Origin of the sequence: Enterobacter cloacae complex sp. IR5401 (genome assembly GCF_049238425.1) — a bacterium.
Taxonomy (GTDB): Bacteria; Pseudomonadota; Gammaproteobacteria; order Enterobacterales; family Enterobacteriaceae; genus Enterobacter; species Enterobacter hormaechei_C.
Genome location: NZ_JBMKHN010000003.1, coordinates 326,266 through 381,031, shown reverse-complemented (window position 1 = coordinate 381,031; position 54,766 = coordinate 326,266). Strand labels below are relative to the sequence as shown.

The following is a 54,766-nucleotide window of genomic DNA, read 5'->3' as shown; positions in this document are numbered from 1 at the left end:
CGATACGCTGTCTAAAGCGATATATCTCCCGCGAAGTTTACACGTTACTGCGCAATCAAAACAGGCGGATCAACAGTATCCCGATAACAGCTTGACTCTTAGAAGGGCGTCCAGGGCAGCCAGTACGGCAGTGACGACTGGCAGCGCTTCTACCGGGCCAATAACCTGGCGCCGAGCATGAGCCGGCGTGGCAACTGCTGGGATAATGCGGTGGCCGAATCGTTCTTCAGTTCGCTGAAAAAAGAACGGATCAGAAAACGCATATATAAAACCAGGGATCTGGCCCGGGCGGATCTTCGATTACATTGAAGTCTTCTATAACCGGTCCCGGCGCCACAGCCACCTCGGCGGCGTCAGTCCGGAGGCCTTCGAACAGGCCTCGTCGTGAGGACAGGATTTGTCTACAGGCGTGGGGTCAGTCCAAACTATAGGGCAGGATCGTCTACCGGGGCGGGGTCAGTCCATCAACGGCTCGGAAGTGTCTAGATTATCCGTGGCTATTCACCGGGGCAAACAGGCCGATCAGGAACGACATAAGAAAGTTCTGTATTACCGACAGGTCAAGAAACTGAGCATAAGAGAAACTGCTGAAGCCACCAGTTACAGTACATCTCAGGTCTGCAGGGTTCAGGCCCTGTTCAGGCCTGAAAATTAAGCACATTTTCTGAGGCTGGAAATCAACTCATGCTGACAGCCTGAGCCTGTTGGCATGGTAAGCAATGTGCTCACCAATAAAGCTGGAAATGAAATAATAGCTGTGGTCGTATCCAGTATGATATCGGAACGACGCATTGAGGTTCATCTCATTGCATACTCTCTCAAGGATTTTGGTGCGCAGTTGCTCTTCATAAAAGGCGTCACTCAGCCCCTGATCAATGAAGATTTCTGGTAATTTTTCACCCTGTAAAATGAGGCTGACTGGATCGTAGGCTTCCCACGTTTTTCTGTTTTCACCCAGGTAAGCGCTAAATGCCTGTTGCCCCCATGGCACCTGAGAAGGCGATACTATCGGGGAAAATGCTGATACGCTCACATATTCACCAGGATTTCGCAGAGCCAGCACCAGAGCACCCAGCCCTCCCATAGAATGACCGGATATAGATTTTCTTGCCGTTGCAGGAAAATGATTCATGACGACATCCGGAAGCTCTCTGAGAATATAGTCATACATCCTGTAATGAACATTCCACGGCTGTTCCGTCGCGTTCAGATAAAAACCGGCCCCCTGGCCAAGATCGTAACTGTCGGCATCCGGGACATTATTACCCCGGGGACTGGTATCCGGGACAACAACGATGACGTTATGCCGGGCTGCATAATGCTGCATACCTGATTTGGTGATGAAATTCTGCTCAGTACAGGTCAGGCCCGACAACCAGTATAGTACCGGCAGTTTTTCTGTTACTGCTTTGGGAGGAAGATACACACCGAAATTCATTTCACAATTAAGGGATTGTGAATAATGCCGGTACACGTTTTGCCAGCCGCCAGAGCTGGCATGCTGCTCAATGAGTTCCATCAGCCGTTATCTCATGGTTATTTCCCCTGACCGAAGCCAGGGGAAGTATCTTTAAATCCGGACGTCAGATAAACGTATACGCCGTGATTTTGTTACCCGCCGGATCCCGCAGGTAGGCAGCATAGGCCCCGGGAAGGTGACCACGCGGGCCAGGTTGACCTTCATCAGCTCCACCGGCGGCAAGGCCGGCAGCATGGAAAGCATCAACCTCTTCCGGGGTGGCAGCAGCGAAGCCGACAGTCACCCCGTTAGCGGAAGGTGCTTCACCGTTGCCCGGACGGGCAATGATAAATGCCGGCTTTTCGCGGCCATAGAGTACCCAGCCGTTGCCAAACGGGCCGAGGTTATTGATACCAAGCGTGCCCAGGACGACATCGTAAAATGCGGAGGATTTCTCGACATCGGCTGCGCCAATGAACACATGAGAAAAGATGCCGTCACCAGAAATTACCGGAGTTGTCATTTTCCACTTCCTTCAGTTTGAGTTGATTAAAATTCTGATGGGATCAGTAATGAATCACTGTCCGGATAGATTTGCCTTCATGCATAAGCTCGAAGGCGTCATTGATTTCATCCAGTGTCATCGTATGGGTTACAAATGGCTCAAGGTCAATATCCCCCTTCATGGCATCCTCGACCATACCGGGGAGCTGAGTGCGGCCTTTTACTCCGCCAAACGCGGAACCTTTCCATACGCGCCCGGTGACCAGCTGGAAAGGACGGGTGGAAATCTCCTGTCCGGCCCCTGCGACACCAATGACAACGGACTGCCCCCACCCACGGTGAGCACTTTCCAGCGCTGCACGCATGACGTTAACGTTACCGATACATTCAAAGGTATGGTCAATACCCCACTTGTTGATATCCAGCAGAACATCTTTAATCGGTTTGTCATAATCATTCGGGTTAATGCAGTCAGTGGCCCCGAACTGACGGGCCAGGTCAAATTTTGTCGGATTAGTATCGATAGCGATAATACGTCCCGCTTTTGCCTGACGGGCCCCCTGTACCGCAGCCAGACCAATTGCCCCCAGACCAAAAATGGCAACTGAATCGCCCGGCTGCACTTTAGCCGTGTTATGGACGGCGCCAATACCGGTAGTCACGCCACAACCCAACAGGCAGACGTGTTCATGGTTCGCCTCCGGGTTAATTTTTGCCAGAGAAACCTCGGCCACAACGGTGTATTCACTGAATGTGGAACATCCCATGTAGTGGTAAAGAGGCTGACCGTTGTATGAAAAGCGAGTGGTCCCGTCAGGCATCAGTCCTTTGCCCTGAGTCTCGCGAACCGATACACAGAGGTTCGTTTTACCGGACTGGCAGAATTCACACTCCCCGCATTCAGCGGTGTAGAGCGGAATAACATGGTCACCCGGCTTCACACTGGTGACGCCTTCACCAACTTCAACGACGATACCGGCTCCCTCGTGGCCGAGAACCACCGGGAAAACGCCCTCAGGGTCATTCCCTGAGAGGGTAAAGGCATCGGTATGGCAGACACCTGTGTGGGTGTTTTTAATCAGCACCTCGCCTTTTTTAGGCGGAGCAACATCAATTTCAACAATCTCCAGGGGCTTCCCTGGTGCAAATGCAACAGCGGCACGTGATTTCATACGTAATATATCCTCAATGTAATAATGGCCTCACCTATTTAAGATAGGCACGAACCAGCTCAATCGTATCGTCAACTGATTTACTGACTTCATGACTGTAGCTGTCATTCTGGTCAAAGGTTTCCCGTATGTGGCTCTCCAGCACCTCTGCCATCAGTCCGTTAGCGGCGCCCCGGACGGCGGCGATTTGCTGGAGAACGGAACGGCATTCAGCGCCACTTTCAAGTGCTCTTTCCAGAGCATCAATCTGACCCCGGATACGGCGAACCCGGGTTAGGACCTTTTTTTTCTCTTCAGGAGTACTGGGCATTGCTTACCTCACTGCTCTGTATTTCTTATACTATAGGGGAGTATTACATTAAGATCAACACATACCCCACTATAGTATAATAAATATATCAGAGCACCGGTAATGACTCCAACTTACTGATAGTGTTTTATGTTCAGATAATGCCCGATGACTTTGTCATGCAGCTCCACCGATTTTGAGAAAGACAGTGACTTCCTGCCCAGCCTTGCCAGATGCTGCCTCAGATTCAGGTTATGCCGCTCAATGCGCTGCGTATATCGCTTGCTGATAACGTGCAGTTCTCCCTTCAGGCGTGATTCATAAAGCGGCCAGCCATCCGTCATCCATACCACGACCTCAAAGGCCGACAGCAGGCCCAGAAGACGCTCCAGCGTGACCAACGTGCGTTCACCGAATACGTGCGCCACAACCGTCCTCCGTATCCTGTCATACGCGTAAAACAACCAGCGCTGGCGTGATTTAGCGCCGACGTAACCCCACTGTTCGTCCATTTCCGCGCAAACAATAACGTCACTGCCCGGTTGTATGCGTGAGTTTACCGACTGCGGCCTGAGTTTTTTAAGTGTCGTAAAATCGTGTTGAGGCCAACGCCCATAATGCGTGCACTGGCGCGACATCCGACGCCATTCATGGCCATATCAATAATTTTCTGGTGTGTACCGGGCTGAGAGGCGATGTAAGTGAACTGTAGCTGCCATGTTTTACGGCAGTGAGAGCAGAGATAGCGCTGATGTCCGGCAGTACTTTTACCGTTACGCACCACGCCTTCAGTAGCTGAACAGGAGGGACAGCTGATAGAAACAGAAGCCACTGGAGCACCTCAAAAACACCATCATACACTAAATCAGTAAGTTGGCACCCTTACCCTGTATAGGTACTCTCTGTTTTTCGTGGCCTGCCTCGCCCACGAATTTCGCCAGTCATGACTTTGCTCCTGCATTTTATTAACGGAAAAGAATAAGTGATTTTGCGCGGAGGCTTCAATCAGTTTATCCCCGGCGGTGACGAGGTGGCCACCTATGCCGACTGGACAGGGGACTGACTATTGCCATAACGCCATCGCAGGTTGCTTCAGTAAACCTGCTAATCCCGTACAATGGCGAATTCGCTATATCCGCTTCTCGCACTTAGCTGCCATAAATCGGCCAGGCAATCACAGGTCATTTCTGTCTCGCAAAGAAGGTGCCGTTTCTGCTTTGCGTTGACACCCCTAAATATTAGAATTAAAAGGAGAGAGTTACTGGAAAAAGGCAGCGGAGGCAGTGACAATCGTGGCTTGAAGCCACTACTCGATGGATGCGGACATGTAGTTGGCGTCATTCGACAAAACTAGCAAACTTCTAATAGTCACCATTTCTCCCGTCTGGCGGGAGTGCTGTCAAATGCCCCCCTCATCTCTGTGTGGGAAATGAAGGGTGAAGGGGAAATAGATGACAGCGTTATTTCTACGCCCAGAATACTGAATACCTTGTACAGACGATCAATACTGGCGCTAGCAGGGTTTGCTTCCAGGCGGGCATAGGTTTGCTGCGTTACGCCAAGCCTCTCAGACACATCTTTTTGCGTGAAGCCCTTGATTTTGCGAAACCCGATTAGCACAGGTCTGAGCTGGTTCAGCGTTTTTATCGGGAACTGATTATTCATAAGTGACCTGCCTCGCAGACTGAGTAGGGAGTACCGCCCTGTAATACAGCAGGTAAGGTGTATTTTGTGTTATACAGACTATAGGCTGTAAAACCTTTATTGAAAAGATGCTGATGTTCCAGGGGCATGCCGAGCATGGACGATTTTCTGCGGGGCGGTATTTCGCTACGGGGGAGATTGCGTTCGGGCAATGTACCGGTGTAAAAAACGTCAATTTTTCAAAACCGCTGTTATCGGGATAAGCTGAAAACTCCGAAGGCAGACACAGCCACGAATAATGTCAGACTTAAGCTCTGTAGCTGTCTTCTTTTGCCTGTAAATAACGTCTAGTTTGACTCTGATGAAGGCTGTACCAGGCAGAGAACATGTCACTCTCGGGGCCGGATGATAAAATGTGTTCAACTGGCTGGGCAGGGTAATAGCGAAGAACGTTCTCTGAAATTCGATTCAGCTCAGCGTAACGTGCGCTGTAGGTATGTATAATCCATTGCATCAATTTTGCATCCGTATTATTCGCAGATTACACACAAGAAGCTTAACAATGGCTGAAAGAGTGAGCAGGGATATGTAACAAAAACAAGGGCTTCAAGATGAACTGGATAAAACCGGAGCAGAGCAAGCCCTGTTCCGGTTTGTCAGGCTTTGAAATTTCTTCCAGGCCCCTGCAGCTAGTCACAACAAACACATTAATGTTTTCATTGCTTCAATTCAATATTATTGTGTGAAAGGGATTCCATCGAAATCGGCTTATGCATGCTTAAAACTAAACTGCCCCGGCTGCAGTCATTTGGTTGCTGTGGGCTCTGTACTGTGTCTAATAGTGAAAGAATCTTACGTTATAACGAAGGAAATTGCTGAATGACTCTACGATTGCAGACGGAATCACCCGCTGACCAGGATATGTTTAGAGGCAGCAGTCATGAAAAAGTTGCAGAGAATGTGGCTCAGATCATCAGGACACCTGATGTCAATATTATTGGTCTGGAAGGTGAGCTGGGTTCAGGTAAGTCAACAATATTGAAGTTCCTGCAGAAAAAGCTTAAAGATGATTTTACGTTCATTAACTTTGATGCAGAACGTTACCATCATGGCTCAACTAAAAAAGCGCTTATCGATGTCATCCACCACGGGGTCAGCCTACAATGTCCGGGCTCCCGGGATGTGTTGGATAAGTATAAAAATCTGGCTCTGGGTAACATCGTTGAATACGACAAGAGGGTCAGCAGCAGGCTAAGCTGGTTGACCGTCGTTTTTATTTTACTGTCATTGCTTTCCGTGCAGATGCTTCGTTATGTGCTAACAGACCTTAATCAATATTTTACTAACAAGGAGTCATTATTAGGGTGGCTTTTTTATGTTGAGGTGGCCGCGTTTCTTTCTCCTGCCATTATGGTCGCAGGACTGGCATGCCTGCAGAACATGGAATGGTACAGAAAGAAAGGGTATTCGAGTATTGGTGATTTGTTCAAACGCAACAGTACTGACAGGATTGAAGAGACTTGGCTAGTTAATAAGGAGGTCGGAGCTATTGAGCTGGCTGAAGCTCTGCAGGGATTTACCTCCAAAGAGGTCATTTCCCATGGAGATCGCTTCATCCTTATCATTGATAATCTGGACCGAATCAGTGCAGACAAAGTGAAAGAGCTCTGGAGTGATATGGAGCTTATTGCCGGAGCCACTCATGAACACTTCAGGATAGTGGTGCCCTATTCGGCAAGACAGGTTTCAGCCTCACTTTCTGTGGCGGGTTTCAGCGGGCGTGAGTTTATTGCAAAGCGGATTCCTGTAAGTTTTCAGGTTCCTCCTCTTATTTCGGCAGGATGGCAGGAAGCGTTAAGGCAGTACTGGAAAGAAACAGTAAATGAGGATGCAGGGATAGCGTGCCGGGAAGCAACTGTGTTGCTTGAGCGCTGGAAACCCTCTGAGTATCCTCGTATCACACCGCGATTAATGAAGAAGTTTGTTAATGATATTCATATTCTGAACCTTACCGTTCCTGCAACAGAAGATCATCGCCATATTCTTATTGCTCTCTACTTACTGGTGGTCAGATACGGGGAGCGAGATATTAAAGTATTACTTCGCGATCCCAAAGCTAGTCAGACCGAACCCGGTATTGCTCCGGATGATTTTGACGAGATGCTCTCGCTAACTTATCAACAAATATCCCGAATTTTTAATAACGATACAGAAAGATGGAGCGAATTTCTGATGAGCATCCACTATCAGTCCACGGTGGAGCTTGCCAGGAGCGAGTTGCTTGATACGCCTCTTAAAGACGCGATTGGTGCTATAAATATCCCACGGCTTGAAGAACTGACGGCCTTGTGGGGTTTCGCTGAAGCATGGCAGCGAGTGGCACCACATATTCAGATGCGAGACTGGCTGGTTTCTTATAGCCGGATGGATGAGAAGTGTCAGGCTCTCGCCGAACCGCAACTCAAAGTCGCAGTGCAAATGCTGAATCAGAGTTATGCTGTTTCACTCAGAGAAAAGAATGATGAAGGTTTCGTATTGAGTCTGCAGAAACTGATGGCTGACGGGCGGATAAGCCTAGAGCCTTTCGTCGAAAGGCAAATATCGTTTATTGTGAGTAAACTTGATGAAATTCAGGATTCAGAAAAATTGGAGGCTGAATCCACGAAGACGTTGCTGCAGGAAGCTGATTCATACTCTGTTCTGGCCGGTGAATCACTACTGAATAAAATGGAGAATTTTGTAGATGGCGTATTTTATGTGGAATACCTTGTCAATAATGAAGAGACCTTGTCAAACCTGAAAATTGGCACACTAGATATCGGAAATCACGGTCGGGAGGAGATGTTACGCTATGGAGCTGAGCAACCTCAGATAGACCTTTTTAATCCGGGAATTATCCGGCATATCAATATTGCATCGAAGGCGGTACAGAACGTAATTGGAAAGAATGATGGTACAGGTGGGGCTCAGGTTAGCTCTGCAATAATGACGCTTAAAAATCGTCAGGTTGTTGAGGACGTTATCCATTTCAGAAAAATTGTTCTGAGCCCGGACTGGAATAATAATGTTTTAAATCAATATTATCTTAATAATACGGCGACGAGGAATCTCTTCCCTGCGGAATTTGCTGCACAGGCTGTTGCTCACATGGTGCTCCATGGTAACTATGCCGGTATCGAGTCGTACAGTGAACATATTGGTGAGGAACGGTTTGACCTGGCTTTGGCTGCATATCTTCGTTATCTACGTACTGCCGAGAGTATCTTTATAGCACTTAAGGATAAAAATGTTCTGCCGTACATCAAAAATGCTGTTGGCAGGATTGTTGATTTAGGTCTTCTGGTGAATATACCTGTCCTGAGCTTTGTTAAAGGTCAGTATGACGTCATCAAAGAAGCTACAAATGCAACCTCTCTTTTAATATTTGTGCGAGAGCGTCAAAAAGCACTGTCAGAGAAAATAATTGAGTCTGATGTGAATGCTATGGGTCCAGTATTTCTCCATGACGTATATCAGTCAGGTGAGCAGTTTGATATTTTGAAGAAAAAGCTGAACGCCCTGGCATGTGGAGTATTTAGTTCTTCTGAAAGGCTTATTGAGTGTTTTACGGTTCTTCCTGTGAACATGCGCTTTATCCTTGAACAAATGCAACTTCAGGGGCAGCATATCCGGATGGAAGGTAGTGTGGGTATCTTTGCATCATGGTTCCGTGATGCAGAGCCAGACGTTGTCACAAATGCCGAGAACATTCATTTTCTGTGGTCTTGCCTCGACGATACCCAGAGAGAGACTGTACTTGATGAGTTGCACGATGTCTTACTTGAAAGACATATTCGTATTGACAGCCGTATTGCGATTATTACCCGTTTTCATAATGAGTTGTCGTTTATTGAACCTGAGAAGGCCGTTGAACGCAGGGCTATTGCGGCGCTGTTTAGCGCTTCTGTTGATAATGTATTATTGTCTCAATGGCTTGACCGTCAGACGTTTTCATTTTCATCATGGTCTCCGGAGGACGCCCGTACGGCAACGAGTTGTATAATGAATAACTCGGAGATTTTTCCTCTCATCTGCAGGAATTCACAGTATATTAAAAACAGAATGTTACCAGAGAAAGCGGACGTTACAGAAGATAGTGATACGTTTCCGGACTGAGTTCGTTCTTTAAATCCTATACCTGAAGACCACAGCGGTGGTCTTTGGGAGTTTTTTTATTGCCTGATATACATTAAGCATGTTATATCTTGCTAAGAAATAATCATTCAGGGATTAATCATAACTACTGAAGTTATGTTGTGTTCTTTTCTTTTAAAAATAAATTATTCAGATTTATTTTCTATTGATTTAATGAGGTAGGGAATGACAGAAAGTGCTTTGCTTTTGCGAGAGGCATTTAATGAATCGGTTAACTATATGACATGGTCTTTTTATTCACTGATAACTGCTTACGTTTCGATGGCTTTTTATGATAGAGTTGAGGTTAAGACCCGAATAAATAATTATCTGAATAAGTTACTTTTCGTGATTGCTATGTCCGTTTTTATCCCAAATATGTACTTTGTTTCAATGGTGTTCAGTCAGAAGTTAGGCACCGCAGCTGGCGTTGCGTCATTCATTATTGGGCTACTTTTCATGATGTTAAACTCGGCACCTGTAATTACTGGTATCGTACAGCAGCGCAAAGATTGAGTTTTATGAGTATAGTCAGTTGGGTTTTCATCTGTTTTATCAGACTTAGAAAAATGAAACCTTTCAATTCATTGATTTTAAACGCAAAAAAATTTCTAAATGATCAGAATTATAGGGTGTTCACTCTGTTCGATCACCGAACACGAAGGCCGTATTATTCAGAGCCGTTCCGAAGAGTCGATTGTTAACGAGATCGAAGCCATTCGCGACACGGTGCCGGGCTTTACCGGTGTGATCTCCGATCTGGGTGGTCCAACGGCCAACATGTACATGCTGCGCTGTAAATCGCCGCGCGCCGAGCAGACCTGCCGTCGTCTCTCCTGCGTCTATCCGAGCATTTGCGAGCATATGGACACCAACCACGAGCCGACGATCAACCTTTACCGTCGCGCCCGTGACCTGAAAGGCATCAAGAAGATCCTGATCGCCTCTGGCGTGCGTTACGACATCGCTGTGGAAGATCCGCGCTACATTAAAGAGCTGGCGACGCACCACGTGGGCGGGTATCTGAAGATCGCCCCGGAGCACACCGAAGAAGGCCCGCTGTCCAAAATGATGAAGCCGGGCATGGGCAGCTACGACCGCTTTAAACAGCTCTTCGACACCTACTCAAAACAGGCGGGGAAAGAGCAGTATCTGATCCCATACTTCATCTCCGCACACCCCGGCACCCGTGATGAAGACATGGTGAATCTGGCGCTGTGGCTGAAGCAGCGTCGATTCCGTCTGGATCAGGTGCAGAACTTCTACCCGTCGCCGCTCGCCAACTCGACGACCATGTATTACACCGGCAAAAACCCGCTGAGTAAGATTGGTTATAAGAGCGAAGACGTGGTGGTGCCGAAAGGGGATAAACAGCGCCGTCTGCATAAAGCGCTGCTGCGCTATCACGATCCGAAAAACTGGCCGCTGATCCGTCAGGCGCTGGAAGAGATGGGGAAAAAGCACCTGATCGGCTCGCGTCGTGATTGCCTGGTGCCTGCGCCAACGCTGGAAGAGATGCGCGAAGCGCGCCGCCAGAACCGCAACACGCGCCCGGCGCTGACCAAACATACCCCGATTGCGCATCAGCGTTCGAATGGTGTTGCGGGAACGAAGAAGAACGTAAAACGTAAGACCGGTTAAACCTGTAACAATACCCGGTGGCGCTGCGCTTACCGGGTCTACAGGTCTAACCCTCTCCCCTCCGGGGAGAGGGCAGGGTGAGGGGATTACCCGCCAAACTGATCCGGGTCCGGCCCAAGCCGCTTGCCCTGATCCAGCTTCGCAATTTCACCCAGCTCGTCTTTATCCAGGCGGAAATCCCAGACGTCGAAGTTCTCGGCGATACGCGATGGCGTGACCGATTTCGGGATCACCACCAGACCGCTATCCAGATGCCAGCGAATGACGATCTGCGCCGGGGTTTTACCGTACTTATCCGCCAGTTCACGGATGATTTGCTGGTCAAACACCCCTTCGCCGCCCTGGGCCAGCGGGCTCCAGGATTCAGTCTGGATCTTGTGCGTGGCGTTCCATGAATGAAGCTGGCGCTGCTGCATCAGCGGGTGCAGCTCAATCTGGTTAATCACCGGCGCGACGCCCGTTTCATCAATCAGGCGTTGCAGATGATGAACCTGGAAATTACAGACGCCGATGCTTTTTATCAGCCCCTCTTTTTGCAGTTCAATCATCCCTTTCCAGGCATCAACGTAATGGTCGATAGCCGGTACCGGCCAGTGCATGAGATAAAGATCGACGAAATCGAGCTGGAGTTTCTCCAGACTCTCCTGCAACGCTTCGCGGGGACGCTTTTGATCGTCGTTCCACAGCTTGGTAGTGATGAAAAGCTCATCCCGGGGAACGCCGGCGCTGGCAAGCGCTTTTCCCACGCCGTCCTCGTTTTTATAGGCGGCGGCGGTATCGATGGACCGATAGCCGACTTCCAGGGCTTTATGAATGGCGGAGACGACCTCGTCGTTACCGGCTTTCCATACACCTAGCCCCAGCTGGGGCATCACGTTGCCGTCCTGTAGCTTGATTACGGTTTGGTTTGCCATTTTTCCTCCTTCAGGTGCTCATCGCCGGAGGGAACCTCCGACGATGTGATGTGCATTAAGTCTGGACGAAATGTCAAAAAACGAAAGTCAGGATCCTAAAAACGCTTAGCGTGCCGCTTCGTAAATACGACGGCTGACGTCAAGGGTGATGTCGCCATGCTCGCCGATCTGCGTCATACCGTGTGCTTCCAGTTTCGCCAGCAGGGCAGGGATGGAGCTGCCGTCCAGGCCGTAGCCAGAGAGACGCGTTGGCACGCCCAGGCTTTCAAAGAAGTGACGGGTGGCTTCAATCGCGGCATCGATACGCGCATCGTCGGAACCGTCGGTGATGTTCCACACGCGTTCGGCGTACTGGAGCAGTTTGGCGCGTTTAGCGTCACGTTTTTCGTTCCACAGCGCAGGCAGAACCACCGCCAGCGTCTGGGCGTGATCCAGGCCGTGCATCGCCGTCAGCTCGTGGCCGAGCATGTGGGTAGCCCAGTCTTGCGGCACGCCTGCGCCGATCAGGCCGTTCAGCGCCTGGGTGGCTGCCCACATCACGTTGGCACGCACGTCGTAGTTTTCAGGCTCTTTCAGCGCTTTCGGACCTTCTTCAATCAGCGTCAGCAGAATGCCTTCCGCGAAACGATCCTGAATTTTGGCGTTTACCGGGTAAGTAACGTACTGCTCAACGGTGTGAACAAAGGCGTCGACCACACCGTTCGCCACCTGACGCGCAGGCAGGGTATAGGTGTAAACCGGATCGAGGATCGCGAACACGGGCTGAACGTGTTCGTTCATAAAGGCCTGCTTGTCACCGGTGGTTTTACGGGAGATGACCGCGCCTTTGTTGGACTCTGATCCGGTGGCCGGCAGCGTCAGCACGGAGCCCATCGGGATCGCACTGCTGATGTCGCTGCCGCCCGTTTCCAGAATATGCCACGGGTCGATGCCGTCAGCGTAATGGGCCGCCGCCGCGATGAATTTGGTGCCGTCCAGCACGGAACCGCCGCCCACCGCCAGCAGGAAGGTGATTTGCTCCTCGCGTGCGATTTTTACCGCGTTCATCAGCGTTTCATAAGACGGGTTAGGCTCGATACCGCCGAACTCGCGCACGTCCAGACCTTCCAGAGCGCTGTACACCTGATCCAGTACGCCGGTTTTTTTCACGCTGCCGCCGCCGTAGGTAATCAGGACGCGGGCGTCCGTCGGGATTTGCGCGCGCAGGTCAGCGATAGCGTTTTTACCAAACAGAATGCGGGTTGGGGTATGAAGATTAAAGTTGTTCATGGCTTGTTCCCTGTAGTGGGTAAAAAATCGTGGTGGCGCAGAAGGCAACCTGATGCTGCTCATTGTGGCGGGCAGGCGCTATCCTCTCAATGCACATTCCTGCCGATGTCTTGCCCATTTCTACAGCGCGCTGGAGAAACGGTAAGAAAATGCGCACACTGTCAGCGTCGGAAACCGTACCCGGAGTAACTGAAAATGAACCGTGATGCCATCTGCCGCCAGCTAACGTCGAAGATTAAAACACTGATTGATAACGGAAATGATTCGGCTGAGCTGTTGCCGGATATTCGATTGCTGTACGGTACCCAGCCCGGGACGCGCACCCCGGTGATGTATCAGCCCGGCATCGTGTTTCTCTTTTCTGGCCATAAGATTGGCTATATCAATGAGCGCGTGTTCCGTTACGACACCAATGAATATCTGCTTCTGACAGTACCTTTACCCTTCGAATGTGAAACTTTCGCGACAGAGGAGGTACCGCTGGCCGGGATCCGCGTCAACGTCGACATCCTCCAGTTGCAGGAGCTGCTGATGGATATTGGGGAGGACGAACTTTTCCGGCCGTCGATGGCGGCAAGCGGTATCAACTCCGCGACCCTATCGGAGGAAATTCTCTGCGCGATTGAACGCCTGTTAGACGTGATGGAAAGGCCTCTGGATGCGCGTATTCTCGGAAAGCAGATTATCCGAGAAATTCTTTACCATGTGCTGCTGGGACCGGGCGGCGGGGCGCTGCTGGCGCTGGTAAGCCGGCAAACGCACTTCAGCCTGATTAGCCGCGTGCTGAAGCGCATTGAGAGCCAGTACACGGAAAACCTCAGCGTTGACCAGCTGGCGGCGGAAGCCAATATGAGCGTCTCGGCGTTTCACCATAACTTTAAATCCGTCACCAGCACGTCGCCGTTGCAGTATCTCAAAACCTACCGTCTACATAAGGCGCGCATGCTGATGATCCACGATGGCATGAAGGCCAGCGCCGCGGCGATGCGGGTTGGGTATGAAAGCGCGTCGCAGTTTAGTCGGGAGTTTAAGCGCTACTTCGGCGTCACGCCGGGGGAAGATGCGTCGCGCATCAGAACGATGCAGGGCGCTTAGGCTTTTGATTCTCTCCCCGCGGGAAGAGAATCAGGATGGGGTATCAGGCGCTGCAATACTTCTTCTTAATCACCACCGCGATTGTGCCGACCAGGCCCGCAACCAGCAGGAAGATCGGCAGCACCATCAGGAACGTCATCACCTGGTCTTCATGGTGCTTAACAAAGGGGATCATATTCAGCGCGTAGCCGAGCGTGGTGACCACGCCCACCCAGAGCAGAGCGCTCAGCCAGTTGAAGAACTGGAAGCGGCGGTTAGGGAGGCCTGAAATACCCGCCATGGTAGGCAACAGGGTGCGAACAAACGCCAGAAAACGCCCGGCAAGTAACGCCAGCAGGCCGTGGCGGTCAAACATGCAGGTGGCGCGCTGGTGATATTTATGCGGCAGCTGTGCCAGCCAGCCTTTCACCACGCGGGTGTTTCCAAGCCAGCGCCCTTGCAGGTAGCTCAGCCAACAGCCGAGACTGGCCGCAGAGGTGAGGATCACCATTGTCGGTGCGAAGTCCATCACGCCCTTGCCGATTAACGCCCCTGCGAGCAGGAGCAGGCTGTCACCGGGTAAAAATGAGGCTGGCAGTAATCCATTTTCCAGAAACAGCGTCGCGAACATCACGAAATAGACAATCCCGACGACATGCGGGTCCGCCAGCGCGGCAAAATCGTGTTGCCAGAGCGCCGTGATGATATTTTGAATAACAGCCATGGACTTTCCTGTGGAACAGCAGATATAACGCTATTGTACTCCCAATTTTGCCTGTCGGGGTTGATCGCAGGCGCATCTCATACAGACTTTTCTGCTTGCGGTGTTCAGAATTGCGTCCGGGGAGTACATTTCAGTCAGCACTTTACACGATGCGCTCAAATCCTGCCGATAAATCCGCAATTAAATCGTCCACATTTTCCAGCCCGATATGCAGGCGGATTAAGGTCCCTTCGAAGTCCACCTCGCCGCCCGGGCGCAGGGCCGCAATCTGCTCCGGCTGGTTGGGCAGGATCAGCGATTCAAACCCACCCCATGAATAGGCCATGCTGAAGAGGGTAAAGTTATCCAGATAGCTTGCCAGTTCGGCGTCATTCAGGCGCTTTTTAAGTACAAATGAGAACAACCCGCTGCTGCCCGTAAAGTCACGTTGCCAGTATTCATGGCCTTTGCTGCCCGGCAGCGCCGGATGGTTAACGCGCTCCACCTGCGGATGCAGCGCCAGCCACTGTGCAATTTGCAGGCTGCTTTCGTGATGCTGACGCAGACGCACGCCGAGCGTACGGATGCCCCGGCTGGTCATGTAGGCGGTATCGGCATCCACCATCTGGCCCATCAGGTAGGCGTTTTCACGCAATTGATCCCAGCAGCGGGCGTTAGAAACCGCCGTACCGATCATGCCGTCGGAATGGCCAATCAGGTATTTGGTCGCCGCCTGAATCGAGATATCGATGTCAAATTCCAGGGCTTTAAACAGCACACCTGCCGCCCAGGTGTTGTCGATCATGATGATCGCTTCAGGCGCTATGCTGCGCACCGCCTTCACGATGGCCGGGACGTCATGCACTTCCATGGTGATGGAACCGGGAGATTCCAGGAACACAACGCGCGTGTTGGGCTGAATAAGCCCGGCAATACCGGCCCCAATCAGCGGATCGAACCAGCTGGTGGTGACGCCGAGCTTGCTGAGTATTTTGGTGCAGAAGTCCTGGCTTGGCTCGTAAGCGGTATTGGTCATCAGGACGTGGTCACCCTGTTCCACAAACGCCAGAATGGTATTGGCGACCGCCGCCGCGCCGCACGGGAACAGCGCGCAGCCCGCGCCGCCCTCCAGTTCGCACATGGCTTCCTGCAACGAGAAATGGGTTAACGTGCCACGACGACCGTAAAACAGCCCGTCCTTCGCGCGATTACGCGTAGCGATTTTTTTATCTTCAACGGTATCAAACACCAGCGAGGAGGCGCGCTGGATCACACTGTTGACCGAGCCCTGAGTGTATTTCTTACTGCGTCCTGCCTGCACCAGCGTGGTCTCAAGCTGCTTTTTAGTCATGTTCGCTAACCCTATTTTTATACGTCTGGACGTCCAGACTACCACGATTGTCAGAATGTGCATCCGGATGCTTATCGAATAAGCAGAAAATATTATCAAAAATTCGCATAAGAAATTTTTACTGCGTAAGCGCAAGGAAAGTGAGCGAAAATTACGGCACTATGTAAATACTAATGAGAACTACTATCAATTCGACGACGTTTTGATATTATTACGTTCAGATTTTGTGATTTGCGTCCTGGAGATACAGAGTGGGTAATAATTTGATGCAGACGGATCTCTCCGTTTGGGGCATGTATCAACATGCTGACATCGTAGTTAAGATTGTGATGATCGGCCTGATTCTGGCGTCCGTGATCACCTGGGCTATCTTCTTCAGCAAGAGCGCCGAACTTCTTTCACAAAAACGCCGCCTCAAGCGTGAGCAGAAGCAGCTGGCGGAAGCCCGTTCTCTGGATCAGGCTTCTGATATCACCTCATCCTTCCATGCGAAAAGCCTGACTACCCTGTTAGTGAACGAAGCGCAGAACGAGCTGGAACTCTCCGCAGGCAGTGAAGATAACGAAGGCATTAAAGAGCGTACCGGCTTCCGTCTGGAGCGTCGCGTTGCGGCCGTGGGTCGTCATATGGGCCGCGGTAACGGCTACCTGGCGACTATCGGCGCTATCTCCCCGTTCGTCGGCCTGTTCGGTACCGTCTGGGGCATCATGAACAGCTTTATCGGTATCGCCCAGACGCAGACCACTAACCTTGCGGTCGTCGCGCCGGGTATCGCAGAAGCGCTGCTGGCAACGGCTATCGGTCTGGTTGCCGCTATCCCGGCGGTTGTTATCTATAACATCTTCGCGCGCATGATTGGCAGTTACAAAGCCACACTGGGTGACGTTGCCGCGCAGGTTCTGCTGCTGCAAAGCCGCGATCTGGACCTGAACGCCAGCGCCGTTAAACCGGTTCATGCGGCGTCCAAACTGCGCGTAGGTTGATTGTATGGCAATGCGTCTTAATGAAAATCTGGACGATAACGGTGAAATGCATGAGATCAACGTGACGCCGTTTATCGACGTCATGCTGGTTCTGCTGATTATCTTTATGGTTGCCGCACCGCTGGCGACGGTGGATGTGAAGGTGAATCTGCCTGCGTCCTCCAGCCAGCCGCAGCCGCGTCCGGAAAAGCCTATCTACCTGTCCGTGAAGGCCGATAAGTCCATGTTCCTGGGCAACGATCCGGTAACGGATGCCTCGGTTATTCCGGCGCTGGACCAGCTCACCGGCGGCAAGAAAGACACCACCGTCTTCTTCCGCGCGGATAAAACCGTTGATTATGAAACCATGATGAAGGTAATGGACACGCTGCATCAGGCGGGATACCTGAAGATTGGTCTGGTCGGCGAAGAGAAAGCGGCCGCGAAGTAAAACGAAGGCTCTTGCAGCCTTGCCTGCCGGGTGGCGGCGTCGCATTACCCGGCCTGCATTCCGCAACAATCATTGTTGTCTCACTCTGAAGGCGCCGTCGGCGCCTCTTCATCAAGCGCCACACAGGTCACGTTTGATGTACGGTAATTGCCTTCCGAGAGTTTACGGGTCAGGCGCAGGGTGGCTGTCTCGCGTGCCAGCAGGTACTGATAGTTCGCCTCCAGTCGCCCGAGGATCTTCTCTTTAAGCTCAGGACGCTGTTCAATAATGGCGTTCATCACCGCGCCGTAAATCTCCTCCTTGGCCTGCAAGGCGTAAATCTCCCGACGGTTCTGCCATTTCAGGCGTACCAGCGTGGCCGGAATCGAAACCAAATCCTGCGTAATTCGCGTCATCTCGTCATTTTTTATCTTTTTCAGGGCGTCGAGATTCTGCTTTAAGATAAATTCATCGCTTTTTTTATCATCTAAAGTCAAATAAACGTTATTACCGCTATCATCATTCACGTTAATCTTCCCCCAGGTTATAAAAGATGGGATTGTTTTTTTCACGCGTAATTAAATTAAGCCAAATTTCATTGCCGGCTTCATTTATTTGCTGCGTTTTCTCGACCATTATTTGACTTAGCGTCTGGGCGTCTATTTCCCCTTCGGCCTGTAAATCATTCAGCAGATGAACTAAGGCTTCAATCTTGATCGCGCGAAATAAACGCTCTTTTAAATGGCGATCGTGCTCTTCCAGCACCATATTACGGGATTTGCCGGTGCGTGAAACACCAATTAATATGTCGGCTTCATAGTCGGAGAGTTTTCTTTTTCCTTGAGTGAAATTCGCCTCTTTATCTGCTTCCGTCGAAGGCTGTTCCACAAGCGTAATGTGGTACTTTGCCGGGACAAGATTGTCGGGCAGCATTTTAATTTCCTTTAATTTCAAAAGGGTGGGATTGGAAAAAGGGTGAGATTCGTTGACAATATCATGAGGCAATTTTAAAATCAAAAAAAATGGAGCCTACCCATGAACAGCATTTTCTTCACGGTCATAACGTTACTATTACTGACCGCTGGCGTGCTTTTATTGATGCAAGAGTTCAATAAAACGAAAGTGTCAAAAGACGTCAGTGAACCGCCGCAGCCTGAATTGATGTCGAAAGAGGAGGGGGAAGATCATTTCTCCGTATTGATGAACGCCGTGACGCCGGTCTGGTACTGGCGAGTAAATCACGAATATATCGATTTCCTCCATGCGACAATTAAGCGAATGAAAATGGCCGAAATTAATGATACGCCCGGCCTGTTCGACGCGCAGCGCCGCTGTAGCGACCTTAATTCGGCGGTCTATAAATATTACGACAATATCAAAAAGCGCTGTCTGAATGGCGAGAAGGTGTCGTACTCCGATTTAGATGTATTAAATCTGCGCCAGTGTTTTCGTGAGTTTAGCCTGGAAGCCTACCCGGAACTGGTCGCGCTGGTCTGGCCGGAGTATGCGCGTCCGGATGTAGATCCCAACGAGGTATAGTTGAGATATACTCAGCGCTGGTTTCGTTTGCAGACAGGATTTTATGGAACGCTTCTTTGAAAACGCAATGTATGCCTCTCGCTGGCTGCTCGCACCCGTCTATTTTGGTCTCTCCCTGGCGCTGGTCGCCCTGACGATTAAGTTCTTTCAGGAGATATTCCACGTCCTGCCAAACATTTTCTCCGTGGCAGAAGCCGATTTGATTCTGGTTCTACTGTCGCTGGTAGATATGACGTTGGTGGGAGGATTACTGGTGATGGTGATGTTCTCCGGTTATGAGAATTTCGTCTCTCAGCTTGATATCGCCGAGCACAAAGAAAAGCTCAGCTGGCTGGGGAAAATGGACGCCTCATCGCTGAAGAATAAAGTCGCGGCGTCGATTGTTGCAATTTCGTCTATTCACCTGTTACGCGTCTTTATGGACGCGAAAAACGTCCCGGATAATAAGCTGATGTGGTATGTGATTATCCACCTGACGTTTGTGCTGTCGGCGTTTGTGATGGGGTATCTGGATAAGATCAGTAAGAAATAAATTCACCACGCCCCCTCTCCCTGTGGGAGAGGGGGCGTGGTAAGGGCAGCAGGCCGCACTATTTATCCGACGACGCCTGCCACAAATTCAGCTCACCATCCGCAACGTGCTGGTCAATCCGCATCAGTTCATCTTCGCTAAAGCGCAGGTTATTCAGCGCCTGAACGTTCTCTTCCAGCTGCTCCGGGCGGCTCGCGCCAATCAGTACCGACGTTACACGCTCATCTTTCAACAACCAGCTTAGCGCCATCTGCGCCATCGTCTGCCCGCGCGCGTGCGCCATCTCGTTCAGCAGACGAAGGCTGCTCAGGTTGGCTTCCGTCAGCATTTTCTCCGTCAGGCCGCGCACTTTTTTCCCTTCGCGCTGCATACGTGAACCGTCCGGAATGCCGTTCAGGTATTTTCCGGTGAGCAGGCCCTGTGCCAGCGGGGTAAAGGCGATACAGCCCGTTCCGTTTTTCTCCAGCGCGTCCAGCAGGCCGGTCTTGTCGACCCAGCGGTTAAGCAGGTTGTAAGACGGCTGGTGGATCAAAAGCGGGATCTTCCACTCGCGCAGCAATTCGGTCATCGCCGCCGTGCGTTCCGTGGAGTAAGACGAAATGCCGACATACAGCGCTTTTCCGCTCTGCACCGCGTGTGCCAGCGCGGCGGCGGTCTCTTCCATCGGCGTGTTTTCGTCTACGCGGTGAGAATAGAAAATATCCACATACTCCACACCCATGCGGTTCAGGCTCTGGTCGAGGCTGGCGAGCAGGTACTTACGTGAACCGCCCGAACCATACGGTCCTGGCCACATGTCGTAGCCCGCTTTGGTGGAGATGATCAGCTCGTCACGATACCCGGCAAAATCCTCCCGCAGCAGACGGCCAAAATTCTCTTCAGCGCTGCCCGGAGGGGGGCCGTAGTTGTTGGCAAGATCAAAGTGGGTAATGCCGAGATCGAAGGCCTTACGCAGCAGCGCGCGCTGGGAATCGAGCGGCTGAACGTGACCGAAGCTGTGCCACAGGCCCAGCGACAGTGCCGGTAAGCGCAGGCCGCTTTTGCCGCAGTATCGGTACTGCATGTTTTCGTATCGGCCGGTGTAAGGGTGCCAGGACATGATGTCTCCTTTCTTGTCGGTGAATTTTCGAAACAACGTTTTCATTCTATGCCGACTCGATAACGAAAAAAGTATATTTTCTACAGTATCTGCCGATAACGAGGGGAGTACTCGCCTCTGGGCGAATTCACCCTCACGGCAAGGAATACTCAATGAAGATGCTTCGTAATTTCACCATCCGTTTCGTCATGCTGACGATACTGGGGATCTTTTGTGTCATGTGGGCAGGCGTGGGGCTTTACAGCACCTGGTCTCTGTCTCGTGTTTCTGATGGTAATGACGTTGACCGCCAGCTGGTCCGGCAAATGACGGTGCTGAGCCAGGGCAACGATCAGTATTTCCGTTTCGTCACCCGCCTGAGCCGGGCAATGGAAGTTAAAGCGGCGGGCGGCACGCCGGACCTGGCTCCTGCTCAGCAGGCGCTGGATAACATGAGTAAAAAGCTGGCAGAGATGAAAGCTATCTCCCCGGGCCCGATGGATGAAAAGGTGTCTGCGCAGGTGATTTCCACCTGGCAGGCGCTGCTCGATCAGGGCGTTACACCGCAGATGGCGCAGGCGAAGCAGGCGACGCTCGAAGGCTATCGTCAGCATGCCAACAACGTCACGCCGCAGCTAAGCCGTACATTCGGGTCAGCGGCTGAGAACTTTAACAATACCGCGGCGAAGGCGCTCGACAGCACGCGCGTGGTGGTCGACGGCCTCACCAGCATGACCCGGACGGTAATTATCACCGCCACGATCGTGGGTCTGCTGATCCTGCTTTTCACCGACCGCTACCTGGTGGCGATACTGGTAAAACCGCTGGATCGTATCCGTCAGCAGTTCCGCCAGATTGCGCAGGGCGACCTCAGCCAGCCGATTGAATCTTTGGGCCGCAACTGCGTGGGGCAACTGGTACCGCTGCTGAGTGCAATGCAGGACAGCCTGCGGGAGGCGGTCAGCACGATTCGTTCCGGCAGCGAGAATATCTGGCGCGGGGCAACGGAGATCTCCAGCGGGAATAACGATCTTTCTTCGCGTACCGAAGAGCAGGCCGCCGCGCTGGAAGAGACCGCGGCCAGCATGGAGCAGCTTACCGCAACGGTGAAGCTGAACGCCGAAAGCGCGCGCCAGGCCAGCCAGCTTGCGGATGTCGCCTCCAGCACGGCCAGCCGCGGCGGGTCGCTGGTGGAAGATGTGGTTACGACCATGAGCGGCATTTCGGACAGCTCGAAAAAAATCGCTGAAATCACCACCGTTATCAACAGCATCGCTTTCCAGACTAATATTCTGGCGCTGAACGCCGCGGTGGAAGCCGCCCGGGCCGGGGAGCAGGGGCGAGGCTTTGCGGTCGTGGCGGGTGAGGTACGTAATCTGGCCAGCCGCAGCGCGAATGCGGCCAAAGAGATCGAAGGGCTGATTGCGGATTCCGTTGCCCGCGTGGAGCAGGGGGCGCAGCTGGTGAACGATACCGGCACCACGATGGAAGCAATCCTGCGCGACGTGACGGAAGTGACCGTCATTATGAAGCAGATCGCCACCGCGTCAGAGGAGCAGAGCAAAGGAATTTCTCAGGTCGGCGTTGCCATCACGCAGATGGACGGCGTGACCCAGCAGAACGCCTCGCTGGTGGAGCAGGTTTCCGCCGCCGCCGCCGCACTGGAACGGCAGACCGAAGAACTCCAGCGCTCAGTGCAGAAATTCCGTCTCACCGCGTAACCTCATCGTGTCAGGCCGTCTCTGGCGGCCTGACGTTTATCGCTCTGAATAATCTGTGTTACCTGCGACAGCTGACCAATTTTCACTTCGCTTGCCCGCATAAATTTACTTTTGTCGATCAGCAGCAGCGACTGGCTGGCGCGGTTTAACAGCAGCGCCTTAAAGCCCGCGTTGTGCTCGGACGGATCCCAGAGGACGCCATGCTCATCGACCCCTTCACACGAGAAGATAAACAGATCGATCTCCAGCCCTTTTAGCTGCGTCACCAGCGCCGGATTAACATAGCAGCGATACTTACGCTCAAGCGTTCCGCCGGAGCAGATAAGCGTGATCCGCTCGCGCTTTGCCATCTCGTGGCAGACAGGCAGGCTGTTGGTAAATACGGTGAGGTCGATGTCCGGCAACTGGCGCGCCAGATGAAAGCAGGTTGAGCTGGCGTCGAGGGCGATGGTCATCCCTTCGCTGATCCAGCCCAGCGCGTGGCGGGCAATATCGGCTTTGTCGGCATAATGGCTTTTCAGGCGTGCGCCAAAGGGTTCACCGCTGTCGCGGCTGTCCGGGTGAATCAGACGCGCGCGCCCGTGCTGGCGCAGAAGCTTCCCCTGCTGCTGCAACGACTTCAGATCCCGGCGGATCGTCTCTTTGCTGACGGAGAGCTTTTCAGCCAGCACCTCGGTAGTCAGCCAGTCGCTTTGACTCAGCAGGGTGATAAGGCTCTGCTGTCGGGTCGCTTTTAGCGTCTGGTCTGACATACGAGGCTCCTTGCGCACGCGTGCTGACGCATTTTTCTCATCGCGGAATAAGGGCGGCGAACCGCCCGGTCATGGATCAGGCCTGACGTTTATCTTCCGTCTGGGTATCGAAGTCGCTTGCTGAATGACGCTCATGCAACTGCTCGTTCAGCTCGCCGTTGGTACGGTTAACAATGCGCCCGCGTTTCACGGCCGGACGATTCGCCACATCTTTTGCCCAGCGCTGCACGTTGGTGTACTTCCCGGCATCCAGGAACTCGGCGGCGTTATAGACGCTGCCCAGCGCCACGCAGCCAAACCATGGCCAGACTGCCATATCCGCAATGGTATATTCCTCACCCGCTACGTAACGACCGCGCGCCAGCTGTTTGTCCAGCACGTCGAACAGGCGTTTAGCTTCCATGGTGAAGCGATCGATAGCGTACTCAATCTTCACTGGCGCGTAGTTATAGAAGTGGCCAAAACCGCCGCCGAGGAACGGGGCCGCGCCCTGTAACCAGAACAGCCAGTTCAGGGTTTCCGTTCGTCCTGCCGGATCTTTTGGCAGGAAGTGACCAAATTTCTCGGCCAGATAGAGCAGGATATTGCCGGATTCAAAGACGCGCGTCGGCGGGGTGGTGGAGTGGTCACGCAGGGCCGGGATCTTCGAGTTCGGGTTCACGTCGACAAAACCGCTGGAGAACTGATCGCCCTCGCCAATGCGGATCAACCATGCGTCGTATTCCGCGCCCGTCACGCCCAGCGCCAGCAGCTCTTCCAGCATGATGGTAACTTTCTGTCCATTCGGCGTACCGAGAGAGTACAGCTGGAGCGGGTGCGCGCCCACAGGTAGCTCTTTCTCGTGCGTCGCGCCCGAGACGGGACGGTTGATATTGGCGAACGCGCCGCCGTTATTCTGTTTCCATTCCCACACTTTCGGTGGCTGATAGGTGTTATCTGACATGTTGGCCTGCCTCTTTGGTGTTGTGTTGAGGCAGTGTAGCAGGAGATGCAGGAACCGTTTAACGATGCGAGCGTAATGGGCAGGGCGGGTGTATGATAACGCCACCTCTGTCAGTTAATTACAACGTGCAGACGACGACAACCCCACAAAAAAATTGCCGCCTGCCTGTTTTAGGTTGGACACATGCGTAAAGGAACGTTAAGCAGTGACGCCCCCTTCGGGACGTTATTAGGTTATGCGCCGGGTGGCGTGGCGATTTACTCTTCAAATTACGGCAGTCTCGATCCGCGTCACTACCCGGAAGATGCGGAATTCCGCAGCTATATCGGCAACGAGTACATGGGCCATAAATGGCAGTGCGTTGAGTTTGCGCGCCGTTTCCTGTTTCTCAATCACGGGTTTGTCTTTACCGACGTCGGGATGGCGTGGGAGATCTTCTCCCTGCGTTTTTTGCGCCAGGTGGTAAACGACAATATTCTGCCGCTACAGGCCTTTGCCAATGGCTCAAAACGCGCGCCGCAGGCCGGTGCGCTGCTCATCTGGCAAAAGGGCGGTGAGTTTCATGAGACCGGCCACGTCGCCGTCATTACCCAGCTGCTGGATGACAGAGTGCGCATTGCCGAGCAGAACGTTATTCACTCCCCGCTGCCGATGGGGCAGCAGTGGACGCGCGAGCTGCGTCTGAGCGTGGAGGACGGTTGCTATACGCTTCATGACACGTTCAACGATACCGAGATCCTCGGCTGGATGATCCAGACGGAGGAGACGGAACACAGTATTCCTCAGCCGGAGATCGACGGTGAACTGCTGAAAATCAGCGGCGCGCGGTTGAAGAACAACCGCCAGTTCGACGGAAAATGGCTCAATGAAAACGACGCCCTGCAACAGGCGTACGTTCGCGCCAACGGCCACGTTATCAACAACGATCCCTGCCAGTACTTCACCATTACCGAAAGCGCCGAGCAGGAGCTGATCAAAGCCACCAACGAACTGCACCTGATGTACCTTCATGCCACCGACAAGGTGCTGAAAGACGACAGCTTACTCGCGCTTTTCGACATCCCAAAAATCCTCTGGCCGCGTCTGCGCCTCTCCTGGCAGTGGCGTCGCCACCATATGATCACCGGTCGTATGGATTTCTGCATGGATGAGCGCGGCATCAAGGTTTACGAGTACAACGCGGATTCCGCCTCCTGCCATACCGAGGGCGGGCTGATTCTAGAAGAGTGGGTGAAAAACGGCTATCGCGGCACCGGCCACACTCCGGCGGAAGGCTTGCTGGAGGAGCTGACCGGCGCATGGAAGCACAGCCACGCGCGGCCGTTCGTCCATATCATGCAGGACAACGATATTGAAGAGGATTACCACGCGCTCTTTATTCAGCGCTCGCTGATCCAGGCCGGGTTTGAAACCAAAATCCTGCATGGACTGGGCGCGCTGAGCTGGGATGCCGCCGGGCAACTGATTGATGATGAAGGCCGTCACGTTAACTGCGTATGGAAAACCTGGGCCTGGGAAACGGCGATTGAGCAGATCCGCGAGGTGAGCGAAACCGAGTACGCCGCCGTGCCTATCCGCACCGGTCACCCGCAAGGTGAAGTGCGCCTGATTGACGTCCTGCTGCGCCCGGAAGTGCTGGTCTTTGAACCGCTGTGGACGGTGATCCCAGGTAACAAGGCGATCCTGCCGGTGCTGTGGCAGCTCTTCCCGAACCACCGTTACCTGCTGGATACCGATTTTGAGGTCAACGATCTGCTCAAACGGACCGGTTATGCCGTTAAACCGATCGCCGGACGCTGCGGGAGCAATATCGATCTGATCGGCGCCCAGGACGAACTGCTGGACCAGTCCAGCGGCAAGTTTGTTGACCGCAAGAATATCTACCAGCAGCTATGGTGCCTGCCGAAGGTTGACGGCAGATACATTCAGGTCTGCACCTTTACCGTGGGCGGGAACTATGGCGGAACCTGTCTGCGTGGGGATAACTCGCTGGTGGTGAAGAAAGAGAGCGATATTGAACCGCTGATTGTGGTGAAGGATAACTAATTCATACCCGCGACAAAAAAGCCCCCGCCGGATAACCTGCGGGGGCTTTTTCTTACTCTTCTTTCTCGTCCTGCTGCTCGCTGATCTTCAAATCAATGATCCGGCCAATCTGGTCATGGTAAACCGTCAGCAGGTTGTACTGGCTCATCTCGGACATAATTTGCGGCGTGACGTTAAAACTTTGGGCAAGCTCGTCATGGCGCAACATTTCCGGATGACGCCGCCTCACATGCGCGCGGCGGCGATTGTACTGATACCACAGGATCAGCAGCCAGCCGTTGAACGCGGCAATCAGCAGATAAACCAGCACTGTATTAAAAGAGGCGATAATTGCGTTCCAGCGGTGATCGCCCTCCTCGGTTAACTGCATCCACAGCCTGGCGTACAGGAAAAACAGGAATCCTCCCCAGGCTATCAGCGTTAATGCAGCATCGAAAAGACGCGGTGCCAGCCGATGTTCAGTCAAAATTAACGTACTCTCGTTCATTGAATGCTCCCTTTACCCGGTCCGGACTGATCCAGCGCGCGCGGGCGCGTTTACGTTTAAGCATGACTTTCGGAAATGCCACGAGGGTGGTAAACAGGCCAATCATCCAGTACACCATCGGGAACCAGATTACCCAGAACAGCGAGCCTGCCACTTTCCGCTCGTAGCGCCGCTCGATATACAAACTGACGAGGAATTGCAGCAGGCACATTACGCCCAGCAGCAGCCCGGTAAACGCCGGGGGAAACAGGCTCGCAACGGCCAGGTTCGCGGGAAGAGGGATAATATGGCTGAGAATGAACAACACCACGGTCGCCCCATAGGCAAACGCCCACAGCGTTGATAGGGCATACTCGAGAAACAGGGGCCACATGCGATGATGCTCCCAGCGGGCCATCTTACGCAGGTTAACCAGAAACACCTCTGCACCCCCCTGCGCCCAGCGCAGACGCTGCTTCCACAGTCCCTTTAGCGTCTCCGGCATCAGGATCCAGCACAGTGCCCGCGGCTCGAAAAAGATATCCCAGTGGCGAAGCTGAAGCTTCCAGCTTATGTCGATATCCTCTGTGATCATATCCGGGCTCCAGTACCCGACATCCGCCAGCGCCTGTCGGCGAAAGGCGGCGATGACGCCGGAGACGGTAAAGACCCGGCCATAGATCCGCTGCGTTCGCTTGATGAGGCCAATAATGGAAGAAAACTCGCCCACCTGAATACGACCAATCAGCGTTGAGCGCGTGCGAATACGCGGATTTCCGGTGACGGCCCCAACGTGGGGATACTGAATCAGCGGTGCCACCAGATACGCCGCGGTGTCGCGGTCGAGCAGGGCGTCGCCGTCAATGCAGACCAACAGATCGCCCCGGGCCGCCGCAGCGCCGGCCTTGAGCGCCACGGCTTTCCCCTGGTTCTCCGCGAGATTAATCACCCGCAGGCGCGGCTGCTCCCGCGCCAGCTGTTGCAGTACCTCCGCCGTGTTATCAGAAGAACCGTCGTTGATGGCGATAACTTCTACATTCCAGTACCGCTGATCCAGCGCGGCACTAATGGTCTCCCGTGCGTTGCGTTCCTCATTGAAGCAGGGAATAAGAATCGAGATTAACGGCTCACCGGCTAAGGCGGGGGCGGGTGTTGCGTTATCCCACGACCAGTGCCGTTCAAGCTGAAACCAGAAATAGAGGCCGCCGGTTACCCAGAGCACGGACATAAACAGCGGCCAGAAAAAGACAAAGTCCAGAATCAGTTCGCCAGTAAACAGCGCGGCTACGCCTAACGGCAACCCGAATACCAGACACAAAATAGAGAAGGCGATAATGCGATCAGTCATTGTCAGGATACCAGTACGAAGAAAATTCAGGTCTGATACGTGAAATATCAGGTTGGTTGTTGAGGAAGTCGTCGGGGTAATAACCGTAATTTTTGATGCCGTTCAGCTGGAGCACCCGCATCCACTCCACCAGACGTTCATCGGCTACGGCACGCTGCGGTTTCTGCGCCCAGTCCCTGGCCTGTAGCTCAAAAATCGTTTTATTTAGCGCGCCGGGGCGTGCGGCGACGGCTTTGACTAAACGCGTCAGCCAGGCATTGCTCTCTTCTGCCGGGACGGACTCCATCAGCGGCATTGCCATCGGCACCGTCCAGTCGTAGGCCGCCAGAAAATCATCCAGATTTTGCGCAAACCATGCCTCGCTTTCCGGCTCGAGAATGGGTAACGCGAACATGTTCCGCGCGGTTTTGATCTGCGGGCCACGGATGTTTTTCACCGCCTGGCTCAGGGTGCGGGTAAAGCCGATAAGCCGCTGGCTCTTCTGCCGGGTCGTATCCTGTCCGGCATCGTCAACGTCCGTCAGCACTGCGTCGTCATGGAACAAGATCCCGTTGAAGCTGGCATAGCGGGCCAGATCTTCATAGATCTCCGTCACCTGCTGGCGAACCTGCGCACTCCAGGGGGAGAGCCGGATATAGGGCTCGGCGGCCACGGTCAACTCTCCCGTTTGACGCTCACGGCGCTGCACGCGCGGCAAGGCTGGACTGAGATCGAAAGAGAGAACCGGCATCCACGCGAAGACTTTCACTCCCGCGCGGGTTTGTAGCTGCCAGGCGACAAAATTAAAGAGATCGGCCCGGACCGGAAGACGACGGTTGGGGAAATAGAGCGCGCTGATCCTGCCGTCGCCCCGCGGATCCGAAAACGCCTGGAGAAACACATGGCTGATTTTCATGTCGTAGACCCGCTGGACGAGTTTGTTGATGTTTTTCGTCTGCTGGGCCGGATCGGGATCGTAGACGTAATCAAGATCAACATGCATGACGCGCACCGGTTCAAACTCCTGAACGCGGCTAACCGTGTTGGCAAAGGTTTTTATCGACGGATTTCCGGCAATCAGCAGGCGCGGGATGTTGCCGAGGTCGCGCACGTTTGCCAGCCCGTCCTCCAGGGTAAAGGCCAGCTGATAGCCCTGTTTCTGGGCGATAGCGAGCGATGTACCGTTAGCAGCCCCATAGGGCCACACCCAGGCACGCGGCGCTTTTCCCGTCACCTGGGTGATTTTATCGGTGACTTTCCGTACGTCTGCGGCGATCCGCTGATTGAAGTGTTCATCGGTTTCGTAATGCCCCGTCGCGTTATCAAAAAAACGGTTAGCGATGGCGGGTTCACGGCTTCCCTGCGGGTTGGCCGGAATGCCGTAATGCGAGGCCCAGGTATGCGAGCCAATCTCAATCAGCGGGGACTGGCTGAGCTCGCGAACCATATCCCAGGTGGCAAAGCGATCGCGGGGCGTCATCAGACCGCCGAAGTTAACTTTTTGATTTGCCGGCGTATCCACCCAGCTGCCCACCGGTGCCCACAGCGCAGGAACGTTCCAGGCCTGAAGCAGGGGCCAGACCCGGGTGTAAAAACTGCTATAACCGTCGTCGAAGCTGAGCAAAACGGCTTTCGGCGGCAGCGCTTTTTTTCCTTCATGCGCATCCAGAATGTCCTGCACGCTAATGGCGTGATAGCCGTTGTGCAAAAGCCAGCTTATCTGCTCGTTTAACGCGCTGGTGCGAACGGAGAGGTAGCGCTGATCGGCGGCATCATCTTCGACGTCGTGGTAGGCCAGGACCAAAAACTGATTCTCCGGCCAGGGTTTGCTGGCCTCCAGCTGCGGCCTCTCTTCAGGGGCCATAAAGGAGAGCGGCTGCGCGCAGAGGCTCGCGCTGAGGCAGAGCCAGCCGATGACGATCAGGCTTACAGAAAAACGTGTGTTCAGCATATTCATCCTTAAAAGCGTAAAGTCGCATCTAACGTGACGGAGAGATTGCTCTCGCGTTTGCCGTCGTAAGGGCGCTTATCCCAGTTCAGCATCACGCCAGTATCGACAACGTTGTTCCACTGGATGCGTTGCCCGTAACCCAGCAGGGTAACGGCGCCAGGTGACTGATTTTTCTGCCAGTAGCTGCCCCCGCCTGCCACGAACTGCTGGCTCCAGAGAGTGTCGTAGTGGCGGTACATCTCATGGTCAACGGACAGGGCAGCCGTCACGGACAGCTCCCGTGCCGGGTTGTAATAGAGCGTATTCCGCAGGCTGTTTTTACTGGCGGCGATCCCCGGTTCGAGCTCCAGCGTCAGGGTCGGGGTCTGCCAGAGACGCTCTTTCCCAGAGAGGGTGTATTCCTGACGGCGGTTGTGGTCTGAGAAGCGGCTGATTGCGGCGTTGAACTGGTATTCACGTCGCTCGTTTTGATACCAGCGCACCCCACCTTCACCCCGGTTGGCGCTAATCCCATTGCGTAATGCCCGTAAGGGGGTGGCGCGTGACAAGCGCTCGAGGTTACCACTGACCTGCCAGTTATCACTCAGGCTGTAAGTTGTTGAGAGCCGTGCGCCCGGCCTGTTTTTGCCGTGATAGTGGTTGCCGGAGAGCTCGGCTTCGAGCGTGAGGTCACGGGGGCGCCACTCAACGCCGCCCAACAGGTGGCGGCTGATGCCTTTACCTTCGTCGAAATTCCCCTGGGCATAGCGGGCGCCGGCAAACAGCCGCCAGTTATCCGCCACGGGCGGGCCATAGAGCGTGGCGTCCCAGTTCATGTCGTGGCTACCGCTGACGGGGTTATCTGAGTGCAATCCTTTAGCCGCGTTCAGACGCAGCTCAGACATATGGTGGACCATTCTGAGTCTGTCCAGGCGACGGGCGCTGCGATCGGCGGGGGCGCGAGCTATTACGTTATCAGCCAGTAAATCCATCTGGCGCCACTCCTGAAGGTCCATTGCGACGTAAGCCTGCTGTTTTTCAAGCTCCAGATTCGTGGGTTCGAGCGCCTCTGCTCGTTTAAGCTTTTGCTCGGCCGCACGCGGCAGGCCTCTGGCCTGAAGCAGGGCGGCATAATCAATCTGTAATCCCTGATTTCCCGGCGCCGTTGACGCCAGACGATACGACAGCTTTTCGGCCTCCGGCAGGGCGTTGGTTGCCAGCAAATAGTTAAATTTGAGTGACTGCCCGGTAAGCCACCGATCGTTTGGCTGGGCGGTGGGGGACCCGAAATCGTAGCGGGTCCAGGGAACGCTGCGGGTCTCGCGCTCAACGTAGCGGCGGGCGGCCTGATATTGCCCCGTATCCAGCCAGGCGTAGAAAAGCGCATGCTCCTCATCCTGCGGATCGGAGGCGTAGTGTGGATAGCGTTGCACAAGCGAGAAGGCGGCAACGGTGTTTTTCTCCTGCAAATATGCAGAGATCACCCAGCCGATGGCCCAGTCCGGCACCGGATGCTGTGCGGCCGTCAGCGACTCATATTCGCTAATGACCTGCCGGTAATTACCCTGCGCATACAGGGCGCCAAGCCGATCGATACGGGCAAGGATGACGTCTTCAGCCGCCTGCGGGTCGTTTTGCCAGCGGGAAAGCAGGGCGTGATAGCGATCTAATGCGTTTTGTGCCAGCCGCAGGCGCTCTTTCTCCGTTCTGCCAGGCACATCCGCCAGGCGTACCCGTTCAGCCGCGGCGTTACGCTCAAGGCGGCGGCGCTCCGCAGGAGAGAGCGCCGCGTTTTGTGACAGCCAGAGTGCGGGCGTGCTTACCCGGTTATCCGTTAGCGCATCGATTGTCTCGCGAAGAAGGGCCTCATTCCCTGGCGCGGCGCTCAGCGCGCGCATGTCAGCCAGCAGCCGATCCCTGTTTTTTCCCTGGCGCATCCAGACATAGGAGAGCGTCTCAATGTGCGCGGGAGAAGGATTGTCTTTAACCCGCTGCCGGGCTTCCGAAAGCGCGAGGCGATCTTTGCGGGCATCGGCCAGAGTCTTCACATAGCCGATGCGGTAATCGTCGTTATCCGGCGCAAGGCTGAGCGCCTCTTTCCACAGCGATAAGGCGGATGGCCAGGCTTTTTGGTTTCTTCTGGACTGGGCGACGGCAGCGATGGCGCGAGCGGGCAGCGGCATATAAATACCATAACGCTGCCAGACCCGGATAACTTCGTCATCGCGTCCTGCCCAGGAGGCTACCTGTAACCAGTCCGCAACCTGTCCGGGTGTTAAAGCATGTTGTTGCTCATAGCGCTGTAGGTAATCAAGAAACAGAGCGTAATTACCGTTACGTGCCTGTTGTATCTGATGCTCATAAACGGATTCATCAGCCTGAACCAGAACAGGAAAGAGTAAAAGCAGGAACAATAATATTGTGGTGCGATAAAAGAATAACGTAGTGAAGCTAAGCGATCTTTCCATATCTATTTGCCATTTGTTTATTGTGAATCCATTGCATAACACGGCCGCCTTTTAACTCTGCGTTAAAGGGCATAAAGGAGAACATTAAATCTGAATGATGCTACGTTATGGGGTACTTACTTAAAGGTAATTATGAGCCCTCATCTCAGCGGTCTGATTGGGCTTAATGTACACCCGATGTGTTGGGGGATAAATAAGTTGAAAAGCGGCTGGGAGGTTTTGAGATAATTCTGGGGGAAGTAAGTTTTTTAGATAATTTAGTGCAGGGTTCATGTTTTTAATTAATTGATATTAAATGATTTTTCTTTCTCTGCTTCCTGTTTTGTTATATTAAAAATGAAGTTCTTCTGAGTTAATTAAAGTACTTTCTGGTGCATGTTTGGGAAGTTTCATGACAAAAATTCTTAATGTTCAGAGAAGTGACTTTTCTGAAATTCTTTTTTATTTATAATTAACGCCAGGCATTGAGTGATAGTCTGCAAAAAGTCTAGCTCACCAATGTCATATTGAGGGATGATCAAAGCCAGAAAACATTTGCCGTTAATGTAAAACGCTATAAACGAAAGCGTTCTTGTTTCTTAAGAGGCGGGCTTGCTTTAATCTAAAAGGGATGGTTAGTGGCGACTTCAATAGTGTTAGTGACTCAGGATTGTTTCCTTGTCAGGGGGATGCGGCTATTTTTCCCGGATATAATTTGCCTCAGTTCGATAGACAGAAACATATTTGATACCGACGCAAATGAATATACTGTACTGATTGATAGCCGTACGCCGCTCCGTTTATATGATTACCTGATACGCCATCCGGCCAGAACGAGAAAAACGATCTGCTGCGTTATGCTGGATATGCGTCCTCGAGAGGAGGATCTTCTCAGTATGAAGCTATTTATGAACACGTCGCTTACGGCTCCGGATATGGCGTCGTTATTCAATCTGGTGCTCGATATGAAAGGCAGGCGTCTGACCACCAAATGGCTGCTTAACTTACGGCTGAGTCGACACGAAGCGATAATGATCCGGTTGCTGAAGGCAGGGAGGTCAATGGAAGAGATTGCAGATAAGCTGAATATGTCGGTTAAAAGCCTCTATCGCAAGCGAACGGTGCTGTCGGAGCGGTTAGGGGCAGGGAACTTCAACGAGGCGTGTTTGTTTATCTTTAAAAACAAACTGCTGGACGCGGTTGGGAACGATCCCTAGCCTCGTCAGAAGCCAAAAGCAGAAACCCGCCACGAGGGCGGGTTCTTTTAATGGAAATAATTCAGAACGACCAGCGCAGATTGGCGTTAACCGAGTTGACGCGGGTATCCGCACCATATTGTCCCTGGTAACCTACATCCAGCGTCGCAGCACGCGACAGCTGTACGCTCACGCCGATATCACCGACCATCACATCCTCATCCACGGCCTGTCCCTGAGTAATGAACGCGTCGCTGCCCGCAAACGCCATGCGCGAAGAGGTATTCTTATCGCCATAGGCGTGCTGCCAGCCCAATGAACCGTAGAGGTTAACGTGCTTCGGCAGCGCGGTCACACCGCGCAACCCGAGTGTCGTGTAGAAGGTGTTCATCGTTTCGTTACCGACGCTCAGCGCAGCGGCACCGCCGTCTTCCCTGAAGCTGTCGGTATGCAGCCGGATGTACGATAAATTGACGAACGGCTCAATATTCCTGTCTGGCTGGCCGAAACGGTAGCCCGCTTCGGTGAACGCCAGCAGGGAGTTGGCGTCGTAATCTGACTTCAGCCGATCCGAGAAACCGCTGAAATCAACATTGCGCTCGCCTTCGATCTTGTGCCAGGTATAACCCAGCGCGCCGCGAAGGGAGAACGCATCCTGTTGACCCGCCGCATACAGGCCAAGGTGATAGTTGTCGGTATCCGTTGAGGATCGACGGCTGTCGACGTCGTAATCACCCCGGCTGTAGCCGAAGTAGCCGCCGACCCGCACGTTATGGTCCGCCAGCTTGCGATCTGCCCCCAGCAGGAAGCCGGTGGTGTTGCCGTCCAGCTTGCCCACGTTACCGTCGCCGCTGTTTCGGCTCCAGGAGCTGAAGGTCTGGCCCCAGACGCCATTGTTTTGCGGCTCCGGCTGCTGCACCAGCGACATGGCTAACGGTGGTATCGGCAGGCTGTCGTTATCAAACGCGCGCTGCATCCGCTGGTTTAACACGTTAAACACCTGCGTGCTGCCAGCGATCAGGTTGGACTGCATTGACGGATAAACTTCACCAGAAAGCTGGTTGAACGCCTCGCGCGCTTCCGGTGCGCTCAGCAGAAGCAGCGAGTTATACAGCGCCAGAGACGGGCCGCTTTGCGTCAGCGTGGAGAGCGCGCCAGCGGTATTCCACTGGTTGCTGCTTTGGGCCACGGTCTGGAAAATGCCCGGCTTGCCGCTGCCCGGGTTTTCACCTCCGGGGTTTTCACCGCCAGGATTCTCACCGCCAGGATTTTCGCCTCCGGGGTTTTCTCCACCAGGATTCTCACCGCCAGGGTTTTCGCCTCCGGGGTTTTCACCACCAGGATTCTCACCGCCAGGGTTTTCGCCTCCGGGATTTTCTCCTCCAGGATTCTCGCCACCGGTCTCTTTCTGCGCGATGGTCAGATCGACGGCGTTGGTGCTTTGCTTAAGCGCCACGTCGAGGAAGGCGGATTTGGAGATCGCGCCGGCGAACTCACCGTCAATTCCCCCGTCGGAGGTCAAAATGCGGTAGCTTTGGCCCGTTTTATAGCTGGTTTGCGGATCCAGCGCGGTGACCTGTACCTTAGCCTGATTGCTGATGGTGGTTTTGCCCGATACCAGTAGCTGGTCGCTGCGGCCATCTCCTGCGATATCGACGTCATAGAAGGATTCGCCGATAAAGTTCAGATAGCGTTTCAGCGTCAACGTACCGATAGTGCCGTCGCCGGGCGAGATATGTCCGCCGGACAGGATCTCGGTCTGGCCCAGCGTCCCGTTGCCGCCCAGCGTGCCGCCGGACTTGATTGACGCGGCGCTGCTGTAACCCACCCCGTTGCTGACGTCTGAACCCGCCGTCGCATTGAGGATCAGCGTGCCGCCGTTCTCCGCGCTAAGCGTCTGGACGTCAAAAATATCGTCTTCTGGTTGGGTATTAATATTGCTGGCAATAATGACTTTACCGCCCCGCGCGGTGACGTTCGCCTTGAGTGCGGAAAGATCGCCGTTCAGCGTCGTCTGCCCGGAGGTGTTGATCACATCACCTTCACCGCTCATCGTGTTGCTGAAGATGTAATTTCCGTCGGTATGGTTGAAGTAGACATAGCTGCCGAACAGTCCGCCACGCAGGCTTATTGCCGTCTTCGCATCGAGGGTACCTGCGCCGCCCGCCGTGCCAAGCGTTGGCTCAGTTAAACCCGTGCCGGTGTCCATATTGCCGCGGCTGCCGATGATGAGCGCACCCCGGTTCGAGCCGGAACCCGATGTCCCCACGATCAGCGCATTGCTGCCAGCGGAAAATGAACCGCCGTCAATCACAGACAGCACGCCATTGCCGTAATCGCCCACGCTCACGCTGCTGCCGCTGGTAAAGCGTGAGTCCTCGCCCGCAATAACCAGCTCGGCGGTTTTCCCTGCCCCGGAGACGCCTGCCACCTGCACGCCGCCAACGTTAACCGTTCCGCCGTTCAGCACGTCCAGGTCGCCATAAAGCGTCAACGTACGGCCAACGTTCCACTGTGAGCCGCTCCCAGTGACGGTGGCTTTCGGGCTCAGCGTGTCGGTTTCACCCGGTCCGGTACCGTTGCCGATGCGTGCATCGTAAGCGGTATTGAGCGCAGCGCCGTCTTCAATCGCAAGCGTGGAGCGTGCGCCCAGATCGGTGCCTACGCTGAGAAAATTACTGGTCACACGAGAGCCAGCACCCGTGGCGATAAGGTGGCTGTCGTAGCCGCGGGTGGTGCCGACAACAATCTCCTTTGCACTCGCCAGCGCGCCCTCTTCGACTCGCAGGGTGCCGAGGCCAAGATTCAGGTCGCCGCGCAGGACGTACCGATCGTTCACCGCGTTAAGCTCAGCGTCTGGCCCACGGACCGTGACCACGCTTTCATAAATTTTGCCGTCGAACAGCCGACCGATATTGATGTTATAGGCGGTGATTTTGCCATTATCGATCAACAGATTTCCGCGTTGATTACGTCCAACATACACATCACCGGTGTAACCCAGCGTTTCGGTAATACGCGAGTCGCCATCAAAAAAGGCATCGGCTGCACGCGCGATATCGGCAGGTAAAAACAGTAACAGCGGCGCGGAAAATAGAGCGAGGTAAAGTCTGGAAAGCGGCGTCTTAACCGCTAAAGAATGCGATGTAGAGTTATTCACGGGCTATCTCCGTACTCATTAGCATGATGTCAGGAACATCGTTTTTTTATGAAAACTCAGATACGCCAGATAATGTAAAAGGCGTTATTTATGTACGCCTTTTGATGCGGCGTTAATTATTTATGTGTGACAACAGGTGTACAGGTTGGCGCGCTCAGCGTCGGTGCGGATCCTAAAATTCCCGGCATCATCATCGATGAACAATCGAAAATACGCCCTTTTTCTGTCGTGGCGCGATAAGAGAGTTTTTGTCCTCCCAGTGCGTCCGGCTGGGCACCATTAACGTTGGTCACAGTTATTTCATCCGATGAGCCCAATCCCAGCATTTTAGCGGTCTCCGCCTGGAGGAGTGGAATAGCCTGATCGGTTTTCAACGTGGAACAACCGGCTAACATCAACGTAACGGTTAAAACGATTAGTGGTTTTTTCATAAATTATCCTTGATATCCAACCAGTTAATTTCACTGATTGTATTTATGTTTTCTTTTACCCAAATCAGCGAATAATATATTTCTCTTTCCTAATCGAAAAAACCCTCCTAAAGTAGGGTGGGTAGATAATAATTCATCTGTACTCTAAGATATGCGAAGGTAAAAGGAGGCTCCTTTGGGACAGAATTATGCGTTAGTCGTTGATGACCATCCATTGGTAGCAAGCGGCATCGCCAATTTTCTGATTACACATTGCCAGTTTAAACAGGCGTGTGTGGTGACGAATGAGGATGATTGCTACCGACAAATTAGAGATCATGGCCCGCCACGTTTGCTGGTAATCGATTTTTGGCTCTCTTCCGGAACGGCCCTGAAATTACTCAAAGAAGTAAAACAACTTTACCCACAGGTACGACTCCTGGTGGTCAGCGGGGATGACAATAATGATATCTGGCGCAAAGTTAATGCCGCCGGGGGACACGGTTTTGTATTGAAAAGCGAGCCACCTGAGATGTTCTCGCGGGCCGTTTTCGCACTCACTGATAATCAGACCTGGTTTCCTGAGGGAAACGAAATTTCCGTTAAGGTCAATAATGAGAAGTTAAGTAAATTTAACTTAACGCCGCGACAAATAGACGTGTTAAATATGATTATGCGCGGCCTGCCGAATAAACGAATCGCCGCACAGCTTTCAATTTCTGAGCCCACGGTCAAAGAACACATCAGCAATATATTGAAAAAGATAGGCGTTAACAGCCGGGTTGAAGCCATCACGCTTCTGCATGGCAAGCAGGATCCGTCGGAATGAGGTTTTTCCAGAGCTTACAAAATGATGGTATCTCTGCTCCGGCGCAGATCCGTTTGCTAAACAACACCTTTCTTCGGCTGGTATTTAGCTTTAGTGCTGTGCCCTTTGTGGGTATTCCTTTCGCCATCTGGATTTATATGCTTGGGGACGACCTCGGCCCAACGATTATCTGGATAATTATTTATCTGCTATGTGCCGTGGCGATACGACTATTGCACCGATGCTATCAGCGTGAAGCGAAAGAAAACGGTGAGAGGGACGTCCTGCGACGCTGGCTTCCGCGTATTAATAATATTGCCTTTATTCACGGGCTGGGAATTTCTTCACTCTATTTAATTACGCCACAGACGCAGAATTTTGACTTTTTCCTGTTACTTAATATCAGCATCGCCGCCATCGTCGCCGCCAATGCGACACATCTGACGCCTGTCATTAGTACCTTCACGCGTTTTTTCTTCGCCTCCTGGGGGGTGCTGAACCTCGGTATTATCTGGCGGCTGGATGAGTTGATGTTCATCGTGCTCATGCTGAATCTGCTTTACGGCTTCGCAATTTACCGCCATGCGTTAACTTCCCATGCGTTCTTTATTCAGCAAGCGCTGCTGGAGGAAAAAAGCTCACGGCTGGCGGAACAGTTTCGTCAGGCCAAAGAGGACGCGGAGCAGGCACTGCTGGATAAAAATCAGTTTCTGACCACCGCCAGCCACGATTTGCGCCAGCCTGTGCATGCTATGGGCTTTCTGATCGAAGCCATCCTCCATCGAAACCGGGACGGCAGCCTGACGCCACAGCTTCTTGACCTTCAGCAGAGCGTTCGCTCGGTACATTTAATGCTCAACTCTCTGCTCGATCTCAGCAAAATAGAATCCGGGAATGTCCTCTCTGCCCCGACCAAAGTGGATATCGGTGCTCTGCTCGACTCGGTCATCACGCTGTTTCGTGAAGAGGCCAACAGCCGCGCGCTTAGGCTGTGCATCCGGCGGCCTAAACGCCATATCTACGTGATGGGCGATCCGCTACTGGTGCGACAGTCCCTGATCAACCTGATTCAAAACGCCCTTCGCTACACGCTCCAGGGCGGGGTGCTGGTCGCCATCCGACCGCGCGGTGACGAGTGTATGGTGGAGGTGTGGGACACGGGAGTCGGTATCGCCGATGAAGAGAAGGGCAAAATCTTCTCACCTTACTACCGCCCCGAGCTGGCATGGAAGATCGACAGCGCCGGACACGGGCTGGGACTGGCCGTCGTTGCCCGTTGTGCCAAGCTGATGAAGGTGAAATACGGGATGCAATCCATTGAAGGGAAAGGCTCACGCTTCTGGATGCGCTTTACCCAATATGCTGGCGAAGATAGCGTGCTGGATACCCCGCCCGCCGCTGATAACACCGCCACGCCGGTACGCTATGCGCCGCTGCACGGTTCCTGCCTGGTCGTCGATGACGACCCGCTGGTGACGTCTGCCTGGGAGAGCCTGATGAGCGTCTGGGGAATCGACGTACGCTGTGCGGCCTCCGCTGAAGAAGCGTTTGCCATAATCGACGACGGCTTTACGCCGTTCGCCGTGCTGTGCGACCAGCGCCTGCGATCCGGCGAAAGCGGCTTCGATATCCTGAAAGCGCTTTTTGAACGTCTGCCGGATATGAGCGGCGCGATAGTTAGCGGCGAATTTAATTCACCGGTTCTGCTGGAGGCGGAGCAGGAGGGGTACCTGGTACTCCGCAAGCCTCTGGAGCCAGCTAAACTGCATGCGCTACTGACGCAGTGGTTGGGGTGTCGTTAAGGGAATGCAGAAGTAATGATTCTGGTGGGCTCAGAATGCAAAAACGGACCTCCGTGGAGGTCCGTTAATATGAAATTTGGTGCCCGGACTCGGAATCGAACCAAGGACACGGGGATTTTCAATCCCCTGCTCTACCGACTGAGCTATCCGGGCAACGGGGCGCATTAAACCCGATCCTCCCTCCGGCGTCAACGAAATTTGTTGCTTTCGGTGCAGACTGCACACTCTCTCACCATTTCGTCGCAAACTTAAGCGAAAAAGTGCGTCCAGAGCGCGGATAGCGGCATCGCGAGCAGGAGGGCAGGGAGCATGTTCACCACTGCAAACATCTTAATGCCACAGATTCGCAGCCCTGTCGCCAGCAGCAACAGGCCGCCGACGGCGGTAAAGTCTGCCATCATCGCTGGCGTTGTCAGCGGCAGGATCAGCGTGGCGCAGGTGGCCAGCGCCAGTTGAATAAGCAACATCGGCACGCAAATCGCGGCGACGGCGATGCCGAGGGTGGTGGCAAAGATGGTGGCAGTAAAGAAATCCAGAAACGCTTTCGCAATCAATATGCTGGGATCGCCGGTCATCCCTTCCTGCATCGAACCGAATATCCCCGTGCCGCTGGCGCAGAACAGAATAATGATCGCAACGTAGTTCTGAATAAACGACTCGTGCGTGCCGTGCTTCGCCTTGCCCGGTCGGGCAATCAGATTTTTGGCTTTGCCTACCGCGTGATTGATGCCCTTTTCCAGATAGCAAAATTCGCCGATCAGCGCGCCGAGCAGCGTCGCCAGTACCATCACCGGCAGGTTGGCGCATTTCACCACTAAAAGGATACCAATCCCTAACGACGCCAGGCCAAAAATGGAGGGCATGGAGACGCGAATACGCTCCGGCAACCGCTGGCTTAATACTGCCCCAAGTACACCGCCCAGCAATACGGCTCCCGCATTGATAAAGGGTCCAATTACCACGTTTAACTCCTGTTATTTAAGCACTGGCATTGCATCATTATGGCACGTTCGTCCCTGATTACGCTTAGCTTTGGGAGGCGTAACGCATACTGATTCCTTCTTGCACCTGAAAATAAAAGGTGACATGATTGCGCGAATTTTCTCCTTCCTGTCTCACCGTTCGGTGAGGGTATTTGCGCCTATGAAAACCATGAAAATTGCCGTCAGCCGCGAGCTGGTATCCAAAGTTTCTACGCATCGCGAAAAGGTTATGCTGGATAACACTGATTTCACCGATGTGGCGGCAGTCGTCATTACGGTTGTTGAAAGCTACAGCGGCATTCTCGCGTTGCTGAAGCGTACGGGCTTTCAGCTACCGGTATTTATGTTCTCAACAGAGCCAGGAGAGGTGCCAGAGGGTGTCACGGCGATCATCTCGGGTAAAGCACAGGAATTGCTGGAACTGGAATCTGCCGCCTGCCGGTATGAAGAGAACCTGCTGCCACCCTTTTTTGACACCCTGAGCCAGTATGTGGCGATGGGAAACAGCACCTTTGCCTGTCCGGGTCACCAGCACGGCGCCTTTTTCAAAAAACACCCGGCGGGGCGGCAGTTTTACGACTTCTTCGGTGAAAACGTGTTTCGTGCCGATATGTGCAATGCCGACGTGAAGCTCGGTGATTTGCTGATCCACGAAGGTTCTGCCAAGCACGCGCAAAAGTTCGCGGCGAAAGTGTTCAACGCGGATAAAACCTACTTCGTGCTGAACGGCACGTCGGCGGCCAATAAAGTGGTGACCAATGCGCTGCTGACTCGTGGCGATCTGGTGCTGTTCGATCGTAACAACCACAAGTCCAACCATCATGGGGCGCTGATCCAGGCCGGGGCAACGCCTGTCTATCTTGAGGCAGCCCGTAATCCGTTTGGTTTTATCGGCGGGATTGATGAGCACTGCTTTGATGAGGCCTGGCTGCGGGAACTGATCCGTGACGTCGCGCCGCAGAAAGCCGCCGAGGCGCGCCCGTTCCGTCTGGCGATCATTCAGCTCGGCACCTACGATGGCACGATCTACAACGCCCGTCAGGTGATCGACAAGATCGGGCACCTTTGCGACTACATCCTCTTTGACTCCGCCTGGGTCGGCTACGAGCAATTTATCCCGATGATGGCGGAAACGTCTCCGCTTCTGCTGGAACTGAACGAGAACGATCCGGGAATTTTCGTGACCCAGTCGGTCCACAAGCAGCAGGCCGGGTTCTCACAAACGTCGCAGATCCATAAAAAGGATAACCATATTCGCGGTCAGTCGCGCTTCTGCCCGCACAAGCGGCTGAACAACGCGTTCATGCTGCATGCCTCCACCAGCCCGTTTTACCCGCTGTTTGCGGCGCTGGACGTGAACGCCAAGATCCACGAGGGCGAAAGCGGACGCAGGCTGTGGGCGGAGTGTGTCGAGTTGGGCATTGAAGCGCGCAAGGCCATCATCGCTAACTGCCATATGATCAAACCGTTTATCCCACCGGTGGTGGCGGGGCGGCCATGGCAGGATCACCCCACGCAGGCTATCGCCAGCGAACGTCGCTTCTTTAGTTTTGAACCGGATGCAAAATGGCACGGTTTTGAAGGCTATGCCCGCGAGCAGTATTTCGTCGATTCGTGCAAGCTGCTGCTGACCACGCCGGGCATTGATGCTGAAACAGGGCACTATACCGATTTCGGCATTCCGGCGACCATTCTCGCCCACTACCTGCGCGAGAACGGCATTGTGCCGGAGAAGTGCGATCTCAACTCCATCCTGTTCCTGCTGACGCCAGCCGAGAGCGCGGAGAAGCTGATGCAGCTGGTGGCGATGCTGGGGCAGTTTGAACAGCATATTGAAGACGACACACCGCTCGCGGATGTGCTTCCGACCATCTATCAGAAATACCCGGTGCGTTACCGCGACTATACGATCCGTCAGCTATGCCAGGAGATGCACGATCTCTACGTCAGCTTTAACGTGAAGGATTTACAGAAGGCGATGTTCCGTCAGGAGAGCCTGCCTGCCGTGGTGATGAACCCCCAGGATGCCAACCAGGAGTACATTCGCGGGAACGTCGAACTGGTGCGTATTCGTGACGCCGAAGGACGCATTGCCGCCGAAGGTGCGCTGCCATACCCGCCGGGCGTGCTGTGCGTGGTGCCGGGGGAAGTCTGGGGTGGAGCAGTGCAGCGCTACTTCCTGGCACTGGAAGAGGGCATTAATATCCTGCCGGGGTTCTCCCCAGAGTTGCAGGGCGTTTACAGCGAGAAGGATGCGGACGGGATTAAGCGGCTGTATGGGTACGTATTAAAGTAGGGACCCTCACCCTAACCCTCTCCCCAAAGGGGAGAGGGGATTGCACGGAGCCGTCTTTTCACCCTCGCCCCTTTGGGGAGAGGGCCGGGGTGAGGGGAGTTAAGTCGCACTACGCCTGTACATCCTTCTCGGATGTCCAATCTTACCGTACAGCATCTCCACCGTCAGAAAACCCACCTCCACGCAGTGTTCCAGATAGCGCCGGGTGGTGGTTTTACTCAGGCCCGTCTCGCTCACCACCTCATCCACCGTAAAACAGTGCGCCGCCTTGTTGTTAAACAGCATTTGCACCCGCGCCAGCGTGTTCTCCTCTATCCCTTTGCTGCCGTTGTCCAGACGATAGTTTTTCGCCTGTAACTGATAGAGTGAATCCACGTTCTGCTGGTCGACAATCTTCCAGACGCGCTGCTGTTCGGCAAACTGCACAAAACGCTCCAGCGACTGGCTGAGCCGCTTCCAGGAGACCGGCTTAAGGATATAGTCGAACGCGCCGTTACGAATGGCCTGGCTACAGGTGTCCATATCGCTGGCGGCGGTGATGAAAATCACCGAGCAGTTGGCGCGGGTGAGCATCGGGTTGCTGATAAGGGTGATGCCTTTGCCGTCCGGCAGGTAGTTATCCAGCAGCATCAGCTTCGGCTGTTTGCTCTCCAGTTGTACCTGCGCGTCGGCCAGCGACGCGGCAATCCCCACCAGCCTCAGACGCGGATGTTTACCGATAAGCTCCGCGTGCAGTTGCGCCAGTTCGTTCTCGTCTTCAACAATCAGTACGTCGATAAGTTCATGTTGCATAGTCGGTATCTTCCAGTTCCTGTACGGGGTGCCGGGCCGTTCCCGTGGCGGGAATAAACAGTGAGAAAATGGCACCGCGTGGGGTGTTATCGGCAACTTCAATTGCACCGCCAGCCTGTGTGACATAGCTTTCAATCAGATACAGGCCAATACCATGATCGCCGCGCGTTTTGGTGGTGATGCCGCGCTCAAAGATCCGGTCGCGGATCTCCGGTGTGAAGCCGACGCCCTGGTCGGCGACTTCAATAATCAGTTCCTGCTCGTTCAGCTTTATCAGCACGTCCACCGGGGCATGCGGGAGCGGTGCACGCTGGGTCGCTTCAATGGCGTTATCCAGCAAGTTCCCGATGATCGAGATAAGTTCCGATTCGAGCAGCGGCAGGAACGGTTTATCCACCCGGCAGGCCGGATCGAAACTCAGCTCAACGCCTTTTTCACGCGCGCGGGCGGCCTTTCCAAGCAGCAAACCACACAGCGTCGGAGAGCTAAAGCGGGACGAGATAAAGTCCAGCAGCTCCTGAGCGTGTTCCGACTGCGCCTGTATATAGCGAATTGCCTCGTCATAACGGCCCATATGCAGCAGGCCGGACAGCGTAGTCATGCGGTTCAGCTGTTCATGGCGCATGATGCGCAGGTTATCAACGTAGCGCTTCACCTGGCTGAGCTGGGCGCTGAGCGAGTCGATCTCGTTGCGATCGCGAAAGGTGATCACCCAGCCCTGCAATGCATCTTCCAGCATTATCCGCACCCGGCTGGCAATGACCGTGAGATCGTTAAAGCGACAGATCTCATCGTGGGTGTCTTTCGCAAGCATGGTTTGCGCGTTGAAGAACGGGACGGGCGCGATCACCTGGCTGATGAGTTGACCCCGCAGTTCGCGGGCGGGCTGGCGTAAGCCTAATAATTTACGCGCCGCCTGGTTGATCACCTCAATGCGGAGATCGTCATCGATGGCAATCACCCCTTCATAAATGGATTCCATCATCGCCTTTTGCTGGCGCACCAGCAGGCCGATTTCGCGCGGCTCCAGAGAGAATATCTGCTTCTTGATGCTGCGGGTGAAGAACCAGGAGAAAATAAACAGGGCGATAAGCAGCAGCACGGCGGCAATCAGGATATTAACCACCTTGCTGACGGTGATGGTGTCCAGATAGCTTGTGAGATAGCCTACCGAAACAATCCCCACCACCTGCCCGGCATCATTAAAAATGGGCGCTTTGCTGCGCAGTGAAATGCCTAACCCGCCCTTGCGGATGGTGATGGTGCTTTTGCCGTGTAATACCTCGTCGTTATCTCCGCCAACCAGCGTTTTGCCTACCCGGTCGGCAAACACGGAGTGGAAAAGATGCAGCCCCTTATTGTCACCAATCACAATAAAACTGGCGTCGCTGCGGGCGGCTATTTTCTGCATAAAGTCATAGATGCCCTGGATATCCTTTTGTTCGACTTCTTTTCGCAGGGTTGGAATAAGCGCAATTTCTTCAGCCTGTATTTTTGCGCGTGCGCTCATTTCCTGATAAAGCTGCCTGCCGACATCGACATAATAATATCCGCCCAGTAATGCGAACAGCACTGAGAAAAAGGCGACCAGCGAAATAAACAGCTTGATCTGAAACGATACTTTCATAACTATCACGCGAGATATCAACAGGTCGGCTGAATATATCATCTTTTAAGGCCAGGATGCCCGCTTTGCCGAAAACTTGTGATCCCTTGCACAGCGCAGCCTGTAAAAGATTTTTCCGAAAGTCTCATCCTCTTAAGGTTAAATGAATAAATGTTATTTCTTTGTTCAGCTAAGAAAAGAAACCATAAAAACCACGGCAATAAATAAGGCATAAATCACATTAAATAAAAGAAACCATTAAAACCATAGCGTCCATTAAAACTTCGCTTTTAATATGCCATCCCTCACATAAAGTAAGCCTTTGTGACTCTAAGCTGAACGCACAAAATAACTAAGGGGCTTATTATGAGCACAACTGACGATTCATTCTCTGTTACCCACGACCCGATTGATATTCAGCGGCCATCGCTCAAAGAGCGCTGGTGGCATATTATGGATACCTGGAAAATCGGCATTATACCTCTGCCGCTGTTCGTTCTGGCGGGCGCGCTGATTGCGATTGATTGCCTGGGCGAAAAACTACCGAGCGACATTGTGGTCATGGTGGCCACGCTGGCCTTCTTCGGCTTTGCCTGCGGTGAATTCGGCAAACGCCTGCCGATTGTCGGCAAGCTCGGCGCGGCGGCAATTTGCGCCACCTTTATCCCTTCCGCGCTGGTCTATTACGGCCTGCTGCCGGATGTAGTAGTGGAATCCACCACTAAGTTCTATAAATCCACCAACATTCTTTATCTCTATATCTGCTGCATTATCGTCGGCAGCATCATGAGTATGAACCGCACCGTGCTGATCCAGGGCTTCCTGCGCATCTTCTTCCCGATGCTGTGCGGTGAAATCGTCGGCATGATTGTCGGCATGGGTGTTGGGCTGGCGCTGGGCCTCGAGCCGTTCCAGATCTTCTTCTTTATCATTCTGCCGATCATGGCGGGCGGCGTCGGGGAAGGGGCGATCCCGCTCTCTATCGGCTATGCCACCCTGTTGCATATGGATCAGGGCGTGGCGCTCGGCCGCGTACTGCCGATGGTGATGCTCGGCGGCCTGACGGCGATCATTATCTCCGGTTGCCTCAACCAGCTCGGGAAACGCTACCCGCACCTGACCGGTGAAGGCCAGCTGATGCCGAATCGCGCCAATGCCGATGCCACTGTCTCTCAGCCTGCGTTCTCCGGCAAAGCGGACGTGACGACGATCGCCTCCGGCGCGCTGCTGGCGGTGCTGCTGTACATGCTGGGCATGCTCGGTCACAAGCTGATTGGTCTGCCAGCGCCGGTGGGCATGCTGTTTATGGCGGTGCTGGTGAAGCTCTGCAACGGTGCCTCTCCGCGTCTGCTGGAGGGCTCTCAGGTGGTGTACAAATTCTTCCAGACCTCTGTGACCTACCCGATTCTCTTTGCCGTTGGCGTAGCCATCACCCCATGGCATGAACTGGTGGCCGCCTTCACACTGACCAACCTGCTGGTGATTATCAGCACCGTCTCCGCGCTGGTGGCAACCGGGTTCTTCGTCGGCAAAAAGATTGGTATGCACCCGATTGATGTCGCCATCGTCTCCTGCTGCCAGAGCGGCCAGGGCGGTACTGGTGACGTGGCGATCCTGACCGCAGGCAACCGCATGAGCCTGATGCCGTTCGCCCAGATTGCTACCCGTATCGGCGGGGCGATTAACGTCTCCATCTCTCTGCTGATTCTGGGCAACTTCCTCGTTTAAGTTTTCAGGAAAGAACAATGAAACTCGCAAGCTTTTTATACCAGGGAAAACGCAGCTACGGCATCGTTCAGGCCGACGGCGTGATTGATTTAGGCCGCCGCCTCGGCGACCGCTATGGCGACCTTAAAGCGCTGTTGCAGGGGAACGGGCTGGCGCAGGCCACCCGATTCCTGAACGACGCGGTGGACGTGCCGCTGAACGCCATCACCTTCTTACCGGTGATTGTCCAGCCGGAAAAAATCCTCTGCGTGGGCATGAACTACGCCGACAAGCGCAAGGAGTTTGACCAGCACAACCCGGCCCCGACGCTGTTTGTCCGTTTCCCGGACTCACAGACCGGCCACAACGAGCCGGTGCTGAAGCCGCGCCACTCCAGCGAATTCGACTACGAAGGCGAGCTGGCGGTGATCATCGGCAAAGGCGGGGAGAACATCAGCCGCGACGACGCCCTTCGCCACGTGGCGGGCTACAGCTGTTACATGGACGGCTCCGCCCGCGACTGGCAGCACACCTGGTTCACCGCCGGGAAAAACTGGCGGCAGACCGGGGCGTTCGGCCCGTGGATGGCGACGGCGGATGAGATCCCCGATCCGCACCAACTGGCAATCCGCACCTGGCTGAACGGCCGCATGGTGCAGGAAGACAACACCAGCAGCATGATCCACAAGGTGGCGGAGCTGATCGAGTACATCAGCACCTTCACCCGCTTAAGTCCTGGCGATGTGATCATCACCGGCTCACCTGGCGGCGTGGGTAAAAAGCGCAACCCGCCGCTGTTTATGAAGGAAGGGGATCGCATTGAGGTGGAGATCGAGCATATCGGTCATCTAAGCAACGTGATCGTGGAAGCGCCAGCCGTCGGGCTCGCGGCGGCACACTGAGTAAGGCAGCAGCATGCAATCGCAACCCATCGATTTTCGCCACACGCTGGTGGCGAAACACCCGGAACGCTTAAGCCAGATCCGCTACCTGCTGGCAGACAGCGGCCTTGGCCTGGACAACGACATCACGCTGTTTGTCGAAGCCTGGTCCGGCGCGCAGCTGGTGGGTTGCGCCGGGCTGGCTGCCAACGTCATCAAATGCGTGGCGGTCAACGAGCAGCTTCGTGGGGAAAACCTCAGCGCGCGTCTGCTGGCAGAGGTGGAAAATGCGGCGCTGGAGCGCGGCCATTTTCACCTCTTCCTCTGCACCCGTCCGTGCAATAAGGAGCGCTTTGGCCGCAGCGGCTTCTGGCCGATTGCCCAGAGCGGGAACAACGCGGTGCTAATGGAGAACACCCCGCAGGGGATCGCGCGCTACTGCCGTACCTTAAGCCGGATGCGAAGGGGCGGGGAAAAAATTGGTGCCATTGTGATGAACGCCAACCCATTCACCCTCGGCCACCGTCATCTGGTGGAGCAGGCGGCGGCGCAGTGCGATGCCCTGCATCTGTTTGTGGTGCGTGAAGACGCCTCGTTCTTCCCGTTCAGCGCGCGCCTTGAAATGGTGCGCGCGGGCGTGGCGCATCTGCCGAACGTGGTGGTGCATGAAGGCTCGCAGTACATCATCTCCCGCGCCACGTTTCCGGCCTACTTCCTGAAGGAGACCGGCAAAGTGCAGCAGGCGTGGAGCGAGATCGACGTGCTGATCTTCCGGGACTTTATCGCCCCGGCGCTGGGCATCACGCACCGCTTCATCGGCTCGGAGCCGTTCTGCGATATCACCCGCCAGTACAACCAGACGCTGCACGACCTGCTGGCCTCGCATATTGACGTGGTGGAGATGCCGCGCATCAAGGCCACCGGCAACGCCATTTCGGCCTCGGAAGTGCGCCGTTTACTCAAGACACAGCAGTTTTCCCGGATCCGGGAGATTGTCCCGGACTCCACCTTCGCGCACCTCGAAGCACATTATCGTGCGAGTGCGGAAGTCGCATAACTATCAGGAATTTATCATGAATATTGTAAGGGAGGCGCTGGCCGGAACGCAGGAGTCCAGCGACCTGATGGTGAAAATCGCCCCCGCTCACGGTGAGCTGGAGATCGTCATCCACAGCGAAGTGATTAAGCAGTTTGGCGAGCAGATTCGCCAGGTGGTCAACGACACATTGCGCGCCATGAACGTGCACCAGGGATTAATCATTATTGAAGACAAAGGGGCGCTGGACTGTGTTATTCGCGCCCGCCTGCAAAGCGCGCTGATGCGTGCCGCCGATGAACAGGCCATCAACTGGGAGGCGCTGAAATGAGCAAACTCCGCCGCAGTATGCTGTTCCTGCCAGGCGCCAATGCCGCCATGCTCTCTACCGCCTTTATCTACCGTCCCGACTCCATCATGTTTGACCTTGAGGACGCCGTGGCCCTGCGCGAGAAAGACACCGCACGCATGCTGGTGTTCCACGCGTTGCAGCACCCGATGTATCAGGATATCGAAACCGTGGTGCGCATTAACCCGCTGAGCACGCCGTTTGGCCTGCTGGATCTGGAGGCCGCCGTGCGCGCGGGCGTGGACGTGATACGCCTGCCGAAAACCGACACCCCGGACGATATTTACGAGCTGGAAGGCCACCTCGAGCGTATCGAGCAGGCGTGCGGCCGCGAGGTGGGTTCCACCCGCGTGATGGCGGCGATTGAATCGGCCATTGGCGTCATCAACGCCGTGGCGATTGCCCGCAGCTCGCCGCGCCTGATCGGCATTGCGCTGGCCGCCTTTGACTACGTGATGGACATGCAGACCGAGCGCGGCGACGGCACCGAGCTGTTCTACGCCCGCTGCGCCGTGCTGCACGCCGCCCGCGCGGCAGGCATCGACGCCTTCGACGTGGTGTGGTCAGACGTTAACGATGAAGCCGGGTTCCTGCGCGAGGTCGACCTGATCCGCAAGATGGGCTTTAACGGCAAATCGCTGATTAACCCGCGCCAGATAGACCTGCTGCACAACGCCTACGCCCCGACACGGGAAGAAGTGGAACACGCGAAGCGGGTGATTGAGGCGGCAGAAGAGGGCGAGCGTAACGGCCTGGGCGTGGTGTCGCTCAACGGCAAAATGGTGGATGCACCGATTATTAACCACGCGCAGGTGGTGCTGGAGCGCGCGGCGGCCTCCGGCGTGCGTCGGTAAGGATGACATAATGAATCAGACAGAACTTCTCCATATGAATTTCCCCCATCTGCGGGATCTGAAACCCTTTGATACCGCCCACAGCGCGACGCCGTGGCTGGCGGACAGCGAGGCGAAGCACAGCCGCAAGCTCTGCGCCTCTATTGAAGAGGCGGTTAAGCGCTGCGGCTTGCAGGACGGGATGACCATCTCCTTCCACCACGCCTTTCGCGAAGGCGACCGGGTGATCAACACCGTCGTGGCGCTGCTGGCGCGGATGGGCTTCAAAAATCTGACCCTGGCTTCCAGCTCGCTGATGACCTGCAACGACGCGCTGATCGAGCATATCGAAAGCGGCGTCATCACCCGGATTTACACCTCCGGCATGCGCGGCAGGCTGGCGGATGCCATCTCTCACGGGCTGATGGAGGAGCCGGTACAAATTCACTCCCACGGCGGGCGCGTGAAGCTACTCCAGGACGGCGAACTGAACATCGACGTGGCGTTTCTCGGCGTGCCGTGCAGCGATGAGTTTGGCAACGCCAACGGCACGCACGGCAAATCGTGCTGCGGCTCGCTGGGCTACGCGATGGTGGACGCGCAGTTTGCCCGCAAGGTGGTGCTGCTGACCGAAGCGCTGGTGCCGTTCCCCAATATGCCCGCCAGCCTGGTGCAGGATCAGGTGGACTACATCGTGCAGGTGGAGAGCGTGGGCGACCCGGCGAAAATCAGCGTCGGCGCAGCGCGCGTCACCAGCAACCCGCGCGAGCTGATGATTGCCCGCTATGCGGCGGACGTGATTGAACACTCCGGCTACTTCAAACCGGGCTTCTCGATGCAGACCGGCTCCGGCGCGGCGGCCACCGCCTGCACCCGCTTTATGGAAGAGAAGATGGAGCGCAGCGGCGTGAAAGCGCGCTTTGCGCTCGGCGGCATCACCGGCAGCCTGGTGGATCTGCACGAGAAGGGGCTCATCGAAAAGCTGCTCGACACCCAGTGCTTTGACGGCCAGGCAGCGGCCTCGCTGGCGCGCAACCCGAACCACGTGGAGATCTCCACCAACGTCTACGCCAACCCCGGCAGCAAGGCGGCAAGCTGCGACCAGCTCGACGTGGTGATCCTCAGCGCCCTGGAAATCGACGTCGACTTTAACGTCAATGTCATCACCGGCTCCGATGGCGTGATGCGTGGCGCATCCGGCGGACACTGCGACGTGGCGGCGGCAGCCAACCTGACCATTGTGGTCGCGCCGCTGCTGCGAAGCCGCATCCCGACCGTCGTGAAGCGCGTTACCACTCGCCTCACGCCGGGGGAGAGCATTGACGTGCTGGTCACCGACCACGGTATTGCGGTCAACCCGGCGCGCCCGGAGATCCGCGAACGACTCATGGAAGCAGGGATGAAGGTTGTAGATATCAACGCGCTGTATGAGCGAGCGATTTCGTTGACAGGCGTACCGAAACCGATTGAGTTCACCGACAAAATCGTCGGGGTGATCCGCTACCGCGACGGCAGCGTGATCGACACTGTGCGACAGGTGAAGGAGGAAGTATGACTTTTGCGACACCCGTGCGGGCGGGTGTCAGCCTGGAGGAACTGCTGGCGGCGAAAGAGCGCCGCGCAGCCCGCCAGGCTGACTGGCTTACGCACTATCAACAACCGGTGATCTCCCTCACGCTGGTCACGCCCGGGGAAATCAAAGACAGCCTGCGCTACCGCAACACCATGGGGGTGGCGTTACAGATGTGCGACCAGCTGCTGTGGGAAAACCGCTGGCAGGTGCTGGACCGCCAGGTGCTCTGGCTACCCACCGGACCTGAAGCGCTGTGGTGCGTCGCGCATCCGGCGGCGGAAATTAAGGCGCACTGTGCAGAACTGGAGCAGACGCACCCGCTCGGCAGACTGTGGGATCTGGACGTGATCTGCCCTGAAAACGGCCTCGTGGGCCGTCAGTCGCTGGGTTCACACCTCAGACGCTGTCTGATTTGCGACGAGCCCGCCCACGCCTGTTCCCGTTCGCGCCACCATCCCGTTGAGCAGGTGGTTTCCCGCGTGGAGAAGATGATCGATGACTGGTTTGCTCGCGACTAAACCGCGCCCGGTTGACGTGCCTGCGCTTGCCGAAGCGGCGCTGTGGCAGGAGCTGGAGCTGACGCCCAAGCCGGGGCTGGTGGACAGGCTCAATAACGGCTCGCATCGGGATATGGACCATGCCTTGTTTGTCCGCAGCATTATGGCGATTACGCCGTGGTTTGCCCGGTTTGCGGAACTGGGTGAAGCACATGCGGCCAAACCTGCCGATCGGCAGTTGCGGATTCTCCGCCCAATGGGAATGGCCTGCGAGCAGGCAATGTACGCCGCCACGGGCGGGGTAAATACCCACAAGGGCGGTATTTTTGCTCTTGGTTTGCTCTGCTTCGCCGCCGGGCGTGTGAAAAATATCTCTGCGGATAGCCTCTGTTGTGAGGTAAGTAACATCTGTCGCGGGCTGGTGGCGCGGGAGCTGGCCGGGCGCAGCGGGCAGGCAACGGCGGGGGAGCGGCAGTTTCAGCATTACGGCTTAACCGGGGCGCGAGGCGAGGCGGAGAGCGGCTTTGCGACGGTGCGTAAGGCGCTGGGGCAGTGGAACGGACAGTTGCTTCACGACCTGCTGTTGCGCCTGATGGCGGTCAATCAGGACAGTAATCTCGTGTCACGCGGCGGCATTCAGGGGCTGCGCTATGTTCAGGGCTACGCGCGTGAATTACTGGCAAGTGGCTGGGATCGCGAGGCGCTGTTTAAGATGGATAAGGCATTGATTGAACGAAACCTGAGTCCGGGCGGCAGCGCGGATTTGCTGTCGGTGGGGTGGGTGCTGTCTGCTATAAAATAGCCGGGTGGCGGCTTCGCCTTACCCGGCCTACGGTCTGGTTTTGTAAGCCCGGTAAGCGCAGCGCCACCGGGCACAACAATCAATGCGCGATCGGCTGCGCACCATTCGGCACGCGAACATGCTTGTACTTGAACAGCGCGATGAACGCGAAGAACAGCACCAGCGAGTACCCGGCGAAGATCAGCCACACCGGCTGCCAGTCTGTAATACCGTTGGTGGTATACATCTCAACCACTTTACCGCTCACCACGCCGCCCAGAATACAACCGAAGCCGTTGGTCATCATCAGGAACATGCCCTGCGCACTGGCGCGGATTTCAGGCTTCACCTCTTTTTCCACAAACACCGAGCCGGAGATGTTGAAGAAGTCGAAGGCACAGCCGTAAACAATCATCGACAGAACCAGCAGCACGGTGCCGAACGCGCTTGGGTCGCCATAGGCGAACAGACCGAAGCGCAACATCCAGGCGGCGATACTGATCAGCATGACGTTCTTGATACCGTAGCGGCTCAGGAAGAACGGGATGGTCAGGATGAACAGCGTCTCGGAGATCTGCGAGATGGACATCATCACCGACGCGTGTTCGACGATAAAGCTCCCGGCAAACAGCGGATCGTTATCGAAGCTGTGCAGGAAGGTATTACCGAACATGTTGGTGATTTGCAGTTCCGCGCCCAGCAGCATGGAGAAGATAAAGAAGATCGCCATGCGCTTGTTTTTGAACAGTGCGAAGGCGTCCAGGCCAAGCATGGTGCTCCAGCTCTGGTTTTTCTGCTGGTTAGACACCGGAATGGTGGGCAGCGTCAGGGTGAACAGCGCCAGCAGCACGGAGAGCGCGGCACCAATATACAGCTGCATATGGCTCAGCTCGAAGCCCGCGAAGCTCACGCCCCACATCGCCATGATAAAGCCGATGGTGCCCCAGATACGGATAGGCGGGAAGTCGGTGACGATATCCAGTCCGGCAGATTTCAGGCGGTAGTAGGAGATGGTGTTGATCAGGCCAAGCGTTGGCATATACGCCAGCGAGTTAAGCAGGATCACCATAAACATCGCCCCCGGCGTGGTCACTTCGGCCGCCATAAACAGCGTCCCCGCACCCACCAGATGGCAAAGCATGTATAGCCATTTCGCACTTAACCATTTATCCGCCACGATACCGAGCAGCGTTGGCATGAAAACAGCCGCAATGCCCAGCGAGCTGTAAACGGCACCGATCGACGCACCATCGAACTTGAGCGTCACAAACATATAGGAGCCGAGTGTAGTCAGCCAGCTACCCCACAGGCAGAACTGCAGAAACGACAAGATTTTAAGCTGCAGCTTAAGGTTCATGTTACTTTCCTCACAAGTGAGTGGGAGATATGTTGTTATAGGAACATTCAGGGTTGTTATTTGATGCAATTCTATCAGTTGGCAACGTTATGTTTTGTTACCTCCCGCAAAAAAATGCAATCCACATTAATTTGCAGTCTGGATTGTGATGCAAATAGCATTTTCGTATGGGTGGGGTGGATGAGTGCGGCCTGATGCCCCCTCACCCTAACCCTCTCCCCAAAGGGGAGAGGGAACTTGAACACCCTCTCCCCTTTGGGGAGAGGGCAGGGTGAGGGGTGGTGTTGGTTTTTAGCGGCGACGATAGTTCTTCTGCGCCGTATTCACCTTATA

47 protein-coding genes, 1 tRNA gene and 3 pseudogenes (1 of these 51 cut by a window edge) are annotated in these 54,766 nt (G+C 54.6%); 24 read left to right on the top strand and 27 right to left on the bottom strand.

The genetic code is table 11. The annotated features are described in order from the left end of the window. Positions 1-111: 111 nt before the first annotated feature. A pseudogene (locus ACOTX1_RS07425) lies at positions 112-388 on the top strand (IS3 family transposase); the annotation flags it as partial. A 114-nt stretch (positions 389-502) separates the two neighbouring features. Further along, positions 503-655 (top strand): annotated as a pseudogene (locus ACOTX1_RS07420) (resolvase); the annotation flags it as partial. A 27-nt stretch (positions 656-682) separates the two neighbouring features. On the opposite strand, the gene fghA reads toward ACOTX1_RS07420, so the two are convergent. The 6 genes from fghA to ACOTX1_RS07390 form a co-directional block, all read right to left on the bottom strand. After that, complete coding sequence (fghA, locus tag ACOTX1_RS07415) at positions 683-1,519, bottom strand: S-formylglutathione hydrolase (RefSeq protein ID WP_012561110.1); 837 nt, start codon at positions 1,517-1,519, stop codon at positions 683-685. Positions 1,520-1,583: 64 nt separating this feature from the next. Beyond that, positions 1,584-1,982: a VOC family protein gene (locus ACOTX1_RS07410; protein WP_012561111.1), complete on the bottom strand. Its 399-nt coding sequence runs from the start codon at positions 1,980-1,982 to the stop codon at positions 1,584-1,586. 43 nt (positions 1,983-2,025) lie between these two features. Further along, complete coding sequence (gene frmA, locus ACOTX1_RS07405; protein WP_017384070.1) at positions 2,026-3,135, bottom strand: S-(hydroxymethyl)glutathione dehydrogenase; 1,110 nt, start codon at positions 3,133-3,135, stop codon at positions 2,026-2,028. 34 nt (positions 3,136-3,169) lie between these two features. Then, positions 3,170-3,445 (bottom strand): formaldehyde-responsive transcriptional repressor FrmR, encoded by a 276-nt coding sequence (frmR, locus tag ACOTX1_RS07400; RefSeq protein WP_017384071.1) that lies wholly within the window; start codon positions 3,443-3,445, stop codon positions 3,170-3,172. A 113-nt stretch (positions 3,446-3,558) separates the two neighbouring features. After that, positions 3,559-4,256, bottom strand: a protein-coding gene (locus ACOTX1_RS07395) for an IS1 family transposase (RefSeq protein ID WP_223479951.1) whose coding sequence is annotated in 2 segments (ribosomal slippage) — positions 3,559-4,007 and positions 4,007-4,256 — 699 coding nt in all. Because the reading frame shifts where the segments join, the coding sequence is not laid out codon by codon here. A gap of 536 nt (positions 4,257-4,792) precedes the next feature. Next, on the bottom strand, positions 4,793-5,089 hold the full coding sequence (locus ACOTX1_RS07390; RefSeq protein WP_017384073.1) for a helix-turn-helix transcriptional regulator: 297 nt from the start codon (positions 5,087-5,089) through the stop codon (positions 4,793-4,795). An 858-nt stretch (positions 5,090-5,947) separates the two neighbouring features. On the opposite strand from ACOTX1_RS07390, the gene ACOTX1_RS07385 reads away from it, so the two are divergent. The 3 genes and pseudogenes from ACOTX1_RS07385 to ACOTX1_RS07375 all read left to right on the top strand — a co-directional run. Continuing rightward, positions 5,948-9,223 carry a P-loop NTPase fold protein gene (locus ACOTX1_RS07385; protein ID WP_021242119.1) on the top strand — a complete coding sequence of 1,092 codons (3,276 nt, stop codon included), beginning with the start codon at positions 5,948-5,950 and terminating at the stop codon, positions 9,221-9,223. Positions 9,224-9,427: 204 nt separating this feature from the next. Continuing rightward, entirely contained in the window at positions 9,428-9,757 is a 330-nt protein-coding gene (locus ACOTX1_RS07380; RefSeq protein ID WP_000140246.1) for a hypothetical protein, read from the top strand. 114 nt (positions 9,758-9,871) lie between these two features. After that, positions 9,872-10,882, top strand: a pseudogene (locus ACOTX1_RS07375) (radical SAM protein); the annotation flags it as partial. A gap of 86 nt (positions 10,883-10,968) precedes the next feature. Here ACOTX1_RS07375 and dkgA read toward each other — a convergent pair. Further along, a complete protein-coding gene (gene dkgA, locus ACOTX1_RS07370) occupies positions 10,969-11,796 on the bottom strand; it encodes a 2,5-didehydrogluconate reductase DkgA (RefSeq protein WP_023314848.1) in 828 nt (275 codons plus the stop codon). Positions 11,797-11,901: 105 nt separating this feature from the next. Further along, complete coding sequence (gene yqhD / locus ACOTX1_RS07365) at positions 11,902-13,065, bottom strand: alcohol dehydrogenase (RefSeq protein WP_003862492.1); 1,164 nt, start codon at positions 13,063-13,065, stop codon at positions 11,902-11,904. A gap of 195 nt (positions 13,066-13,260) precedes the next feature. Here yqhD and ACOTX1_RS07360 point away from each other — a divergent pair, with 195 nt between their 5' ends. Next, entirely contained in the window at positions 13,261-14,160 is a 900-nt protein-coding gene (locus tag ACOTX1_RS07360; protein WP_023314847.1) for an AraC family transcriptional regulator, read from the top strand. A 43-nt stretch (positions 14,161-14,203) separates the two neighbouring features. On the opposite strand, the gene yghB is transcribed toward ACOTX1_RS07360, so the two are convergent. Continuing rightward, on the bottom strand, positions 14,204-14,863 hold the full coding sequence (gene yghB, locus ACOTX1_RS07355) for a DedA family general envelope maintenance protein YghB (protein ID WP_023314846.1): 660 nt from the start codon (positions 14,861-14,863) through the stop codon (positions 14,204-14,206). A 142-nt stretch (positions 14,864-15,005) separates the two neighbouring features. Further along, complete coding sequence (gene metC / locus ACOTX1_RS07350) at positions 15,006-16,193, bottom strand: cystathionine beta-lyase (RefSeq protein WP_023314845.1); 1,188 nt, start codon at positions 16,191-16,193, stop codon at positions 15,006-15,008. Positions 16,194-16,444: 251 nt separating this feature from the next. Here metC and exbB point away from each other — a divergent pair, with 251 nt between their 5' ends. After that, positions 16,445-17,176: a tol-pal system-associated acyl-CoA thioesterase gene (gene exbB, locus ACOTX1_RS07345; protein ID WP_003862482.1), complete on the top strand. Its 732-nt coding sequence runs from the start codon at positions 16,445-16,447 to the stop codon at positions 17,174-17,176. A gap of 4 nt (positions 17,177-17,180) precedes the next feature. After that, complete coding sequence (gene exbD / locus ACOTX1_RS07340) at positions 17,181-17,606, top strand: TonB system transport protein ExbD (RefSeq protein ID WP_001251472.1); 426 nt, start codon at positions 17,181-17,183, stop codon at positions 17,604-17,606. Between the two features lie 80 nt (positions 17,607-17,686). On the opposite strand, the gene ACOTX1_RS07335 is transcribed toward exbD, so the two are convergent. Then, on the bottom strand, positions 17,687-18,112 hold the full coding sequence (locus ACOTX1_RS07335; RefSeq protein WP_003862479.1) for a hypothetical protein: 426 nt from the start codon (positions 18,110-18,112) through the stop codon (positions 17,687-17,689). Position 18,113: 1 nt separating this feature from the next. Beyond that, positions 18,114-18,518: a hypothetical protein gene (locus ACOTX1_RS07330; protein ID WP_003862477.1), complete on the bottom strand. Its 405-nt coding sequence runs from the start codon at positions 18,516-18,518 to the stop codon at positions 18,114-18,116. Between the two features lie 102 nt (positions 18,519-18,620). On the opposite strand from ACOTX1_RS07330, the gene ACOTX1_RS07325 reads away from it, so the two are divergent. Together ACOTX1_RS07325 and ACOTX1_RS07320 are read left to right on the top strand one after the other, a co-directional pair. After that, positions 18,621-19,124, top strand: coding sequence for an ESA_00282 family adhesion-associated protein (locus ACOTX1_RS07325; protein WP_003862475.1), 504 nt, complete (start codon positions 18,621-18,623; stop codon positions 19,122-19,124). Between the two features lie 43 nt (positions 19,125-19,167). Beyond that, the gene (locus tag ACOTX1_RS07320; RefSeq protein WP_003862473.1) at positions 19,168-19,656 is read left to right on the top strand and encodes a TIGR00645 family protein; all 489 of its coding nucleotides are present in this window, start codon (positions 19,168-19,170) and stop codon (positions 19,654-19,656) included. Between the two features lie 58 nt (positions 19,657-19,714). Here the strand turns inward: ACOTX1_RS07320 and ACOTX1_RS07315 are convergent, their stop codons facing one another. After that, entirely contained in the window at positions 19,715-20,755 is a 1,041-nt protein-coding gene (locus ACOTX1_RS07315) for an aldo/keto reductase (protein ID WP_003862471.1), read from the bottom strand. 152 nt (positions 20,756-20,907) lie between these two features. Here ACOTX1_RS07315 and ACOTX1_RS07310 point away from each other — a divergent pair, with 152 nt between their 5' ends. Next, entirely contained in the window at positions 20,908-22,455 is a 1,548-nt protein-coding gene (locus ACOTX1_RS07310; protein ID WP_032667311.1) for a methyl-accepting chemotaxis protein, read from the top strand. 2 nt (positions 22,456-22,457) lie between these two features. Here ACOTX1_RS07310 and fucR read toward each other — a convergent pair whose 3' ends face one another. Both fucR and yghU read right to left on the bottom strand, forming a co-directional pair. Next, positions 22,458-23,207: an L-fucose operon activator gene (fucR, locus tag ACOTX1_RS07305; RefSeq protein ID WP_023314843.1), complete on the bottom strand. Its 750-nt coding sequence runs from the start codon at positions 23,205-23,207 to the stop codon at positions 22,458-22,460. A 76-nt stretch (positions 23,208-23,283) separates the two neighbouring features. Further along, positions 23,284-24,150 (bottom strand): glutathione-dependent disulfide-bond oxidoreductase, encoded by an 867-nt coding sequence (yghU, locus tag ACOTX1_RS07300; RefSeq protein ID WP_023314842.1) that lies wholly within the window; start codon positions 24,148-24,150, stop codon positions 23,284-23,286. Between the two features lie 183 nt (positions 24,151-24,333). On the opposite strand from yghU, the gene gss reads away from it, so the two are divergent. Then, complete coding sequence (gene gss / locus ACOTX1_RS07295; RefSeq protein WP_023314841.1) at positions 24,334-26,196, top strand: bifunctional glutathionylspermidine amidase/synthase; 1,863 nt, start codon at positions 24,334-24,336, stop codon at positions 26,194-26,196. Positions 26,197-26,248: 52 nt separating this feature from the next. Here the strand turns inward: gss and pgaD are convergent, their stop codons facing one another. Genes pgaD through pgaA form a run of 4 tightly spaced genes read right to left on the bottom strand, consistent with a single transcriptional unit; the run spans position 26,249 to position 32,387 of the window. Next, positions 26,249-26,683: a poly-beta-1,6-N-acetyl-D-glucosamine biosynthesis protein PgaD gene (pgaD, locus tag ACOTX1_RS07290; protein WP_003862463.1), complete on the bottom strand. Its 435-nt coding sequence runs from the start codon at positions 26,681-26,683 to the stop codon at positions 26,249-26,251. Continuing rightward, on the bottom strand, positions 26,655-28,010 hold the full coding sequence (gene pgaC / locus ACOTX1_RS07285; RefSeq protein ID WP_126497748.1) for a poly-beta-1,6-N-acetyl-D-glucosamine synthase: 1,356 nt from the start codon (positions 28,008-28,010) through the stop codon (positions 26,655-26,657). The genes pgaD and pgaC overlap by 29 nt, the downstream gene beginning before the upstream one ends. After that, positions 28,003-29,940: a poly-beta-1,6-N-acetyl-D-glucosamine N-deacetylase PgaB gene (gene pgaB / locus ACOTX1_RS07280; RefSeq protein WP_023314839.1), complete on the bottom strand. Its 1,938-nt coding sequence runs from the start codon at positions 29,938-29,940 to the stop codon at positions 28,003-28,005. Before pgaB ends, pgaC begins: the two co-directional genes overlap by 8 nt. A gap of 8 nt (positions 29,941-29,948) precedes the next feature. Next, complete coding sequence (pgaA, locus tag ACOTX1_RS07275) at positions 29,949-32,387, bottom strand: poly-beta-1,6 N-acetyl-D-glucosamine export porin PgaA (RefSeq protein WP_023314838.1); 2,439 nt, start codon at positions 32,385-32,387, stop codon at positions 29,949-29,951. Positions 32,388-33,055: 668 nt separating this feature from the next. Here pgaA and ACOTX1_RS07270 point away from each other — a divergent pair. Further along, complete coding sequence (locus tag ACOTX1_RS07270) at positions 33,056-33,583, top strand: helix-turn-helix transcriptional regulator (RefSeq protein WP_003862459.1); 528 nt, start codon at positions 33,056-33,058, stop codon at positions 33,581-33,583. A 61-nt stretch (positions 33,584-33,644) separates the two neighbouring features. Here ACOTX1_RS07270 and ACOTX1_RS07265 read toward each other — a convergent pair whose 3' ends face one another. Together ACOTX1_RS07265 and ACOTX1_RS07260 are read right to left on the bottom strand one after the other, a co-directional pair. Further along, positions 33,645-36,722 carry an autotransporter outer membrane beta-barrel domain-containing protein gene (locus ACOTX1_RS07265; protein ID WP_023314837.1) on the bottom strand — a complete coding sequence of 1,026 codons (3,078 nt, stop codon included), beginning with the start codon at positions 36,720-36,722 and terminating at the stop codon, positions 33,645-33,647. Positions 36,723-36,838: 116 nt separating this feature from the next. Next, positions 36,839-37,153, bottom strand: a complete 315-nt coding sequence (locus ACOTX1_RS07260; protein ID WP_003862457.1) for a lipoprotein — start codon at positions 37,151-37,153, stop codon at positions 36,839-36,841. A 175-nt stretch (positions 37,154-37,328) separates the two neighbouring features. Between ACOTX1_RS07260 and ACOTX1_RS07255 the strand changes: the two genes are divergently transcribed. Together ACOTX1_RS07255 and ACOTX1_RS07250 are read left to right on the top strand one after the other, a co-directional pair. Beyond that, entirely contained in the window at positions 37,329-37,961 is a 633-nt protein-coding gene (locus ACOTX1_RS07255; RefSeq protein WP_023314836.1) for a response regulator transcription factor, read from the top strand. Next, entirely contained in the window at positions 37,958-39,742 is a 1,785-nt protein-coding gene (locus ACOTX1_RS07250; RefSeq protein WP_003862454.1) for a hybrid sensor histidine kinase/response regulator, read from the top strand. The genes ACOTX1_RS07255 and ACOTX1_RS07250 overlap by 4 nt, the downstream gene beginning before the upstream one ends. A gap of 77 nt (positions 39,743-39,819) precedes the next feature. Here the strand turns inward: ACOTX1_RS07250 and ACOTX1_RS07245 are convergent. Continuing rightward, positions 39,820-39,895 (bottom strand) — tRNA-Phe (locus tag ACOTX1_RS07245). Between the two features lie 95 nt (positions 39,896-39,990). Continuing rightward, positions 39,991-40,704, bottom strand: coding sequence for a DUF554 domain-containing protein (locus ACOTX1_RS07240; protein ID WP_003862452.1), 714 nt, complete (start codon positions 40,702-40,704; stop codon positions 39,991-39,993). 181 nt (positions 40,705-40,885) lie between these two features. Between ACOTX1_RS07240 and ACOTX1_RS07235 the strand changes: the two genes are divergently transcribed. Further along, positions 40,886-43,021, top strand: coding sequence for an ornithine decarboxylase (locus tag ACOTX1_RS07235; RefSeq protein WP_023314835.1), 2,136 nt, complete (start codon positions 40,886-40,888; stop codon positions 43,019-43,021). A gap of 99 nt (positions 43,022-43,120) precedes the next feature. On the opposite strand, the gene ACOTX1_RS07230 is transcribed toward ACOTX1_RS07235, so the two are convergent. Together ACOTX1_RS07230 and ACOTX1_RS07225 are read right to left on the bottom strand one after the other, a co-directional pair. Then, on the bottom strand, positions 43,121-43,813 hold the full coding sequence (locus ACOTX1_RS07230; protein WP_003862448.1) for a response regulator: 693 nt from the start codon (positions 43,811-43,813) through the stop codon (positions 43,121-43,123). Next, positions 43,803-45,440, bottom strand: coding sequence for an ATP-binding protein (locus tag ACOTX1_RS07225; RefSeq protein WP_023314834.1), 1,638 nt, complete (start codon positions 45,438-45,440; stop codon positions 43,803-43,805). The genes ACOTX1_RS07230 and ACOTX1_RS07225 overlap by 11 nt, the downstream gene beginning before the upstream one ends. 345 nt (positions 45,441-45,785) lie before the next feature. Between ACOTX1_RS07225 and ACOTX1_RS07220 the strand changes: the two genes are divergently transcribed. From ACOTX1_RS07220 to citG, 8 genes are read left to right on the top strand one after another with little or no spacing between them, the layout of a single operon-like run. Next, complete coding sequence (locus ACOTX1_RS07220) at positions 45,786-47,147, top strand: 2-hydroxycarboxylate transporter family protein (protein WP_023314833.1); 1,362 nt, start codon at positions 45,786-45,788, stop codon at positions 47,145-47,147. 17 nt (positions 47,148-47,164) lie between these two features. Next, a complete protein-coding gene (locus tag ACOTX1_RS07215; RefSeq protein ID WP_023314832.1) occupies positions 47,165-48,028 on the top strand; it encodes a fumarylacetoacetate hydrolase family protein in 864 nt (287 codons plus the stop codon). Between the two features lie 13 nt (positions 48,029-48,041). Then, complete coding sequence (gene citC / locus ACOTX1_RS07210) at positions 48,042-49,064, top strand: [citrate (pro-3S)-lyase] ligase (RefSeq protein ID WP_023314831.1); 1,023 nt, start codon at positions 48,042-48,044, stop codon at positions 49,062-49,064. A gap of 16 nt (positions 49,065-49,080) precedes the next feature. Continuing rightward, positions 49,081-49,374 carry a citrate lyase acyl carrier protein gene (gene citD, locus ACOTX1_RS07205; protein ID WP_023314830.1) on the top strand — a complete coding sequence of 98 codons (294 nt, stop codon included), beginning with the start codon at positions 49,081-49,083 and terminating at the stop codon, positions 49,372-49,374. Further along, on the top strand, positions 49,371-50,246 hold the full coding sequence (citE, locus tag ACOTX1_RS07200) for a citrate (pro-3S)-lyase subunit beta (protein ID WP_003862436.1): 876 nt from the start codon (positions 49,371-49,373) through the stop codon (positions 50,244-50,246). The genes citD and citE overlap by 4 nt, the downstream gene beginning before the upstream one ends. Positions 50,247-50,256: 10 nt before the next feature. Beyond that, the gene (citF, locus tag ACOTX1_RS07195) at positions 50,257-51,780 is read left to right on the top strand and encodes a citrate lyase subunit alpha (protein ID WP_023314829.1); all 1,524 of its coding nucleotides are present in this window, start codon (positions 50,257-50,259) and stop codon (positions 51,778-51,780) included. Then, entirely contained in the window at positions 51,777-52,316 is a 540-nt protein-coding gene (gene citX, locus ACOTX1_RS07190) for a citrate lyase holo-[acyl-carrier protein] synthase (RefSeq protein WP_023314828.1), read from the top strand. Before citF ends, citX begins: the two co-directional genes overlap by 4 nt. Further along, complete coding sequence (gene citG, locus ACOTX1_RS07185; RefSeq protein WP_023314827.1) at positions 52,294-53,097, top strand: triphosphoribosyl-dephospho-CoA synthase CitG; 804 nt, start codon at positions 52,294-52,296, stop codon at positions 53,095-53,097. The genes citX and citG overlap by 23 nt, the downstream gene beginning before the upstream one ends. Before the next feature lie 79 nt (positions 53,098-53,176). Here citG and ACOTX1_RS07180 read toward each other — a convergent pair whose 3' ends face one another. Continuing rightward, on the bottom strand, positions 53,177-54,433 hold the full coding sequence (locus tag ACOTX1_RS07180) for a nucleoside permease (protein ID WP_003862429.1): 1,257 nt from the start codon (positions 54,431-54,433) through the stop codon (positions 53,177-53,179). A gap of 291 nt (positions 54,434-54,724) precedes the next feature. Next, a protein-coding gene (gene mltC / locus ACOTX1_RS07175) for a membrane-bound lytic murein transglycosylase MltC (RefSeq protein WP_003862427.1) crosses the window boundary here: on the bottom strand, positions 54,725-54,766 show its final stretch. Its footprint extends 1,035 nt past the window's final position; the window shows 42 of its 1,077 coding nt (coding positions 1,036-1,077); its start codon lies off the right edge, out of view — the gene reads right to left on this strand; its stop codon occupies positions 54,725-54,727.

Bases quoted from the DNA above. Each gene is read 5' to 3' on its own strand.
- gss (WP_023314841.1), top strand. From the start codon at position 24,334: ATGCGTAAAGGAACGTTAAGCAGTGACGCCCCCTTCGGGACGTTATTA.
- citD (WP_023314830.1), top strand. From the start codon at position 49,081: ATGAATATTGTAAGGGAGGCGCTGGCCGGAACGCAGGAGTCCAGCGAC.
- ACOTX1_RS07220 (WP_023314833.1), top strand. From the start codon at position 45,786: ATGAGCACAACTGACGATTCATTCTCTGTTACCCACGACCCGATTGAT.
- yghU (WP_023314842.1), bottom strand. From the start codon at position 24,150: ATGTCAGATAACACCTATCAGCCACCGAAAGTGTGGGAATGGAAACAG.
- fghA (WP_012561110.1), bottom strand. From the start codon at position 1,519: ATGGAACTCATTGAGCAGCATGCCAGCTCTGGCGGCTGGCAAAACGTG.
- ACOTX1_RS07380 (WP_000140246.1), top strand. From the start codon at position 9,428: ATGACAGAAAGTGCTTTGCTTTTGCGAGAGGCATTTAATGAATCGGTT.
- ACOTX1_RS07250 (WP_003862454.1), top strand. From the start codon at position 37,958: ATGAGGTTTTTCCAGAGCTTACAAAATGATGGTATCTCTGCTCCGGCG.
- ACOTX1_RS07410 (WP_012561111.1), bottom strand. From the start codon at position 1,982: ATGACAACTCCGGTAATTTCTGGTGACGGCATCTTTTCTCATGTGTTC.
- ACOTX1_RS07310 (WP_032667311.1), top strand. From the start codon at position 20,908: ATGAAGATGCTTCGTAATTTCACCATCCGTTTCGTCATGCTGACGATA.
- dkgA (WP_023314848.1), bottom strand. From the start codon at position 11,796: ATGGCAAACCAAACCGTAATCAAGCTACAGGACGGCAACGTGATGCCC.
- citC (WP_023314831.1), top strand. From the start codon at position 48,042: ATGCAATCGCAACCCATCGATTTTCGCCACACGCTGGTGGCGAAACAC.
- citE (WP_003862436.1), top strand. From the start codon at position 49,371: ATGAGCAAACTCCGCCGCAGTATGCTGTTCCTGCCAGGCGCCAATGCC.
- citX (WP_023314828.1), top strand. From the start codon at position 51,777: ATGACTTTTGCGACACCCGTGCGGGCGGGTGTCAGCCTGGAGGAACTG.
- pgaB (WP_023314839.1), bottom strand. From the start codon at position 29,940: ATGCTGAACACACGTTTTTCTGTAAGCCTGATCGTCATCGGCTGGCTC.
- ACOTX1_RS07330 (WP_003862477.1), bottom strand. From the start codon at position 18,518: ATGCTGCCCGACAATCTTGTCCCGGCAAAGTACCACATTACGCTTGTG.
- ACOTX1_RS07320 (WP_003862473.1), top strand. From the start codon at position 19,168: ATGGAACGCTTCTTTGAAAACGCAATGTATGCCTCTCGCTGGCTGCTC.
- ACOTX1_RS07315 (WP_003862471.1), bottom strand. From the start codon at position 20,755: ATGTCCTGGCACCCTTACACCGGCCGATACGAAAACATGCAGTACCGA.
- ACOTX1_RS07385 (WP_021242119.1), top strand. From the start codon at position 5,948: ATGACTCTACGATTGCAGACGGAATCACCCGCTGACCAGGATATGTTT.
- ACOTX1_RS07360 (WP_023314847.1), top strand. From the start codon at position 13,261: ATGAACCGTGATGCCATCTGCCGCCAGCTAACGTCGAAGATTAAAACA.
- pgaC (WP_126497748.1), bottom strand. From the start codon at position 28,010: ATGACTGATCGCATTATCGCCTTCTCTATTTTGTGTCTGGTATTCGGG.
- ACOTX1_RS07180 (WP_003862429.1), bottom strand. From the start codon at position 54,433: ATGAACCTTAAGCTGCAGCTTAAAATCTTGTCGTTTCTGCAGTTCTGC.
- pgaD (WP_003862463.1), bottom strand. From the start codon at position 26,683: ATGAACGAGAGTACGTTAATTTTGACTGAACATCGGCTGGCACCGCGT.
- ACOTX1_RS07325 (WP_003862475.1), top strand. From the start codon at position 18,621: ATGAACAGCATTTTCTTCACGGTCATAACGTTACTATTACTGACCGCT.
- frmR (WP_017384071.1), bottom strand. From the start codon at position 3,445: ATGCCCAGTACTCCTGAAGAGAAAAAAAAGGTCCTAACCCGGGTTCGC.
- ACOTX1_RS07225 (WP_023314834.1), bottom strand. From the start codon at position 45,440: ATGAAAGTATCGTTTCAGATCAAGCTGTTTATTTCGCTGGTCGCCTTT.
- citG (WP_023314827.1), top strand. From the start codon at position 52,294: ATGACTGGTTTGCTCGCGACTAAACCGCGCCCGGTTGACGTGCCTGCG.
- fucR (WP_023314843.1), bottom strand. From the start codon at position 23,207: ATGTCAGACCAGACGCTAAAAGCGACCCGACAGCAGAGCCTTATCACC.
- ACOTX1_RS07270 (WP_003862459.1), top strand. From the start codon at position 33,056: ATGCGGCTATTTTTCCCGGATATAATTTGCCTCAGTTCGATAGACAGA.
- pgaA (WP_023314838.1), bottom strand. From the start codon at position 32,387: ATGGAAAGATCGCTTAGCTTCACTACGTTATTCTTTTATCGCACCACA.
- metC (WP_023314845.1), bottom strand. From the start codon at position 16,193: ATGACTAAAAAGCAGCTTGAGACCACGCTGGTGCAGGCAGGACGCAGT.
- frmA (WP_017384070.1), bottom strand. From the start codon at position 3,135: ATGAAATCACGTGCCGCTGTTGCATTTGCACCAGGGAAGCCCCTGGAG.
- yqhD (WP_003862492.1), bottom strand. From the start codon at position 13,065: ATGAACAACTTTAATCTTCATACCCCAACCCGCATTCTGTTTGGTAAA.
- yghB (WP_023314846.1), bottom strand. From the start codon at position 14,863: ATGGCTGTTATTCAAAATATCATCACGGCGCTCTGGCAACACGATTTT.
- exbD (WP_001251472.1), top strand. From the start codon at position 17,181: ATGGCAATGCGTCTTAATGAAAATCTGGACGATAACGGTGAAATGCAT.
- ACOTX1_RS07260 (WP_003862457.1), bottom strand. From the start codon at position 37,153: ATGAAAAAACCACTAATCGTTTTAACCGTTACGTTGATGTTAGCCGGT.
- ACOTX1_RS07390 (WP_017384073.1), bottom strand. From the start codon at position 5,089: ATGAATAATCAGTTCCCGATAAAAACGCTGAACCAGCTCAGACCTGTG.
- ACOTX1_RS07215 (WP_023314832.1), top strand. From the start codon at position 47,165: ATGAAACTCGCAAGCTTTTTATACCAGGGAAAACGCAGCTACGGCATC.
- ACOTX1_RS07230 (WP_003862448.1), bottom strand. From the start codon at position 43,813: ATGCAACATGAACTTATCGACGTACTGATTGTTGAAGACGAGAACGAA.
- citF (WP_023314829.1), top strand. From the start codon at position 50,257: ATGAATCAGACAGAACTTCTCCATATGAATTTCCCCCATCTGCGGGAT.
- ACOTX1_RS07235 (WP_023314835.1), top strand. From the start codon at position 40,886: ATGAAAACCATGAAAATTGCCGTCAGCCGCGAGCTGGTATCCAAAGTT.